The following is a 54,997-nucleotide window of genomic DNA, read 5'->3' as shown; positions in this document are numbered from 1 at the left end:
CTGGTGCCACCCCTCCTTCTCGACCAGGCCGTTGCTATCCACTGACACTGCTCTCTTCAGCGGCCTCTTTCCCGGAGTCTATATCCTGACCCTCTGTCGGGGCGCCGGCGGCATCCGACTGCTCCTGCGCCTGCCCCCCGGCGCCGCACTGACTCTGTGTCATGACCCAGCCACCCTGCGCTGCGGATGGCAGCGAGACCCCTTTCCCTTTTTCTGAACACCGGGACCTGTCTCCGACCCTATCCGGTCAGAGGCGGGTCCCATCTATTTATATTGCCAGTAATCCCCCTGTCATACGGACGCTATTTTTGTAACTCATTTACAGTTGCCTGTTGCTAACCATTTGTGGTATTCTTTTTCATGCGACGTGCATGGATGTGACATGTAAGACCAGTCGTCTTGCCTGTCACGTTCTTTTTGTTATATGGTTAGTTTTAACTAACTCAGTCGCAGAAGGAGGTACTATGATTCGTCTGTCCCGTTCCACCCTGATCCTGTCTCTAGCCTTGCTCCTGCTGTCAGTGTTTTCCCTCTTCGTGGGCGTCATCGACCTGACCCCGGGCGCCATCTTGTCCGGAGACCTGGAGCTTCTGCTCATCTCCCGTCTGCCCCGGCTTCTGGCCATCCTGTGCACCGGCGTGGGTATGAGTGTCGCCGGTCTCATCATGCAGCAGCTGTGCAGCAACAAGTTTGTCTCCCCCACCACTGGCGCTACCATCTCCTCAGCCCAGTTCGGTATCCTGCTGGCCCTACTATTCCTCCCAACCTCCACTCTGTGGAGCCGGGCCATCTTCGCTTTTGTCTTTGCCGTTCTGGGCACCTGGATCTTCGTCTGGTTCATCCAGCGTATCCAGTTCAAGGACGCGGTCATGGTACCCCTGGTGGGCATCATGTTCGGCAACGTCATCGGTGGTGTCACCAGCTATCTGGCCTATAAATACGAGATGACCCAGGCCCTCTCCTCCTGGCTGGTGGGCCACTTCTCACTGGTCCTCAAGGGCCGGTATGAGATCGTTTGGCTAGCGGTGCCCCTGGTGGTGCTGGCCTTCCTCTTCGCCAACCACTTCAACATCGTGGGCATGGGCCGGGACTTTTCCAAAAACCTGGGCGTGCCCTACAACGTGGTTCTCTTCCTGGGTCTCACCATCGCCGCCATGATCACGGCGGCCATCGTGGTGGTGGTGGGCTCCATCTCCTATATCGGCCTCATCGTCCCCAACGTGGTGGCCATGTTCAAGGGGGACAAGATCCGGGGCACCCTGGTGGATACCGCCCTCTTCGGCGCCCTCTTCGTACTGGCCTGCGACATGCTCGGCCGGGTGGTCATCTACCCCTATGAGCTGCCCATCGAGCTCATCGTGGGCATTCTGGGCAGCCTCGTCTTCATTGGCCTGCTGTTCTACCGCCTGAAGCACGGGCGGAAGGCCATCCGTCTGGGGGGCGGCTCCGGCTGCTGCCAGGCCCCCACCCAGCTGGAAGGAGGGAACGCTCTGTGAACCTGTCTGCCATCCGCAGCAATCGCCGGAAGCTGCTGCTCCTCACCCTTCTGGTCTTGCTCTGTGCCGTCAGCTATCTATTGATAGAGGTGAATTTTGGAAATACTAGACTCCTGTGGTATGCCATGAAGCTTCGCACCCCCAAGCTCCTGGCCATGCTCCTCACCGCCTTCGCCATCGGCGGCGCCTCCATCGTCTTTCAGTCCGTCATCAATAACACCATCGTCACCCCCTGCCTGCTGGGCATGAACTCTCTTTACACCCTTATCCACACGGCGGTGGTCTTCTTTCTGGGCTCGGGCAGCCTCATGGCCGCCAACACCAACCTCTCCTTTGCCGTGGACGTGGTGCTCATGGGCCTCACCGCTACGGTGGTCTACAGCTGGATTTTTAAAAAGACCCGGCACAACGTGCTGTACGTGCTGCTGGTGGGGACGGTGCTCACCTCCTTCTTCGGCAGCATCCAGACCACCCTCACCCGGGTCATGGACCCCAACGAGTACGACACCCTGCTCACCTCCCTGGTGGCCAGCTTCAGCAACATCAACTCAGAGATCCTCCTCTTCTCTACCCTGCTGCTAGCAGGCATCACCTTTGCCCTGCGGAAAGAGCTGGCCCTGCTGGATGTGCTTACGTTGGGCAAGGACAAGGCTATCAACCTGGGGGTGGACTACGACCGCTGCGTCCGCCGGCTGCTTCTGGGGGTGACCCTGTGCATCGCCGTGGCCACCGCCATGGTGGGCCCCATCTCCTTCCTGGGGCTCATCATCGCCAACCTCTCCCGGCAGCTCCTCCGGACCTACCGCCACAGCCAGCTCATCCTGGGCTCCGCCCTCTTCGGCATGGGGGTACTGGTGGGCGGACAGCTCATCGTGGAGCATATCTACACCTACGCCGTGCCCGTGAGCGTCTTTATCACCGTAGGCGGCGGCCTCTACTTCCTCTACTTACTGCTGACGAGAAAGAAGGTGTGATCCATGAGGATCTCCGAACTGACCAAACGCTATGACGGCAAGACCGTGGTGGACGCCGTCAGCTTCACCATCCCCAAGGGGAAGGTCATCTCCCTCATCGGCCCCAACGGCGCTGGAAAATCCACGGTGATGGGCATGATCTCCCGGCTCATCGCCCACGACAGCGGCCTTGTGGACTTCGAGGGCAAGGACATCGGCAAGTGGAAGAGCAAGGAGCTCTCCAAGCGCCTGGCCATCCTCACCCAGAGCAACAGCATCCAGATGAAGCTCACCGTCCGGGAGCTGGTGGCCTTTGGCCGCTTCCCCTACTCGGGCAGCCGTCTCACCGACGAGGACCGGGCCATCATCGACCGGGCCATCTCCTACATGGAGCTGGAGGAGTTCCAGGACCGCTTTATCGACGAGCTCTCCGGCGGACAGCGCCAGCGGGCCATGATCGCCATGGTCATCGCCCAGGACACCGAGTACATCCTTCTGGACGAGCCCACCAACAACCTGGACATCTACCATGCCACCAACATGATGAAGATCGTCCGCCGGCTCTGCGACGAGTTGGGTAAGACAGTGATTCTGGTCCTCCATGAGATCAACTACGCCGCCTTCTACTCCGACTACATCTGCGCCTTCAAGGACGGCAGGATCGCCAGGTTCGGCACCGTGGAGGAGGTCATCACCAAGGAGAACCTGTCCGAGATCTACCGGGTGGACTTTGAGATCCTGAACATCCAGGGAAAGCCCCTGTCCATCTACTATTGACCCCTATTTTCCGTACTTTTGATGAAAAGGAGTTCCCCCACATGAAGAAGCTCGTCTCTCTGGCCCTGGCCCTGGGCCTGTCCCTCTCCCTGGCCGCCTGCTCCGGCGGCGCGTCCTCCTCCGCCCCCGCGGAGCCCTCCGCCACCGTCACCGTCGCCTCCCTCAACGGCGCCAAGGAGGCGGTGGAGGTGGAGGTCCCCTATGACCCCCAGTGCGTGGCCGTGCTGGATATGGCCGCTCTGGACATTCTGGACGCCCTGGGCGTGGGCGACCGGGTGGTGGGCACCGCCGACACCAGCCTGGACTACCTCCAGGGCTACATCGGCGGCGGCATTGCCGATCTGGGCACCATCAAGGAGGCCGACCTGGAGGCCGTCATGGCCTGTGACCCCGACGTCATCTTCATCGGCGGCCGTCTGGCCACCTCCTATGCCGCCCTCAGCGAGATCGCCCCTGTGGTCTACCTCTCCACCGACACCGACCTGGGAGTGGTGGAGAGCGTCCGACGGAACGCCGCCTCCGTGGCCTCCCTGTTCGGTCTGGATGACAAGGTGGACGAGCTCATGGCAGACTTTGAGGGCCGCATCGCTACCCTGTCCGCCTTTGCCGCCGGCAAGACCGCTATCGTGGGCATGTGCACCAGCGGCAGCTTCAACGTGCTGGGCAGCGACGGCCGCTGCTCCATCATTGGCCGGGAGCTGGGCTTTGACAACATCGGCGTGGACGCCTCTCTCGACACCTCCACCCACGGAAACGAGGCCTCCTTCGAGTTCGTGGTGGACAAGGACCCCGACTACATCTTCGTCCTGGATCGGGACGCCGCCATTGCCACCGAGGGCGCCAAGCTGGCCCGGGAGATCGTGGAGAACCAGCTGGTCATGGGAACCACCGCCTACAAAAACGACCGCATCGTCTACCTGGCCCACCCCGCCGTGTGGTACACCGCCGAGGGCGGCATCACCGCCCTGGACACCATGCTCGCCGACCTGGAGAATGCGCTCCCCCTCTGAATGTCCGCACAGGAAAAAAGCCGTCCGGTTCAAAGAACCGGACGGCTTTTTCGCCTTCAGATCTTAAAGACGCGGCCTGGCTTCCGCTCGGGCGCTTTGGGTGCTTCACCGCAGGATAGCCCAGGGCCAGGGCACCCACGCCCCGCATGCCCTCGGGGACACCCCACACCTTGAGCAGGGCCTTGCCCTCGTCGCTGTCGAACATCTCCCGCGCCCGGTGAATCCAGCAGGAGCCCAGGCCCAGGGCGTGGGCGGCCTCCATCATGACGGTCAGGGCACAGCTGCCGTCCTCCACCCAGGTATACCGCTCCGGAGACGCCAGCACCACCACGATGGTGGGAGCTCCGTAATAGGGATCACTGTTGGTGCCCATAATGGCGGCGTTCATGGCGGACAGCTTACTCCCGACCTCCGGGTCCTGGACGGCCACCAGGGTCACCATTTGGCTGCCCATTCCGCAGGGGGCATACAGCCCCGCCTGGAGCACCGCGTCCAGGTCCTTCTGCTCCACCTGCTTGGGCTGAAAGGCCCGGATGCTCCGGCGCCCCAGAATGGTCTCATATGCCTTGTTTTCCAAGTTTGATCCCCCATTTCTATCAGGATGCTCCTATCATACCACCCGACCGGACCCGTGTCAAAAAATAGGACGATCCCGCCAGCCGGCAGCAGAATCCCTCCGTAGGGAGAGCTCCCCGAAAATGGCCTCCACACACGCTTCATACTCGGCAGGGTTTCTGGCCTTCTTCAGGGCCTTGCTCAGGCGCTCATGACCGTCAAAGAGCCAAATGAGATAGAACCACAGCTCCTTCATCCGAAGCATAGCGTTGTGCCGACTGCCAAATGCCTCCACGTAGCCCTCATAGAGGGCATCGTGGAACCGCCGCAGCGTGTCCCGGTCGGCCGCCAGTCCTCCTTTGGCCTTGGACGCCAGGGCGGGGTCGCCCACCAATCCCCGGCCCAGCATCACCCGCTCCACCATTGGGAACCGCTGCCGGAAGGTCCCGATCTCATCCGAAGTGGTCAGATCTCCGTTGTAGCACAGGGGAGCGGTACTCCGCTCCGTCGCCAAGGCAAAGGCCTCTAGCCGCACCTTGCCTTTATAGAAGTCTGACCGCACTCTAGGGTGGACGATAAGCTCCGTACAGGGATAGCGGTCAAAGCACTCCAGTAGCCGTTCAAATTCCTCCGGCGATGCAAAGCCCACCCGTGTCTTGATGGAAATGGCGACTTTGCTCCGGCTGAAGATCTGCTCCAGAAAGCGATCCAGTCCATCCGGGTCCCGAAGGAAGCCGGCTCCCTTCCCTTTAGCGGTGACAGTCCCTGAAGGACAGCCCAGATTCAGATTAACCTCCCGATAGCCCAGGTCGGCCAACAGTTTTGCCGCCCAGAGGAAGTCCTCCGTCTGACAGGTCAACAGCTGCGGCACCTTCGGCACCCTGGCCTCTGCATCCGGCGTGAGTTCCCTCATATCCCGCCTGGAAAAGACCCTGTCCTTTCCAGGCGAGACAAAAGGCATAAAATATTTGTCCACCCCATGAAAGAACTGACTGTGGACCCGCCGGAACAGCCTTCCCGTCACCCCCTCCATGGGAGCAAAGTAATAATACATGGTTTTCCTGTCCCCTTTTGTCTTAAATAGTAACTTATTTTTGTTTTATATCCATTATTTCTTTCTTTTATATGTAAAATTCGCAACTTTACATCTATAATCCGACAGTTTCCCCGTTCCGCTTCCATTTAAAATATGGTATACTATGAGTACAGGATATCATGCAAGGAGGTGGATATCATTTCTGAATTGCATGTCAGCCGCATTCGCCGCTATGCGCCGTTGCTGATCCTGTTTTTACTGTATCTGGCAGTCTGTATGATCTTTTTCATTTTCTATGAAAAGAACTCTGTGGAAGCGCAGACCCTGCTCTCCCTGCGCAGCAATGTGGAGCAGCAGTGCAACTACCTCAACTCCGTTATTGACACGCACTTTTCCACGCTGGACGGTCTGGCCCGCTTTGTGGCCCACCAGGGAAAGCTGGTCGATACGGACAATCTGCTGATGGCCAACGCCATTGTCTCCACCGGTAAGTTCTCCCGCATCCTCCTCATCTCTCCCTCCGGCGTTGGCTACGCCAATGATGGCGCCATCACCAACGTCGGATACCGGGACTACTTCCTGACCGCCTTGTCCGGTGCGCGCGCCATCAGCGACCCGCTCTCCAGCTCTGTGGACAGTGAGATAAAGGTAGTCCTGGCCGTCCCCATACACAGCGAGGACGGTCAGACCCTGGGGGTAGTAAGCGGCGCCTTCAACATTGGACAGGTCAGCGAATTTCTCTTCTCCGGGCTCTACAACGGCAGAGGCCACCCCCTGCTGGTCACCTCCGGCGGTGTCTTGATCTCTACCACCTCGCCTACCCTTCCCACCCAGTACGACACTATTTTTGACTACTATGCCTCTATGGAGCCTCTGGTCGGCGCCGGTGCCGACCAGATCAGGCAGGACTTCGCCTCCGGTGCCAGCGGCCATTTCTTTGCCCGCTATAACGGTGAGGTCCAGTACATGGTCTACCAGTCCACCGGCCTGGACAACGGCTGGATGATGTGCTACACCGTCTCCGACAGTGAGGCCAGCGCCGACTACAGCTTCATCTTCCGGGATGTTCTCTATCTGGGGATCGCCTTTTTGGCGGGCGTGCTGCTTCTCCTGATCTCTATGATCCACATTTCTCTGGGAGACCGGCGCCGACTGCTCCATCAGGCCCAGGCCGATCCTCTCACCGGCCTGCTCAATCGCACCAGCACCAGTGCGTGTATCAATACCTGGCTGGCCGGCCCCAACAGGCAGGGCGCCCTTCTGATGTTGGATCTGGACAATTTCAAGAAAATCAACGATGTCTGGGGACACCAGGCCGGTGACTCCATTCTGATCCTGACTGCGGACCTGCTGCGCGCTCATTTCCGTCAGAGTGATGTCATCGGTCGAATCGGCGGTGATGAGTTTATGGTCCTGATGAAGGATGTATCCTCCCAGTCGGTTTTGGAACTGCACATGCGCCGCCTGTGCGAAGAATTCCGTCTCCTCACAGACCCAACCTACTCTCAAATCTCCGTCTCCTGTAGCGTAGGCGCTGCTATGATCCCCGACCAAGGTCACTCCTTTAATGAGCTCTATCCCCACGCCGACAGCGCTCTATACTGTGCCAAGCACCGCGGCAAAGACGGCTGGAGCATTTTCTCCGGTGAGCCCCTCTAAACAGACAAAGACCGCCATGTCCCGGCCTGAGCCGGAGCATGGCGGTTTTGTTCTATCTTCCACCTCAGGGCAGGCTGGCACTGGAGCGCTCCTGCGCGATGTTGAGCACATGATCGCCGATACGCTCAAAGTCGGTTAGCATCTCAGAGAACAGAATACAGCCCTCATCGGAGCAAATACCCTTGCGCATCCGCTCCATCTGGTGGCGCCGGAAGCTGGCCGTCATGTCGTCCATCTTCTGCTCCAGGGCGGAAACCTCGCTGAGCCACTCCACGGGATCGGATACCACACCGCTGAGCGCCTCAATGGCTTTGCGGCTGACAGCCTCCATCTCCCGGATTTCTTCCTTTGCTTCCTCGGAGAAGTGGACATCCTTCTCCTTTAGAATCCCGCTGTAACCGCAGATGTTCATGGCGTGGTCACCGATACGCTCAATGTTGCCCGCGATCTTGAAATAGGCGCTTACCGCGGCGGAATCCTGCTCATTGGTCTCGTGGACGATCACATGGGAGATAAACTGGGAAATTTCCTTGTTGAGGAAGTCAATATATTCCTCTACCGACTCCTCCTTGGTCACCAAGGAAGGGTCACGGTCCAGTACCGCCCGGAAGGCGGTGGAGACATTTTCCTTCGCCATGTCCAGCATGCGGTTGAGTTCCTGACGAAGCTGACTGATATAGATGGCAGACTGACCGATGGTACGGTCCTGATTGGCGTTGATGGGCGTGAGGTAGGCTAGATGCATTCCCTCGTCCAGATCCTGCTTGCGCTCAGGCAGGATGCGCATGGCCGCCTTCACCATCCACTTGCCCAGAGGCAGCAGGAGCAGCGTGGTGACGATATTAAAGAGGGTGTGCATGTTGGCGATCTGAGAGGCAGGGCTGTTGGGCGTGAGGCTCTCCACGAAACCCACCAGGGAGATCCCCAGGAGCGGGGTCACCAGGCACAGCGTGGTAAATAGAACGGTGCCGATGATGTTGAACATCAGGTGGATGATAGTGGTCCGCTTGGCATTGCGCCCGGTGCCCACCGAGGCCAGCACAGCGGTGATGCAGGTACCAATATTCTGGCCGAACAGGACATACACGGCACTGCCCAGTCCGATGACGCCACTGTTGGCCAGCGCCTGGAGAATACCCACAGAAGCGGAGGAGGACTGGATGAGGGCGGTGAAGAGTGCGCCGGCCAGGATACCCAACACCGGATTGGAGAATTTGGTCATCAGGTCCACAAAAGCGGGCATTTCGCGCAGGGGGACCATGGCTGCGCTCATCATGTCCATACCGATGAAGAGGACACCCAGGCCGCCCAGGATACTGCCGTAGTGGTGGAGCTGCGGTTTTTTCAAAAATACCATCATAGCCACGCCCAGGAAGGCAAAGAAGGGGGCCAAAGCGCCTACGTCCAGGGCGATGAGCTGTCCGGTGATGGTGGTGCCGATGTTGGCGCCCATGATGATCCACACCGCCTGCGTGAGGGTCATCATGCCGGAGTTAACGAAGCCTACCACCATGACCGTGGTGGCGGAGGAGGACTGGATGACGGCGGTGATCACCGCACCCACCAGTACGCCCAGCACCCGGTTGGCCGTCAGCTTTTCCAGGATGCTCTTCATACGGTTGCCGGCCGCGGCCTCCAGGCCGGAGCTCATCATCTGCATTCCGTGCAGGAACAGCGCTAAGCCGCCCAACAGGCTCAGAATATTGGCAATACTCATCGAAATGCTCCTTTTTCTCTTTCTACTCTCTGAAATCGAATGGTCGGATCAGTTCCCTTGCCATCCGTCCGCAGGCGTTTTCCTGCGTTCGGGCAAAAGAAAAAGACATAGCCTGCTTTTCCATTCGAAAAGCAGGTCATGTCTCTTCAACGGGCCTGGGGCAACTCCACTTGCGCGTGAGCACAGTGGCTTTTTCCGCAGCAGCATCGCTCATAGCTCCATGGTCCTTTCTGTCCCAAACACAATCTTTCACAATTACATTATACATGCTATTTATGCCACCGTCAACGGAATTTTACCCCACTTTACCTTTTCTCCACATCGCGCAGAAAGACCGGTCGGTCCGGCTGGGATCTCTGTGGGCAATACCGAAAATGGAGTCCCTCGAAGGCGGTGATGCCCTCCGGGTCTTCCACGCTGCCCTCTGCCAGAAAACGGACCATCTCCCCTCTGGCCATCTTGACATGGACCCCTTTCTCCACTATCTTTCCGTCGACACGCAGCTCCCCGAAAACGGGCGTAATCACCCTTGTTCCGGCGGGCAGGTGGGGGATCACCGCCTTGCTATACTCCCCAGAGGCCAAATCCACTACCACGCCGTCGGGCATCAGAGCCTCGGCCAGCTTGCCTCCCCAGAAAGCATAGAGGTCCTTACAAAACGGAGTCTTCAGCTTGGCCTGCATCTCCAACCGGTAGGGAGTCACTCCGTCGAAGGGGCGGAGCACTCCGTAAAAACCGGAGAGGATGCGCAGGTGCTCCTGCACATAGGCCAACGCTCCTTCTGAAAATACCGCAGGCGCCATATAACGATACTGAATCCCTTCATAGGCCAGAAGCGCCGGTGTCAACCGTTGGCGCAGGTCCATGGTCTGGAACCGCTGGTAGTTGAGTTGGGCCAGTTGATCGTTGCAGGCGAGCAGCTTCTTCAGTTCCGTTAAAGAAAGGCCCTTCAGATAGCCCAGCAGCTGCTCTGTCTCCTCCAGCAGAGCAGGCAGCTCTTTAGGCGGCAGCCCGTCCAGATCTTCGTTCATTTTCTTAGCTGGTGAGATGATGATACGCATAGACTTCCTCCCTTTCAGTATTCGGAACGGGCAAAAAACGGCCCGAAGCGGTGATTCTACGCCGTCTCCGGGCCGTTGATGGGGCAAAAATCAGTCGATGGGGTTGTCGGCCACGAACTCCACAGCGGCGGCGAAGGCGTCGCAGGCGGACTTACAGGCGGACTGGCTGCCGGTGAGCAGACCACCGCCGAAGTTGGTCTCGCTGGGGGGCGCATACAGCACGCACAGACGGACGTCGGCGGCCTTCAGAGCGGCATCTACGCCGTACATGGCCTCCAGAGGAGGCGCGATCAGGTAGGCGATAGCCTCACCCTCCTGGATACCGCAGGCCTCGGACAGGTAGGAGCCGGTCCGGGAGATGCAGTGGGCATAGTAGACGATGGTGTCGTCCTCGTTGGCGGAGACGAAGTGGCACACGTTCTCGATCATGTCCACACAAGCCTCCAGGCCGGCCTTGGCCTCAGCAGGGTTCGGGGCAGCCAGGATGCCGATGATCTCGCCGGCCAGCTTGGTGTTGGCGTTGGCGGCACCGCCGTAGAAGCTCTTGGCGTAGGCCACACGGCAGTCGGCCTTCTTGGTGGCCTCGTCCAGAGCGGTATAGGTCACATCATCGCAGTCGGCAGTAACCAGCGCCAGGGACTTCTCGCCGGGCTGCAAGCCAAACTCCTTGGCCAGATCAGGAGATACGTTTGGGATCAGCTTGGTGGCCAGTACAGTTGCTTTCACAGGATCTCGTTTCATGATCCGTCTCCTCCTTCACGGGCAGCGTTGCCGCCCGGCCTGCCGTCCAGCCGGCAGCATATATCATCAGTATGATTATATCGGGCCACATCCTTTTTGTCAACGGAACACCAGTGTGGTACCGCTTTTTTCGGCTCTTTTCGGCAAAAAAACTGCGGAGTCATCCCTGCATCGGGATGGCTCCGCTCTTCTCCACAGGCGGGTATTTCCTGGTATGGCTGGACCCACAGTGGCAGCTATGGGTCCTTGCCCTGCATCAGCTTGCCATACCAGTTCCAAAGGGAGGTGAAGTTGGCCACCTGACACATCGCATAAGGAGGAATGGCGGTTCGTCCCGTCCACCCTTTAGCGCCGACAACAAAAAAGCCGTATCCCTCTTAAAAAGGATACAGCAACGGCCCACAGGCTCTCACCGTGGGAACTGCACCCTCCTAAGCGCGAGGAGGTCTCGTGTGCGCCATACACAGGCAGGTATTCTGACTTAGGCGTCCAAACGCGCTCCCCGCCTTCCCAGAGCTTCCGCTCCAGTGACCTAATGGGGACCACTTCGCCAATACAGCAACGGCTTTGCGCGGGATTCTCACCCGACTTCCCTTTTGAGCTCGTCAAAGCACCTGTGTACCACTTATGATTCAGTTGTCAGCTTGGCTTATATGTATTATACTGGCCCTCTTGCCTCCTTGTCAAGGGGGGGGAAACACATTCAAAAACGAAATGGACCCCGCCGCAGTTCCTGCGGCGGGGTCCATCTGAATTGGTTACTGCCAGTCGGCGGGGAAAACAGTGTAGGCGTACTTGGCATAGTCGGGGGTGCTGAAGTGGATATGGCTGCCCTTGGGGATGTAGATCACATCGCCGGCGTCGCCGCCCACCACACGACCGTCGATCTTGATCTCCAGACGGCCTTCCAGCACGATATCCCACTCATCGTAGGTCAGGGTCCACTCGAAGTCGGCTCCGTCGGAGAGCTCCATGATGCCGCAGCCCATGCGGGGGGCCTCCTCCAGGGTGGCCACGTCCTTGAGCTTGACATCGTTACGGCCCTCAAAGGGCTCCAGTTTTACGGTGGAGGTCTTGACGCCGATGACGCCGCTGGGGTCCACCTGCTTCTGGAAGTCGCACTTGCCGGTAGAGCCCGCCGCTTCGGCGATAACCTTTTCTACAATGCTGCGAATGAGTTCTTCACTTACGTTCATAGCGATTCCTTACCTTTCCGCGCTGCCAGTTAGTCAAACTTCACGTTCTCGATCTTAGACAGCAGCTTGGGCGCCAGGATATTGGCCACGATGATGGCGGTAACACCAGCCACCAGCTTGCCAACGATCACGGGGAAGATCATGTCGGGGTTGTTGCCGGCAGTGAAGCCCAGGTGGTCGCCGAACACGAAGGCGGCAGACACGGAGAAGGCCACGTTCAGCAGCTTGCCCTTGGGGTTCATCTCGCCCATGATGTTGAACATCGCGATGTTGTTGGCCAGGTTGGCCACCATACCGGCAGAGCCCTGCTCGTTCATGCCCAGAGCGGCACCGATCTTCTCCAGAGGCTTGCCGAAGGTGCGGGTGATCCACTCCACCATGGGGAAGGCGCCGATGAGGACGATGGCGATCTGGCCACAGACCAGGAGTCCGCTGTCCAGACCACGGGAACCATCGGCGGGGTTCTCGACCATGATGTGGAACACGGGGAACATGATGCCGGTGATCTGCTCAAAGACAGCGATGGCGGTGAGGGCGGTGATGACGATGGTCACGCCGGTACCGAACACGTTGAAGCCTTTGATCATGGGGCCAGGGGCACACCACAGGCCGATGACGATCAGAGCAGCGATGATGATGACGGGGATCAGGTTCTGGATGATGGTGATGATACCCAGGTGATACTCAGGAGCCAGGGTGTTCATCATCAGGCCACCCACGATGCAGCCGATGGGAATGGTGATCATACCAGCCAGAACACCGGCGCCCAGGTAGCCGCGGTCTTCCTTCTTGATGATACCCAGAGCCACGGGGATGGTGAACACGATGGTGGGACCCATCATGGTGCCCAGGATCAGGCCGGCAAAGTTACCGATGGCGATGTCCTCACCGGCCAGCTGCATGGCCAGGGGATAGCCGCCCATGTCGCAGGCCAGCAGGGTGGTGGCGAACATGGCGGGGCTGGCACCGAAGATGCCGTAGATGGGCTTCAGGATGGGGCCCAGCAGCATGGACAGAACAGGGGCCGCGGCCACGACGCCGGCCATGGACATGGCCAGACCGCCCATAGCGTTGAAGCCGTCTTCAAACTTCTCACCATAACCGAGCTTGTTGCCGCGGATTTTGTCGATGGCGCCAACGAGCATGAAGATCATCATGATAAGCATGATGACGGAGTTGATAGAGATACCAGAGATCCATGCGGAGATACTGTCGGTAAATATGCTGGGATCAGCAGCAGCAATCAGTTCACTATAATCCATAGTTTACTCTCCTTCTCTTCTCAGAATGGGTCTGCTCCCATTGGGAAGCCTTCTGTCAGCTCCGGCTTAAAGCAGAGACTGGAACAGCTTGGGGGAAGGACGCGGGATAACGGTGGTGCCCACCAGGAGCTCCGCTTCCCGCTCTGCGGCCGCCACGGCCGCCCGGACCGCGCCCACATCGCCGGTGAGGGTCACATAACCCTTGCCGCCGATGGCGTAGCCGATGCGGACTTCAATGAGGGTGATGTTGGCCGCTTTCGCCGCCACGTCAGCGGCAGTGATGGCGGAGGCCACGGAGTAAAACTCCAGGACGCCCACGGCGCCCGGCTTCTCCACCTGGGTCGTCATGCTGATGGCCTGAATGACCTGAGGATGGACATTAGGGAGGGTCAGCGTGTCCACCACGCACTCGCCGCCCCGCTTGATGCCCTCGGCCATGGAGGCCTTTACGTCGCCGGTGTCTCCGGCGATGAGTACCATGTACTTACCTGGACAGACGGTGGAGGATCGGATGAGGTCCACCTGAGCCGCCTTCACCATGTAGTCGCAGGTCTCGATGCCCCGCGCGATGCTGTTGAGTTCTACCATGCCGATGGCAAGTCTGCTGGCGTTTCCCATGCTTCTCACTCCTTCCGGCTGCTGATACGGGCGCCCTTATCGGTGACCTCCACCACCACGCCGGAGATGCTGGCGTGGATGTTGGCGGACAGTCCCTCGGCGGCCTCGGCCAGGATCTCTCCCCGCTCCACATAGTCGCCCACCGCCTTTACCACATTGGCGGGCTTACCGATGTGCTGGGAGAAGGGGATAAAGACCTCATTGGGGCTGAGCTCCATGCACTCGTGGGCGTGGAGCCCGTAGTACTCGGAGAGCCCCAGTCGGGCCACCAGGCGGTCCGTGGGGGTGTGGCGCTGGTCCACGAAGGACCGGGCCTGGGGTTCCATGTTCCGGGGCACCTGGATGCCGCGGGCGCGGAGCTGGCCCTTGATGTACTGGTTCACCTTCCGGGGCGAAAGGCCCATGGGACAGGCAAACATCTCGCACACGCCGCAGTCGCAGCAGTTGGCCGCGTCGCCGAAGCAGCGCTCGTACTCCGCGTTGTCCTCCATCCCCGGCTCCCGCCAGAGGTTCCGCATCACCAGGTTGGGGCGGATCTGATGGCCGATGAGGTACCGGGGGCAGAGGTCGGTGCACATCCGGCACTGGATGCAGGCACTGCGGGTCTGGTGCCGGATGGCCTCCATGGGCAGGGTGGCCCGCTTGAACAGATAGTGGTCTTTGGGCAGGACGATGATGTTGCCGGTGGTCTTGGTAACCACGGCGGCATCAATGTCCGCCTGGCTCAGGAGTACTTTGCCCATCATGGGACCACCCAAGATCAGGGCATAGTCGGTGATGGTCGGCTCCGCCGCCTTCACGCATTCGGTGATGGCGGTGCCCACGGGTACGTGGAGCATGATGGGGGCCTTTACTTCACCCACCACGGAGAGGAACTTATCCACCACGGGACGGCCCTGGATGGCGTCGAAGATGTTGAGCAGGGTGCCCACGTTGTCCACAACACAGCCCACGTCCAGGGGCAGGCCCCGCTCCGGTACCGACCGGCCGGTGACCTGCTGGACCATGGTCTGCTCGTCGCCGGCGGGATAGAAGGTCCCCATCTCGAAGATCTCCACGGGAGCGCCCGCCAGCCTGATCGCGTCGGACAAGGCCACGATCTCAGCCTTATACTTTCCTTTGAGTGCGATGACTGCCCGCTTGGCCTCCAGGTGGGCGGCCACTGCCACCACCGCGGCTACGATCTGGGGCGCATAGGTGCGGCACAGATACTTGTCAGTCTCGATGAGGGGCTCACACTCTGCGGCGTTGACCACAAAGCATTCGGCCTTGGCGTTGAGCTTGACGTGGGTGGGAAACCCAGCGCCGCCGGCGCCAACAATACCGGATGCCTTGATGAGTTCGGTCAGATTCATGCTTTCACCGCCTTATTCCCTTTGCCATGTACCGCCCTGGCGGGGCGGCACCGGCTGTTACTCCAAAACGCTGGAATCGATCTCCTGGTCGTCCACGATGCCCACAACGGTGGCGTCAACAGGGACTGACATGTCCCCGGCAGCGCTCCGGGCCGAGCTCCCGCCGACGATCAACACCGTCTCTCCCACGCCGGCGCCGATGATGTCAGCCGCCACCATGGGGGTCTTATCCTTGGAGCCGTCCAGGATGTTGATGGGCTGCACAATGAGCAGCTTATATCCGGCCAGCTTCTCCTCTTTGCGGGTGGCCCAGATGTTGCCGATGACCTTTGCCACTTTCATACGTTGTCCCCCTGTTTGACGCGGGACAGCGGAAGAGGGAATCCCTCCCCCGCGGTCCAACCGCGTTTAGTCTTCGTCCCGGACGATAGTCATGCCCCGATCCTTGGCGGCGTCCTTGGCCAGCGCGGTGACAATGGTCTTCTCACCGATGTGCACCTTGGTAACCCCGCTCATGTTGGCCTCGATGAGATCCTTCTCCGTGAGAACCCGCTTCTCGATCCGTACCGCTTTCTCCTCACAGCAGGCGGCCACAGGGGCGGGCGCTGCGGGAGCAGGGGCGGCAGGAGCAGCGGCACACACAGGCGCGGCCGCGGCGGGTACGGGGGATGCGTTGCCCAGGATGACCTGCTCCAGGCTGGCCTGGGCGCAGATCACCACGCCGGAGGCTACCAGCAGGTCCAGCTTCTGCTGCATCATGTTGTAGTAAGCGGCGGGCGCCGTCTCCCTATACTGATACAGCTCCACCTCTTCGGTGGGGACATAGACCTTTTTACCTGAGAGGATGGCTTTGGAGGCAAGACGGGTATACGCGGTGTCGCAGGCGCCGGATGCCAGCGCCGCCATGGCGTCACAGCTCAGATTGAAGAGCACCACGGCCTCATAGGCGTCCAGGTCCACTTCGTAGTGGTGCATCAGGGCGCAGTCGGTGTGGTAACGGGCCTTGAGGGTCTCGTTCTCCAAGGTCGCGTGACAGTCGGTGCCGTGATCCTGAGTCAGGATCAGCAGACCCGGCTTTCCGCCGCAGTCGGTGCACTCGGCGCAGCTTCCTTCCGTTTCAGAGATCTTCTGCGCGACGCGACGGAGGATCTCTTCCACGATGGCGTTATGGTCCATGCCTTCCCCTCCTTTCTAAATCATTCATTGGGTCTCGTCAGACCTTACAGTTCATGGCGATGCCGGCCGGCGTCACCAGGAAGGGATTGGCCGGCTTGATGGTCTTGATGCCGGTCTCCTTCTCGAAGATGCCCTCGATCCCCGTCAGACAGCAGGTACCACCGCACAGATAGATGGCGTCGGTGTGCTCCTTGTCGATATACCGGTTCACGATGGAGGCCATCTTCTCCACCACTGCCTTCACCACCGGCAGGATCTCCTTGTGACGGGAGTAATCCTGCTTGATGGCCTCGGCCTCCTGGAAAGAGACGTGGAAGTTCCCCGCCAGGACCAGGGTGAGGTGGGTACCTCCGGTGGGCTCATCCTCAATCTGGACCACCTTGCCGCCCTTCAGGATGGCAAGGCCCGTGGTACCGCCACCGATGTCCACCACCACACCGTCCTCGATCTGGTAAATGGAATTGGCAGCGGTGGGCTCATCCAGAACATTGGTGACCTCAAATCCCGCTCCTTCTGCCACGTACTGGTGGGTCTTTGTGCTGGATTCAGTCCCGGCGGGCATGGCGATGGCACAGTTCACCAGCTCCATGTCCAGCCGCTCCTCCAGCTTTGCCTTGAGCTCCTTAACAATTCGCAGCGCCCCGGAGTAGTCCACCACCACGCCGTCCCGCAGGACCTGCGCCGCCTGCTTCTCACAGGCGATGGGATTATCCTCCTCGTCCAGGACGACCATGACGATGTAGGCCGTGCCCAAATCCAGGCCCACCTTCAGCTTGTTGCTGACGGGCTTGAAGGTCTTGGTCTCCGATTCCTCCACACGGGCCATATAGGCGTTGACGCGGTCCAGATCCATCATGTGTTTGGCGCTCCTTTGTCAAGTTTTATTTCCGCTCTGATACTGTCCAGCCAGATACCGGCACATCATAATGTGCATGGCACTGGACATGCGGTTGAGCTCTTCGATGATATCGCCCCGGGTGTACTTCGCGCCGGTGTGGAAGGCGTTGGCCGCCGCCACTTCCGTCTCACGCACATCGGTGCGCAGCTGGTTGAGCAGCGCGAAGTCCCGTCCCATGGTGTAGTCGGGCAGGACCATAGCCTTGACCCCAAAGAACCGCTGGGGATCGTGGGACTGCTCCCGCAGCTCCGCGTGGGTGAGTCCGATGATGGTGTCCATCTGGAAGGGCTCATCCAGCACGTCGCAGCGCATCATTTCCCGCAGGATCTTCAGGATGTCATCCAGGTCGTCGATGAGGGCCTGGCTGCCTCCCCGGTCGTGGATGTCCACCTGGGCCAAGACCACCGCGCTTTGCAGCGAGTCCAGCTTTCCGCGGAACAGAATCCGGGGATGGTTCTTCACCACCAGCACGTTCCCCACCAGGTGAGTCATGTGCTCAGGCTTCTCCATATAGAAGGCACCGGTCTCATAATCCACGAATTTGGGCTTCATAGGCGCCGGCGCCGGTGCGGGCGCGGGTGCGGGCGCTGCCATGGTCACCTCGGGCATGGGCGGCACCTCCGTGGCGACGATCCTGGGGGTGGTCTGCTGTCCCTCCTTGACGATCTTGATCTTGCGGGACTGCAGATACTCCCGGGCCGCCGGGGTGAGGATCTTGCCTGCCGGCACGACGTAACATTCGGGATCTGTTGCCCGAAGTTCGCACCGAAGAGCGTCCTCCGTGATACATTTCAAGCGCTTCACCCCCTCCGTCGGTAGGTTTGATGCGGCTTACGCCGGTCTTACTTCTCCAGGCTGGGGAGGATGAACTCCACTTCCTCGTGGGGACGGGGGATCACGTGGACGGACACCAGCTCGCCCACCCGCTCAGCGGCGGCGGCGCCGGCGTCGGTGGCGGCCTTGACGGCGCCCACATCGCCACGGACCATGACGGTCACCAGACCGCCGCCCACATGGACTTTGCCGATGAGGGTGACGTTGGCGGCCTTGACCATGGCATCGGCGGCCTCGATGGAGGCGACCAGGCCTTTGGTCTCAATCATACCAAGTGCTTGCATACTAGCCATATTTATACACTCCTATGCCCATCCGGGCGGCGGCCAGGGGACCGGACGACTTACGCCGCCCGGCCCCCGCTTCGCCGCAGGGGATGGGGAAAATGGTTACTGCTTATCCAGGGAGGGGAGGATGAACTCCACTTCCTCGTGGGGACGGGGAATGACATGGACGGAGACCAGCTCGCCCACGCGCTCGGCAGCGGCAGCGCCGGCGTCGGTGGCGGCCTTGACGGCACCCACATCGCCGCGGACCATGACAGTCACCAGACCGCCGCCCACATGGACTTTGCCGATGAGGGTGACGTTGGCGGCCTTGACCATGGCATCGGCGGCCTCGATGGAGGCCACGAGACCCTTGGTCTCGATCATGCCAAGTGCTTGCATAGTAGCCATAAATAGTTCCTCCTAAAATTCAGTCTTACAGATCCTTGAGCCGGGCCATGATCTTGCGGACGATGTCCTCTACATCAGCCTCGCTCACATCGCTGGTGCGCAGACGGCAGATACCGTCAGAGCAGTCAGGCAGGTCGGCACGGATCTCCTCCAGCTCTTTGAGGCCATAGGCCACCTTGCGGGTATTGAGAAGCTGCATGGGGCCCACGTTCTCGCTGGTGGCGGAACCGCCCACGGCGCCGCAGCCCAGCGTGAGGGCGGGCATGAGGCCGGTGGTGCCGCCGATGCCGCCCAGGGCGGAGGGGGTGTTCACCATGATCCGGGAGGCGGGTACTCGCTTGGCGAAGTAGTCCACCATCTCGTCATTCTTGGTGTGCATGGAGAAGGTGTGGCCGGCGCCCTCGTAGTGGAGGATGGTGCACACCTTGTCGCACACATCCTTGTAATCTGTGCCGGTGTAGAAGGCGAGGATGGGGCCCAGCTTCTCGTTGGAGTAGGGATGGCCGCGGCCCACACCGTCCTCACGGGCCACCAGGACCCGGGCGGTGGCGGGCACCTTGTCCAGCCCGGCCAGCTTGGCAATGGTCTCCACGCTGCGGCCCACGATCTCGGGATTCATGGTGCCGTTGGCACGGAGGATAAACTTGCCCAGCTTCTCACGCTCGGCGTCGTCCAGGAAGTAGGCGCCCTGCTTCTCCATCTCGGCCTTGACGGCGGGAACCATGTCCTCGTCGCAGATGATGGACTGCTCGGAGGCGCAGATGGTGCCGTTGTCGAAGGTCTTGGAATCCATGATGCGCTTGACCGCCAGGGGCAGGTCGCAGGTCTTCTCCAGGTAGGCGGGGCCGTTGCCCGGGCCCACGCCGATGGCGGGGGTACCGGAGGAATAGGCCGCGCGGACCATGGCGGAGCCGCCGGTGGCCAGGATCATGGCCACATCCCGGTGACGCATCAGGTTGTCGGTGGCCTCCATGGTGGGGATGGTGATGCAGGAGACCAGGTTCTCGTTGCCGCCGGCCTCGGCGATGGCCTGCCGGATGACCTTGACGGTCTCCATGATGCAGCGCAGGGCCGTGGGGTGGGGGGAGAACACGATGGCGTTGCCCGCCTTGATGGCGATCTCCGCCTTGTAAAGGGTCGTAGAGGTGGGGTTGGTGGAGGGCACCAGACCGGCAATGACGCCCATCGGCACGGCGATGGTGCGGACCTTCTTCACGTCGTCCCGCTCCAGCTCGCCCACGGTCTTCATGTCCTTGATGTACTCATAGACACCGCGGCTGCCGAAGATATTCTTGATGATCTTGTCCTCAACCTTGCCGAAGCCGGTATCCTCATTGGCCATCTCGGCCAGGCGCCGGGCGTTGCGCACACCGGCGTCGGCAATGGCACGGACGATGTGGTCCACCTGGGACTGGGTCATAGTGGCCAGTTCCTGCTGGGCCTCCTTCGCCGCCTCCACCAGCTCACGGACCTCTTGCATAGATAGTAGGTCTTTATCGTAAAGCTGCATTTGATCAACTCTCCTCTTGAGGGATGCTTCCCATATGACATTCCGTCATCTTCAGCGGATCTTAACGTCCCCGAAACGCTCGAATGGCCGCCACAAGCTCCTCTTTTTTGGCGAACCGGATCTCCTTACGGGTCATGGTGTCCAGGCCCACGCTCCTTGCGACGGAGCGCAACTTGACCACAGGCATGGCCTCAAGGACCTCGTCCGTCAGCTCGGCGAGCTGTACGCCCTCTTCCTCCTCGGTCTTTTCCTCCGCCGGGGCCTCGGGCTCCGGCTGGGGTTCAGGCTGGGAGGCGTGGGGCTCGCTCACCGGAGGCTGCTGGACCTTCTCCGGCTCCTTGGGGGGCTTGGGAGTGGGCGTGACCGGCGCGGGCGTCGTCAATATGCCCTCGAGCTCCTCATGCGGTCTCGGGATGACGTGCACGGACACCAGCTCGCCGACCCGCTCCGCCGCGGCCGCACCGGCATCGACTGCCGCCTTCACGGCGCCGACGTCGCCACGGACCATGACGGTCACCAGGCCGCCGCCCACGTGTTCCTTACACGTCAGAGTGACATTTGCCGCCTTTACCATGGCATCAGCTGCCTCAATTGAGGCCACCAAGCCACGGGTTTCGATCATACCCAAAGCCTTCATTCAGTACCTCCATCATGGGCCGGCATTACCAGCCCTCTCTTGTGAACGAATCAGGCGATGGGGATCAGTCGATGGGGTTGTCGGCCACGAACTCCACAGCGGCGGCGAAGGCGTCGCAGGCAGACTTACAGGCGGACTGGCTGCCGGTGAGCAGACCGCCGCCGAAGTTGGTCTCGCTGGGGGGCGCATACAGCACGCACAGACGGACGTCGGCGGCCTTCAGAGCGGCATCTACGCCGTACATGGCCTCCAGAGGAGGCGCGATCAGGTAGGCGATGGCCTCACCCTCCTGGATGCCGCAGGCCTCGGACAGGTAGGAGCCGGTCCGGGAGATGCAGTGGGCATAGTAGACGATGGTATCGTCCTCGTTGGCGGAGACGAAGTGGCACACGTTCTCGATCATGTCCACACAGGCGGCCAGGCCAGCCTTGGCCTCAGCGGGGTTGGGGGCGGCCAGGATGCCGATGATCTCGCCGGCCAGCTTGGTGTTGGCGTTGGCGGCGCCGCCGTAGAAGCTCTTGGCGTAGGCCACACGGCAGTCGGCCTTCTTGGTGGCCTCGTCCAGAGCGGTATAGGTCACATCATCGCAGTCGGCGGTGACCAGAGCCAGGGACTTCTCGCCGGGCTGCAGGCCCAGCTCTTTGGCCATATCAGGAGCCACGTTAGGGATGATCTTCGTGGCCAATACGGTTGCTCTTACGGGATCTCTTTTCATGGTAGAATTTCCTCCCTACTCCTTACAGTTTCAGATCAGTGCCGCTGGCCTTCTTCTCCAGCATGATCTTAATGATGTCGGCGATGTGAGCGCCGGCCTCGGCGGGGATGGTACCATTCCGGTGGATGTTGGAGACCACGGTACGGCGGGCCTCGGGCATGCCCACGGTGGCCTTGTAAGCGATGTAGGCGGACATGGACTCGGCGGTGATCAGGCCGGGACGCTCGCCGATGAGGGTGCAGGTAACCTCGGCGCCGGTAAGCTCGGAGATCTCGTCCATGACGGCCACACGCCCAAACTTCACGAAGAAGGGAGTGCCCACGTCGATCTTATAGTTCTGCAGGCCCTGCATGATGGCGGGGAGCAGGTCGGGGATGTTGGCGGCCACGGAGGCGGAGGACAGACCGTCAGCCACGTAGATCTGGACGGTAGGGTTCTTCTTGCACTTTTCCTTGATGGTGGCCACGGCCTCGGGGCTGAGCTTGCGGCCCAGGTCGGGGCGGGTCAGGTAGGTGTCCTTGCTGTCGCACTGGGTCTGCACGATGAACAGGCCCTGAGACTTCACGAACTCCTCATCCACGTCGTTGAACACGGCGTCCTGGGCGGCGGAGTGGGCGGCCCGGAACTCCAGCTGGGGGAGGGTCTTGTAGCGGGCGCCGGCCTTGCCGATGCCCAGACGGCAGGGTGCGTTGAACTTCAGCTCGGCATACTCCTCGCCGTGCTCAGGATTCTCCACCAGATACTGCTTGCGGATGTCCACCTCGGTGATGTCGGGGATGCAGCCGTCTTCGATGTTGGCGGGCGCCTCGCAGGCCTTGGCACAGGCGGCCTCGACAGCGGGAGCGGCGGAACCGCTCACGTTCATCTCGCTGAGCACCTGCTCAATGATTGTTCTCAGATCTTTCTCATCCATGAATCACACCTCCTCCCTTATTTCGCCAGGAACACGGAAGCGTCGCCAGCCTTGGCGGTCAGCTTGCCGTTCTCGGAGAAGCCCATCTTCTCCAGCCACATATCGAACTCGTGGATAGGACGCAGGCCGAAGATCTCGCGGAGGGCAGCGGCCTCGTGATAGCCGGTGCACTGATACATCAGCATGCAGTCATCGCCCTCGGGAACGCCCATGATGTAATTGCAGCCGGCGGCAACCAGCAGGGTGGCCAGGTTCTCGATGTCGTTCTGGTCAGCCTTCATGTGGTTGGTGTAGCAGGCGTCGCAGCCCATGGGAACACCGGTCAGCTTGCCCATGAAGTGGTCCTCCAGACCGGCGCGGGTGACCTGCTTGGAATCGTACAGGTACTCGGGGCCGATGAAGCCGACCACGGTGTTGACCAGGAAGGGCTGATAGCGCTTGGCAAAGCCGTAGCAGCGGGCCTCCATGGTGACCTGGTCCCAGCCGTTGTGGGCGTCAGAGGAGAGCTCGGAGCCCTGGCCGGTCTCGAAGTACATCACGTTGGGGCCGGTGCAGGTGCCGCGGCTGAGCATGGTGGCGCGGCCCTCGTCCAGCATCTCGGCAGTCAGGCCGAAGGCCTCGTTGCCCTTCTGGCTGCCGGCGATAGACTGGAACATCAGGTCCAGGGGAGCGCCCAGCTTGTCGGCGGCGGCGGTCTGAGTGGTCACGTGGGCCAGCACGCAGATCTGGGTGGGGATCTCCCACTTCCGCTTGAACTCGTCGAACATCTTCAGAATGCGGGCCACGGACTCCAGGGAGTCGTCCACGGGGTTCAGGCCGATAACGGCGTCGCCGCAGCCCAGGGACAGACCTTCCATAACGGAAGCGATGATACCCTTGGGATCATCGGTGGTGTGGTTGGGCTGCAGACGGGAAGAGAAGGTGCCGGGCAGACCGATAGTGGTGTTGCAGTGGGCGGACACGCGCATCTTCTTGGCAGCGTAGATGAGGTCCAGGTTGCTCATCAGCTTGCAGACGCCGGCCACGATCTCGGAGGTCAGGCCGCGGGAAGCGTGCCGGATCATCTCGGTAGTGGTGCTCTCGCTGAGGAGCCACTCGCGGAACTCGGCCACCGTCATGTTCTTGAACTCATTGAAGATGGTCTCATTGACGGCGTCCTGAATAATACGGGTAACCTCGTCCTCCTCATAGGGGACGGCGGGGGAATTGCGCAGATCATTTAAAGTAAGGTGAGAAAGGACCACCTTGGCGGCGACTCTTTCCTCGGCAGTCTCGGCGGCGATGCCTGCCAGCTTGTCGCCGGACTTTTCCTCATTGGCCTTGGCCATAACCTCGCGCACGCTCTTGAACTCGTACACATGGCCAAACAGCTTCGTTTTGAGAATCACGCTACTTCACCTCTCGTACTTTTTAAGAATTAAAGATCAGGGTCTTGATCACCACGGGTACCACATGCCCGTCCGCGACGGGTTCGCCGATGTCCACGTAGTCTCCGCTGAGGGTCTTGATGCCGTCGATGCAGATGACATCTTTCTTGTAGTCCAGCATCACGTTCACCGCGTTCCCCAGCACCTTGCCGATATCGGCCTCCACCACAAGGATCAAGGGATAACTGCTGTCGATCACCTCCTTCGCTCCGTCAATGATGGCCGCTGCGAGGTCCTGGACCTCCGCAAAGCTGGTGCGCGTTTCCCCGTTGAAGGCAATGGCGATCTGTTCCACCTTGCCCTCCGGCTTGTACAGCGGCATCTGCCTGGTGATGGAGGAGCGAAACGTCTCCAGCGACGCCTCGTCCTCCTCGGACACCTTGAGAATGGGGATGTTCTTGATCGGGAGCCTGTCTGCCTCGACGTGGATGGTGCTCCCGCTCACCTCGGTGGTATGCGTCCCCGCGCCCACCACCGTGGCCCGTATTGTCTCGGCGGCCTGGAAGAGCTGCACGGTCTGGAGATCCGGGTTGGACCGGATCGCCTGACCCAGCAGCACACCGATGTCGCCGTAACGGAAATAGTCGCCCTCCATCTGCTGATAGACGCAGTCGGCAACGCCGCCGGAGAAGGTGATAGCCTTGATTTCCGGCTCGGCGGGGAGGGGTTTGCCGTCGTTGGTGTAGAGTCCCAGGTGGTCCCCGTCCATCTTCTTGAGGTGGAGGGACTGGGCCAGCTGGTCGGCCATCAGGGCGCAGATCTGGCGGAGCTTCTGCTCCTCCGCCGGATCGCCCACCTGAAGGTCGATGCCGTGGGACTTGGCCAATGCCTGTATCTTTGGGAAGAGATAGGTGACCCTGCCCTTGTCCACTTTGATGAGGCGCCCGCCGATATCCAGACAGCTCACCCCGCGGAGGGTCCCCTTCTCATAGACTGCGATGTTGGTGGTGCCGCCGCCCACATCCAGGTTGGCGACGGTGGTGCGGTGCTCTTCCGAGAGCTTGTCGGCGCCGGCGCCCCGGGCCGAGAGCACCGACTCCAGGTCGGGCCCGGCGGTGGCCACCACAAAGTCTCCGGCCAGATCGGAGAGGGCCTCCAGCACCTCGTTAGCGTTTTCCTTCCGGGCGGTCTCGCCGGTGATGATCACCGCGCCGGTCCGCACATCCTCCGGTGTCATACCGGCGGCCTGGTACTCCTCCCGGACGATCTTCTTCACCGCCTCGGCGTCGATCTCCGTGTTGGACTTGAGGGGCGTAAAATAGATGAGACTGCGGTAGATGACCTCTTTGTCCACGATCTGGATCCGCGGCACGGTATAGCTGCTGGCCCGGTTCTCAATGGTCAGCCTGCTGAAAATGAGCTGTGTCGTGGAGGTTCCAATATCGATGCCCACGCTGAGGATCACTTCATGCAAGGCGTTCACCTGCTTTCCATTTTTGGTCGTTGGTCCTGTAAAAACAGGCAGCCCGAACACACAGGGGCTTTTTCTCTCCCCCGCGCATCCGAGCTGCGTCGCTCTGTTTTCCGGCCCGTGTTACGTCACACTGGCCGCGTCTACGATTTGATTTTTGAAGTCAAAGGTCACATGGGTCCCGCCCGGTCCCGACTCCACGCCCAGATTCCCCCGGAGCTTATCCTTCACCATGGTCTGGACGATGGACAGGCCCAGCCGGTCGGTGCGGACGTTCTCCACATCATAGCCGCTGCCGTTATCGATGACCTCGATGCGGGAATACAGCTCCCCGCGGGTCACCACAATGCGGATCAGCCCGCTCTCCCGGTCCTGGAAGGCGTACTGAAGGGAATTCTGCAGCAGCTCGTTGATGATGAGGGCCACCGAGGTGGCAATATCGGAATCTACCTTGAAATCGTCCCCCTCCAGGGTGATGTTCACGTCGAAGTGAGGACGGGCAAAGTAGCGGACGGTATTATTTTTGATATTGAGGATGACCTCACCGATCTTTACCTGGTCCACACCGCTCTGTGCCAGCAGCTCATGGGTGGTGGCGATGGAGAGGATGCGGTTCATACTCTCGCCCAGAACCTTCCGGGTCTCCTCGTTGTCTGAGCGCCGGACCTGGAGCCGCAGGAGGCTGGCGATGGTCTGGAGATTGTTCTTAACCCGGTGATGCATCTCCTTGATGGCCACCGATTTAAGGATCAGGGCCTTTTCCTGTTCTTTCTTCCAGGTGTTGTCCTGGATGACCACGGCAAAGGCCATGTCTTCACTCTCCAGCTGGATATGTTTCACGGAAAGGCTGTGCCGGCCCACGGTGATCTCGATGACCGAGTAGCCCGACTGGTCGGTATCATCCACCGAGTCTACCAGGCGCACATTCTCGTAGACCTGACCCAGCGGGTCCTCTATGTATCCCAGTTGACGGTAGAGGTCCCGAGCCAGGGAGTTCCGGAAGGCTACAACGCCTGTCCGATCCACCATCAGCAGCGCCTCGTCAATACACTCGGTGAGCCAGTTGTTGCTGCCCACCATGTGGCTCAGGGCGTTGGCGATCTGCTCGTAGCTCTGCTCGGAAAAATGGAGCCGCTCGCTGATCTGCCGCTGCTCATCCACCCGCTGCTCCCGGATGAGCACGCCAATGACCCGGTCGCCGGCGGTGTTCTTGATGGGTTCCACCGACTGGATGGTGCGGCCATTCTCCTGGGTCACGGCCTTCATCTGTTTGGTGGCCACCCCCAACCGGAAGGTCCGGGCCACTGCGGGCTCGTTTTCCTTCCGGGCCAGCAGGCCCACCACGGTCTTTTTATAGGAGGACGGTACATAGGAGGGCTTCGCCTCGGCCACAACGATCGCGTCTCCATCCCAGGAGGGGCAGTCGATAAAAATATCGGCATCCTCCAGGTTGGCCAAGGGTTGGAGCACCGCACTCATACCCTGTATGGTGGCAATCTCCTCCTCTGTGAGGTCCGTATATTTTTTGCACAGCTCCCAGATGATGTCCATCTCTCACTGACCCCCGGACTTCATCAAGATGATCTCGGCTACCCGGCGCATGGACAGGTTCTTTGTCTGGCTGAGCTTCCGGATGTAGTCGTAGGCGTCCTGTTCGGTCATGCCCTCCTGGGCCATGACCTGACCTTTGGCCTTCTCGATGATACTGCGGTTCTCCAGCCGCTCAGACACCTTCTGCATATCCTTTCGGAGCTTCTTCATGTCCTTGCTGCGGGCCACCGCCAGCTCAATGCTGGGGACCAGGGATTTCTCGTCGATGGGTTTGACCAGGTAACCGGCCACCCCAATATCTTTGGCCTGATCCACGAATTCCCGCTCACTGTACGCCGTGAGCATCATCACCGTGTCAGCCAGGTTTTCTTCATATACGATCTTGGCTGCGGACAGGCCATCCAGCAGAGGCATCTTGATATCCATGAGCACCAGGTCGGGCCGGCACTGCTTGCAGACCTCCACAGCGTCAAAGCCGTCGGCGGCCTCTCCGACCACCTGATAGCCCTCTTCCGCCAGCAGTTCTTTCAAGTCCATTCGGGTGATGGGTTCATCGTCGGCGATGACCACCCGGATCCCGTCCTTGTACATTCCACTTCTTCCTCCTTGCTGTGCCGGCGTCCGTCCGCCCGCTACAAGTACCCCAGGAACCGCAGCAGCTCATCGACTCCCTCGCCGCTGACGCTGCTGGTCACGAACATCTGGCTGGCCCCCGCCATACGCAGATATTGCTTGGCGCGTTCCACCTGCTCCGGCGTGGCAATGTCACATTTGGTCACCACACCAAGGGCGGGCTTGGCAAACTGGCTATTATAGGCTGGGGGAAACATGGTCCCGTCCTCCGTGGCATCCTGGACAAAAACGATGACGTCCGCGTCTGCCGCCGTTACCATCAAAGCGCCCCGAAAATACCGGCGCTCCAAATATTCTCCCGGCGTGTCGATCATGGTCTGATTGATGACCTGTACCGTCTGGGTCTTGTGATAAGTCAAGTCCTCATGATTGATCCGCTGGCACAGGGTGGTCTTCCCCGCCGCCGAGCGGCCGATGAGGATCATACGTTTTTTTCGTCCTTCCATCTCGTGCGGCCTCAGGTCTTAGTCATAGGCGTGGGGCTGTAGCCCATCATGTCACACAGCACCTGCATCACGCTGTGGAGGGCGGCCTCCACAGCGGCCACATCACCGGTGATGACCAGGGAACCGTTGAACCGGTCCACGAAACCGATCTCCACCGCTGCGGCCTTGGTGGACACATCGGCAGCGATCATGGCGGCCTCACTGGGGGTGATGGTCATGATGCCGATGGCACCCCTGGCGTCGATCAGCCCCAGCTTTGTATAGAGGGAGTCGTCCGGGCTGGCGATCACATGGCACAGTGTCACCTGCTTGCCGGGGACAAATTCCTGAATAATTCGTTTTTTCTCGTCCAATTCGATCACGGCGCTCACCATCCTTCCATGAGCAGCGGTATCACCTGACAAAAAAGCTCCCAAAGGATCAATCTTTTTCAGCATCAATCCCTGGGAGCTCCATCGCTCGGCTCAAACACCTGCGTTTCCTATCGATCCGCGCTGCTTCCGGCACTAACGGCGCACCTTCCGCCACTTTTATACAAAAGCATCTGAAATCGCATCAATGCTTTTTGCATATTTTATCAGCCAAAAGCGGCATTGTCAATGCTTTTCTCTTCTTTCAGCCGCGGCCGGCACTACCGGCCGCGGCTGAAACCTTTAGGGCAGCTTCCCGATATAGGCTTTCCGGAACACCTGGAGAATATCCTCCTTGGTGCAGGGCCTGGGATTAGTGGCGGTGCAGCGGTCGGCCAGGGCGGCCTCCGCCATAGCATCCAGCTCGGCCTCAAATTCCTCTTTGTTCACGCCGGCAACCTGGATGCTGGAGGGGATGTGGAACTGCTCCACGTACTTCCGGGCGGTGCGGATGAGATTGAGGGCGCTCTGGCGGACGCTGGAGCTCTCCAGGCCCAGCAGGCGGGCGATCTTGGCATACCGCTTGGCCACAGGGGTAAGGCTCTCGGCGCAGCCGGCGTTGAAGCTCATCACATAGGGGAGCAGGATGCCGTTGGCCCGGCCGTGGGGGATGTGGAACCGGGCGCCCAGAGCGTGGGCCATACCGTGATTGAGGCCCAGGCCGGAGTTGGAGAAGGCGATACCGGCCAGGCAGGAGGCATTGTGCATGCCCTGACGTGCCTCCATATTCTCCGACTCACGGTAGGCAGTAAGCAGGTGCTTGCGCACCAGCTTGATGGATTTTTCAGCCGCCGCGTCGGAGAAGTCGTTGGCGGCGGTGGACACCAGGGCCTCTACCGCGTGGGTGAAAACGTCGATGCCGGTGTCAGCGGTGACAGAGGGAGGCACGCTGGCGGTAAGCACGGCGTCCAGAATAGCCACATCGGGCAGGAGGCTGTCCTCCACCAGGGGGTACTTGACCTCCTTCTCCGGATCGGTGATGACGGCAAAGCGGCTCACCTCGGAGCCGGTGCCGCTGGTTGTGGGCACCGCGATGAACTGGCAGTCCCGCATATCGCAGGCCTTGGCCGCGAAGAATACGATGGCCTTGGCCGCATCGATAGGAGAGCCGCCGCCGAAGGCGATGACGGCGTCGGGCTTGAATTCCAGAATGGTGTCCACACCCTTGGTGACGGTGGCGATGTCGGGGTCGGCCTTTACCTTGTCAAAAATGCGGTACTCCGCCCCTGCCTTGTCCAGCTCATCGGTGATATAGCTCACCTTTCCGCTGGAGGACATAAAGCCATCGGTGACGATAAATACCCGGTGCAGTTTGGGGGCGAGGGTCTCCAAACCGCCCCCTGTCATGATCCTAGTACGCACGCTGAAGGAGTTCATAATGCGCTCTTCGCTCCTTTCCCGTTGGCCGGTGCCCTGTCCGGCACCGCCGAAAACAAAAAGCGCCCTGAACGCAGGATAAATCACATCGATTCCCCGTTCAGGACGCTGCTTCGCATCCATTCCTTTGCTGATCGCCCACTGCTTCGCAGACGAATTCCAGCTATGGCAATTTTACGACGTCAAAGGCTTTTTGTCAAGTTTTTTCTCTCAACCACCTTCTGCTTTTGTTATATCTGTAAAAAAACGGTTTGACAACCCGGAGAAAGCCTGCGATAATATAGGCTGTCAAAGCAGGTGCGCGGAGGTCGTCCAGCCGGCCTCCAGCAGAACAAAATGGGCAGGCCTTGCCAGCGTTTGCGGGCAGGGTCTGGTTGTTATTCTCTTTTCCCCGCGTTACCAGCAAAGGAGTGTATCAATGGAAATCAGGTTCGTTCTTCCCTCCGAACGAGATCAACTCGCCCGCAACGTGGTGAGCGCCTTCCCGTCCAAGACGCCGGATTCTCTCCTTCGGAACATGGAAAGCGAGCTGTACCAGCCGGACGAGGGACGCTACCTCGGCTGTTTTGACGACGATGGGACCCTGGTGGGTTCCATCCTGATGATGGATTTCACCCTCAATGTCAGAGGTGTGATGATGCCCATGGGAGCGGCGGCCTATGTGTCCACCAACTTCCTCCGGAAGAAGGAGCACACGGCCATGACCATGCTCCGCGTCCTCATGGGGTATTACCAAAAGCTCGGTACAGCCATCGGCTGTCTGCACCCCTTCATGCCCTCCTTCTATCGGAAGATGGGCTACGGGTACTGCAACGAGAGCATCCTCTACCAGCCCAAACCCAGTATGATCCGTTCCTTCGGGGACAAGTCCGGCCTCTCCTACGCCGGCCCCAACGACAAGGAGGAGGTCCTGCGCTTTTACCGCGCTTGGGCCGAGAAGACCAACGGCGCCACGGTCCACCACTACATGGACCCCCACCGCATCTTCGACATGCCCTATGTGGTCATCTGCCGCCGGGAGGGCCGGATCACCGGCTACCTCACCTTCGAGTTCGTGGAGGTGGACCACTACACCGACATGTACCACGACCTGATGGTCCGGGAGATGATCTGGGAAGACGTGGACACCCTCAAGCAGTTCATGACCTTCTTCGCCTCCCAGGTGGACCAGATCGAACGGGTACGCATCTTCTCCCCCGACGAGTACCTCCACGTCATGTTCAAGAATCCCGACACCGGTGAGAACCGGGCCCACGACGGCTGCATCCACGAGATCGGCCGCAAGACCATGGGCTACATGGTCCGCATCTTTGACGTGAAGCAGTATTTCGCCGTCCAGACCCACTGTGAGTCGCCGGTCTCCCGGCCCTTCACCCTGGCCCTCCAGGTCCGGGATACCTTCCTCTCCCACAACGACGGCACCTTCCTGCTGAAGGTGGAGGGGGACAGGGTGACCCTTGTGGACAAGGGCGAGCCCAACGTCACCCTCTCCACCCCCATCGCCGACCTCTCCTCCCTGGTGATGGGTGCCATCCCCCTGAGGGAATTTTTGGCCTACGACCGCATGCAGCTCAGCGACCCCAGCTACGCCGACGACATCCAAAAGGCCATCGGCTGGAGCGTCAAACCCAAGAACTATACTTATTTCTGAGCCGGAGGTGCGTCCATGAACGTGCGGATCACCAAGGCGGATGAGAGCCGCCTGAGCGCCTGCCATGAGGTCTTCCTGGACAGTGCCCTCTACGACCACTACTTCTCCCAGGAGGGGCGGCTGGACAAACAGCTCTCCACCGCCATCAGCCGGGGCGAGCTGTGGATCGCCCTCACTTCCCAGGACGAGGTGGCCGGGTGCATGTGGATCGAGCCCACCGGATTCTTCGGCGCCTTTCCCTACCTGGCCCTGCTGGGAGTGAAGAAGTCCTTCCGGGGCGCGGGCATCGGCCACGTGCTGCTGGAGACCTTCATCGGCGTCTCCCGCTCCCTGGGCTACAAGAAGTGCTCCCTGCTGGTGAGCCACTTCAACCCCAGGGCCAAGAACCTCTACCAGTCTCTGGGCTTCAAGAAGGTAGGCTATGTGCCCGACTGTATCCTCCCCGGAATCCATGAGAACATCATGGTCAAGGACCTGTAAACGCACAAAAAGTCCCGACTCCTCACGGAGCCGGGACTTTTTCATTCCTGAGACTTCTCTCCTCTGTTTTTGACAAAACCGTAGAGCCGGATCAGAAAAGCAATCCAGAATAGAACGGCACAGATGATGTTCATGGGCAACAGGAACTCCGGGGGCGGGTCGTGACGGGTATATACTGCAAGGACCACGCAGTTGACAGTCCAGACGATGGCCGCCGCCCCCGTCACCACCAAAGTCAGGAATCCCGCGATCTTCTGTCTCACCACAGCTCCTCCTACCTTGACCCTGCTGTCTCTCTGTTTACGCACACCATGTTCCGATCCGCTTCAAAGGGAGATTAGTGCTGATGCGCCCTCCGGACAATGCCAAAAGCGAGCATCACACAGCCGAGCACACCAATCACCCCTCTCCAAACCATCCCGGAAACAAAAAGAATGGCAGGAAGCGGGCAGACTGCGGCAAACAGAATCAGCAGCAATCCCGTAATGGATAAAACGATCTTATTCACAACAGAACAACTCCTAAAAAAGATGGAATCTCGTGGAACCTATCCTTCCACGGCCTTTGTGGTGAGCCGCACGGCCCGCTGGTATTTGGACTCGGAGACCGGGCGCAGCTCGGAAAGGCGCAGTGCGGACACTACCCGCTCCAGATCAGCCTGGGTGCCGGACAGAGCCTCGATCTCCACCTGACGTTCCCGGCACTCCCGGCCGGTAGCCGGATTCTGATAGGTCACGTCGTCAAAGGCCAGTTCGAACCGCCCCCCCGCTGTCCGGGACACCTCGTAGGTCCGGCGGAGGTTGACCACCACCGCCATTGGCATCAGGGCCTCCAGGTCCACCTCCGGCAGATAGGTCCGCAGAAAAGCTCTGGGGTCGGCCTCCCCGTTCAGGACCAGCTCGTCCTCCCGCCGCAGGAAAGTACCTCCCTCACGGCGGAGCATGGACTTCACCGAGAGAAGGCGCTTCTCCCCCTTCTCCCGCAGGCGCAAGGAACCACCCCCCTTGAGGATGGCCTCCCCGGGGGTGTCGAAATAGGTATCCTGCTGGGGCTTTTCCTCCACAAAGGTCACCTGATAGCCCGCCCGACTCAGCTGGGAGATAAGTTGGGTCTGGACCGCCCATGGCCGCGTGGAATCCACCACATATTTCTGCTCCAGTTCGGTGCCCATGGTCTCACCTCGTCAGGAAGGCGGCCACCGCCACGTTGTACTCCGGCAGGCCCTCCTTGGCCCACAACAGCTCCAGGCCCAGCTGGTCCCGGGCCAGTCCGGTGAGATCGAAGCCGAAGGCGGAAAAAGAATACCGCAGCCGCTCCGGCCGACGGCAGATCCGGCCGATGATCCGGCTGCACTTCTCACACTGCTCGCAGCGCCCCGCCGCCACCGTATAGGCGCCGGGCACCGCCTGCTCCAGTTGGAGCAGAACCTCCAGCAGGGCCTTCTTCACCACGCCATAGCTGGCACTTCTGACTTCGTCAGCCGCTTTGTCCGAGACCAGCGCCCTAGCCCGCTGCTCGTCGTCGTAGATCACCTTGATACCAATGAGGTAAACTGTACGGTAGCCCCCCAAAAGCTCCTCCGCCGCCGGTACCCCCGGCGGACAGGACCAGTTCATGTTGTGGTCTGGACAGTGGAGGCAGGCATCCCGGAACAGGTCCGGAAAACAATACCTGTCAAGCCATTCCCTCACCGGCAGGGCCTTCACCCGCACCTCTGTGGTATACATGTCCTCACGCCTTTCCTATACCCGCGCCAGGCGGGGACTCTCTTTGTTCCATCATAGCATCTCCCACCCCTCTTGGCAAGAGAAACAAGTTTGGAGTACCCAAACCATCCCAAATGTGGTAAACTGGTCAAAATAGCCACGTTAGGAGGCAAGCGTATGGGCAGATATATTCTAGCCCTGGACCAGGGCACCACCAGCTCCCGGGCCATTTTATTCGACGAGAAACAGGCCATCACCGGGGTGGCTCAGAAGGAGTTCCCCCAGCTCTACCCCAGAGAGGGCTGGGTGGAACACGATCCCATGGAGATCTGGTCCTCCCAGTACGCCGTCATGATGGAGGTGCTGGCCAAGACCGGAGTCTCCCCGTCGGAGGTGGCCGCCATCGGCATCACCAACCAGCGGGAGACCACCATCCTCTGGGACAAGGCCACCGGCAAGCCCATCCACAACGCCATCGTCTGGCAGTGCCGCCGCACCGCTCCCCTGGTGGACAGGCTTCTCTCCGACGGCCTGGGGGACCACATCCGCAGCACCACCGGCCTGGTGCCCGACGCCTACTTCTCCGCCACCAAGATCCGGTGGCTTCTGGACCACGTGGAGGGAGCCCAGGAAAAGGCGGAGCGGGGTGAGATCCTCTTTGGCACCGTGGACACTTGGCTCCTCTGGAAGCTCACCAGCGGTGCGGTCCACGTCACCGACGTGACCAACGCCTCCCGGACCATGCTCTTCGACATCCGCCGTCTGGACTGGGACGACACCCTGCTCGCCGCCCTGAACATCCCCCGGGCCATGCTGCCGGAGGTCCGCTCCTCCAGTGAGGTCTACGGCTATGCTCAGCTGGGAGAGGCCAGGGTGCCCATCGCCGGCATCGCCGGCGACCAGCAGGCCGCCCTCTTCGGCCAGACCTGCTTCGCCCCCGGAGAGGCCAAGAACACCTACGGCACCGGCTGCTTCCTCCTTATGAACACCGGTGAGACCCCCTGCGTCAGCAGCAACGGCCTCATCACCACCATCGCCGTGGGCCTGGGCGGCTCGGTCCAGTACGCCCTGGAGGGCTCCGTCTTTGTGGGAGGCGCCGTCATCCAGTGGCTCCGGGACGAGCTGCGCTTCCTCACCGAGAGCCGGGACGCCGAATACTACGCCCAAAAGGTGGCCGACACCGGCGGAGTCTACCTGGTGCCCGCCTTCACCGGGCTGGGGGCGCCCTACTGGGACATGTACGCCCGAGGCTGCCTGGTGGGCATCACCCGTGGCACCCGCCGGGAACACATCATCCGGGCGGCCCAGGAGTCCATCGCCTATCAGGTCCGGGACCTGGCCGCCGCCATGGAAAAGGACACCGGCGTCCCCCTCCGGGCCCTCCGGGCCGACGGCGGGGCCAGCCGAGACGGCTTTTTGATGCAGTTCCAAGCCGACATCCTGGGCCGGGACGTGGTGCGTCCCGTCATTCGGGAGACCACCGCCCTGGGGGCCGCTTACCTGGCCGGCCTGGCGGTGGGGGTCTGGAAGGATCAGGACGAGATCCGGGGGCTGTGGCGGAAGGACGTGACCTTCACCCCGGACATGGCCGACGAGCGGCGGGAAAAGCTGCTGAAGGGCTGGCACCGGGCGGTGAAACGCAGCCTGGACTGGGCCAGAGAGGACGAAGAATAAGAAAAAGCTGCCCCGGAGCTATGGCTCCGGGGCAGCTTTTTTCACTTACAGGTCCAGGATACGGCCGTCGGTGGAGATGACGGTCACCTGCCAGGGGATGAGCTTGCCGCAGTTCTGGAGGGCACGCTTCACGGCGTTCTCCAGGCCACCGCAGCAGGGCACCTCCATGCGCACCACGGTGACACTCTTGATGTCGTTGCGCCGCAGGATCTCGGTGAGCTTGTCGGCATAGTCCCCCTCGTCCAGCTTGGGACAGCCCACCAGGGTGATCCGCCCCCGGATGAAGTCCCGGTGGAAGGCGGCGTAGGCGTAGGCGGTGCAGTCGGCGGCCACCAGCAGCTTGGCCCCGTCAAAGTAGGGGGCGTTCACCGGCACCAGCTTGATCTGCACCGGCCACTGGGAGAGCTGGCTCTCCTCCGGAGCGGCGGAGGCAGCGGCCGCGGCGGGGGCGGCGCAGGGGGTGCGCTGGATGCTCCGGGACTGGCTGCCGGGGCAGCCGCAGGGCAGAGGCCCGGCAGCTTTGGCGGCCTTGGCCTTCTTGGCCGCCTCCACGGCGGCGGCGTCGTAGGCCGGGGCCTCCCGGACCTCAAAGGTGATGGCCCCGGTGGGACAGGCGGGCAGGCAGTCCCCCAGCCCGTCGCAGTAGTCCTCCCGCAGCAGCTGGGCCTTGCCCTCCACCATTCCGATGGCACCCTCGTGGCAGGCGGCGGCGCACAGGCCGCAGCCGTTGCACTTCTCCTGATCGATTTTGATGATCTTGCGCTCCATCTTTATTCCATCCTTCCGAATTTCATTTCTTTGCCGGTGGCGTCGTACTTTTTCCGTTTGCCGGTCAAGCCGGTGATCTTCACTCTCCAGACACCGGTGCGGTTCAGGCTCCGGGCCACGGAGGCCTTGAAGTCTGTCATGTTGGAGGGGACGTGCCGCTGGCACAGCAGGCGCAGGGCTGCAGTCTTTTCCGCCGGATCGGTGACCTCCTCGGCCAGGCCGAAAGCCACCGCCGACTCATACTCGGTGGTGAACTTGTCGGGCGGGATGTGGGTATCCCCCACCGCCGTCACACACACCCGGCCGTCCCGGCGGAGGCAGTCCACCTTCTGCCCCTCCAGGGCACAGTGAAAGAAGAGCTCCTCCCCCCGGCGGGCGATGGTCACCGGCACGTTGTAGGGCCAGCCCTCCGGGCCGGTCATACCCAGCACCGCGTACTCGCACTTGTCCAGCACCATATGGGCGAAATCGGCATCCATCTCCCGGTCTTTTCTTCTCATTTCCGGTCCTCCTCTTGTTTTTCCGTGTTTATTATTATATACTAGAGCTCCAAAGTCAGTTGGAATTCCAACAACCAGGAGTCTAACATGAAAAAATATCTGGAAATTCTCCTCCGCTCCCCCCTCTTCCGAGGCATTGCACCGGAGGAGCTGGAACAGCTCATTCCCTGCCTGGGGGGTGGTGCCCGGTGCTACCCCGCCGGGGCGACCATCCTGCTGGCGGGGACTCCCACCGGACAGATGGGTCTGGTGCTCTCAGGCCGGGTCCAGGTGGTGCGGGAGGAATTCTCCGGCCATCGGGCCCTTCTGGCTGAGCTGGAGCCTGGGGAACTCTTTGCCGAGACCTTCGCCTGCGCCCCCGCCCTGCCCGGCGGCCTGCCGGTGACCGTGCTGGCCGCCCAGGACTGTGAGGTGCTTCTGCTGGACCTTCAGCGCGTGGTGCGTTCCTGTCCCAACGGTTGTCCCTTCCACAGCCGGCTGGTGAGCAACCTGCTAGGGGTGCTGGCTGGGAAAAACCTGGCCCTCAACCGTCGGATGGTCCATCTCTCCCGCCGCTCCACCCGGGAGAAGCTCCTCTCCTACCTCTCGGAGCAGGCCGCCATGGCCGGTGGGATGGAGTTCACCATCCCATTCGGGCGGCAGGAGCTGGCCGACTACCTGTGCGTGGAGCGCAGCGCCATGTCCGCCGTCCTCTCCCGGCTCCGAGCTGAGGGAGTGCTGGAGACCCAACGGAACCGCTTCAAGCTCCTCCGCCTCCCAGAGGAGGAGCTCTGAACCCACTCTTCCCTTTTTCCGCCCCAGCGTGTACAATGTCCATGAGAGACACGGAACACAAGGAGGATACGAACATGCAGAAACCTGTTTTGGTGGTGATGGCCGCCGGCATGGGCAGCCGGTACGGCGGCCTCAAGCAGCTGGACCCGGTGGGCGAGCACGGAGAACTCATCATCGACTACTCCATCTACGACGCCCGGCGAGCGGGATTTGAGACGGTGGTCTTCGTCATCAAGCACGCCATCGAGGAGACCTTCAAGGCCGGCATCGGCGACCGGCTGAGCAAGGTGATGGACGTGCGCTACGCCTACCAGGAGCTAGACGACCTGCCGGAGGGCTACGCCGTTCCCGAAGGCCGGGTGAAGCCCTGGGGTACCTGCCACGCCATTCTGGCCGCACGGAAGGTGGTGGACGGCCCCTTCGCCGTCATCAACTCCGACGACTACTACGGCCCCGAGGCCTTTCGGGAGATGTACGACTACCTCTCCACCCATGAAGACCAGCCCGGCTGCTATGAGTACGCCATGGTGGGCTACCTGCTGGGGAACACCGTCACCGAGCACGGCCACGTGGCCCGTGGCGTCTGCGTGGAGACGGCCGACCACTTCCTGAAGAGCGTCACCGAGCACACCCACATCGAAAAGGACGGGGAGGACGCCCGCTCCACCCAGGACGGCGGACAGACCTGGCAGCACCTGGCCGGGGACACCATCGTGTCCATGAACCTGTGGGGCTTCACCCGCAGCTTTCTCATCGAGGCCGAGGCACGCTTTCCCGCATTCCTGGACCGAACATTGAAAGACGACCCCATCAAGGGGGAGTACTTCCTGCCCAGCGTGGTGAGCGCCCTCATCGGGGAGGGCAAGGCCCGGGTGAAGGTCCTGCGCAGCCGGGACCGCTGGTACGGCGTCACCTACCACGAGGACAAGCCGGTGGTGGTGGCCGCCATCGCCCATATGACCAAAGAAGGGCTCTACCCCGCCGACCTGTGGGGCGAATAACGCAAAAACGAAAAAACGGCGTGTGCGCACCGCACACGCCGTTTTTTGTGCGCCGGCTTCAGCCGCAGACCCCGTTCTTCACATGGACGATGAAGTCCTGGACGTTGGTGACGATGGTCTTGACCGTCAGGCTGCCCCGGTCCCGGAGCTTGTTGACGGCAAACTCCGAGATGTCCACCGAGTAGAAATAGAGGGGACGGACCACCCCATCCACCACCCGGTAGCAGGGGGTCATATTTCCGGTGGCCACGGTATGTAGGGTAGAGGCCATGCAGATGATGGTTGTGGCCTTCCGGATGAGGTTGCGCATGGCGTCCTGGCCCTCGTACACGTTGCCGTACACCTCGGGCAGGGGACCGTCGTCCCGGACGGAGCCCACCAGCACGAAGGGGACGCCCTTCTTCACGCACTCGTAGATGATGCCGTCCTTCACGGCGCCGGAGTCCACAAAGGCCTGGATGGAGCCCAGGCGGCGGACGTCGTTGATGGTGTCGATGTGGTTGTAGTGGCCGTTGGGCTGGCTGCGCTGGGTATAGATGTCCTGCCCCAGGGCAGTGCCCCGGCAGCCGGCCTCCAGGTCGTGTGTGGCCAGAGCATTGCCGCCCAGGACCCCGTCCACAAAGCCCTCCCGCACCAGGGCGGCAAAGGCAGACCGGGCGTCGGCGTCGAAGGTACAGGCGGGGCCCATGACCCACAGGATATTGCCGTGCTCCCGCTCGTGGCGGAGGAGCTCATACATGGAGTCGTAGTCCATGGAGTAGGCCGTCTCACGGCTGCGGCCCTGGCGGAAGGAAAAGGCCTCGCCCTCTGTCTCCCGCTCCTCCTCAAAGCCGGTGGTGTGGACGTAGATGCCCTGGCTGCCGTCCTCGGTGCGGCCCACCGCCACCGGGTCCCCTGCCTTCACATTGCGGAACTCCACGATGGAGACGTCGCCGTCCCGGCAGACGGCTACACAGTCCATGCGGCTCTCCTGGGCCAGCACCCAGCGGCCGCCCAGGCGGAAATACTCCGGGAACATGGTAGTGGCATGGTACCCTTCGGGCACCACCCCGTCCTTGGGGGCGGGAACCAGAGACACATCGGGGGCCTCGCCGAGGCCCAGGGCAGCAAAGTCGGGGGCATGGTATGCAGGCAATATAAAGCTCATGTTCCAGATCTCTCCTTCTTAAATTCTCTGATCCGCACGCACGGCGGTGTCACTTCAAAAGGTCCGATTCCTCCGGGTGGTCCTGGAACCAGACCACAGCGTAGGAGCATACCGGTACCACCTTCAGCTCCCGCTGCCGGCAGCGTTTGGCCACGGCGGCCATCAGCTTTCCCGCCGTCCCCTGTCCCCGGAGCTCCGGCGAGACATAGGTGTGGTCGATGGATACGGCCCGGTCGGACCGCTGGTGGAAGGTGACCTGGGCCGCCATGCGGCCGGACTCGTCCTTGACGTAGATCCGCTCGGCCTCATAGATGAATTCCATAGGCTTTCCTTTCCGCGCCAAAAGCGCCCGTGTGATATCCATACAGTATACCACACGGGCGCTTTCTTGCCCACCCCCTGTTTTCGTCAGCCGGAGGTGGGGAAGGTCACCTCCACGGTGAAGAGGTCGGCGTCGGTCTCTACCCGCAGGGTACCGCCGCAGGCGGCGGTGAAGCTGCTGGCGATGGCCAGGCCCAGACCGCTGCCGCCATCGGTGCGGCTGACGTCCCCCCGGACGAACCGGGCGGTGAAGTCCACCCCGGAGGGCAGCTCATCCCGGGAGGTGTTCTTCACCATGGCCGTCGCCCGGCCCTCCCGGACCTCCAGGGTGATGTAGACCCGGCTGCCCTCCAGGGAGTAGCGCAGGGCGTTCTGGATCAGGTTCTGGAAGACCCGGTAGAGCCGGTCCCCGTCGGCCGTGATCCATACCGGATTGCTGGGCAGTGTGGTGCGGAACGTGAGGCCGCTGCGGCGGATGGTCTCGTCCATGTCGGCCAGGGTCTGGTCCAGCAGGCGGGTGAGGTCCAGCTGTTCCATATGCAGCGGCAGCTCCCCGGAGGCCGCCTTGCTCACCTCAAAGACGTCCTGCACCATGACCTGGAGCCGTCTGGCCTTCTCATTGAGGATGCGGACATAGTCCTTCACATGGGGGGGCAGGTCCTCCTCCTCCCCCAGCAGGGCGGCGTAGCTCACCACCGAAGTGAGCGGGGTCTTTAAATCGTGAGAGACGTTGGCGATGAGCTCCACCTTCATCCGCTCGCTCTTCATCTGCTCGGCCACGGCGGAGCGCAGGCCCTCCTGGACCCGGTTGAGGTCGCCCGCGGCGGCGGACAGGTCGGAACCCTCGGGAAGGGTCAGGGGCTGGGCCGCCCCGCCAGCACGCAGCGTGGAGAGCTGGTCGGTGAGGGGGACCAGGTCCCGTAGGAGGACCCAGGTCCGGTCCAGCAGCCAGGCCAGGGGGAGGAGCAGGAGCAGCACCACCACCAGCGCCCCCAGAAGGGCGGCCAGCCAGGAAAGACTTGTCCCGTCATAGAACTGACGGAAGAGCGTCCAGAGTGCCAGCAGGGCCAGCACCCCCACACCGGCCGCCGCCCCCGCCATCCGTGCCAGGAACCGCCGCCGGAGGGGCTGGGAGAGCTCGGCGCCCCGGAGAATTCTCCACAGCCGTCCCAGTCCATGGAACAGCGCAGCGACCAGCCCGTGGCGCCAGGGCTTTTCGTTGTGGCGCAGGTCACAGACAACCACATAGAAGGTGGCCAGCCACAGTCCGGCAGTCAGGACAAACAGGGCGAGGAAAAACAGAAAAGACTTCATATAGCCCACAGCCCACCGCAGTTCGGAGAGGGTCCACAGGGCGGGGAAGGGCAAAAAGACGAGCAGCAGCAGCTTCCACTCGAACCAGATGTGAGAGGCCAGCCGGGCCGCCGCGGCCTGCCGGGCGGAGAGGGCCCCCGCCGCCGACTTTCCGCCGGAGAAGAGCTTGGCGCACAGGCTGTTTTTCCAGACCTGTTTGTTGTGCCGCAGGTCACACCCCGTCAGATAGAGGAGCACGGGGTAGCAGATCAGGCCCGTCACGGCGGCATAGGCGCTGAGCCCCCAGAAAAAGCCCCCCATGAGGAGCTGCCAGAACAGGAAAGCCGGGAAGATCGTCCAGAGGGCCTTGACCTCGAACCACACCCTGGCCGTCCGGGCGGCGATGGTGGCTCTCGCCTCCCGCCGGGCCTTCCGCAGCGCCACCGCCAGGGTGAGGCACAGCACCGCACCGGCCCAGACCCCGAAGAGGCCCAGATAGCCGTACCGGACGTAGGTGATCACCTGCTTCATGTCCCAGATGGGCTCCCACCAGCCGTGGTCCACCGGCCGGGAGGCCACTGCCAGGTAAACCGTATAGTTTTCCAGGCCGCTGGAGTCCCGGTTGATATAGCCGGGCACGTCCCACTGGCTGTCGCTGGTATAGTAGCCGTCGCCGTAGACATCCAGCCGCTCCCCGTCCTTGGTGATGATCACCCTCCCATTCCGGAAGGCCAGGAGAAAACCATATCCCTCCGGTAGGCCGCGGCTTAAGTCGTAGTCGGTGTTGGTATAGACGATGTCTTCGTACCCGGACCGGTAGCTGCCGGAGTAGAGGAGATTGGTGCTTACATCGGCATTTTCCCAGAGATGATAGGTCCACCCGCTCTGGAGGCAGTTGAGGACGTCATACAGGTAGCCGGTGATCTCCCGCCGGAAGTAGGCCGTATCCCGGTAGTCGCTCTGAAAAACCACCTCCGGCCCCAGCCCCCGGGGGGCCAATCCCCAGGCGGCGTACCACGTCCCTACACATCCCGTCAGGGTGAGATAAAACCCCAGAAAGAGGGTAATTAAACTAGCCCATTTTTTCCATCTTGTAACCAATGCCCCACACCACCTTCAAGTATTCCGGTTTCTTGGGATTGAGCTCGATCTTCTCCCGGATGCGGCGGATGTGGACCATCACCGTGTTCTCGGGAGCGAAGCACTCCCCCTCCCACACCCGGCGGTAAATCTCCTCCGCCGGGAAGATGCGGCCCAGGTTCCGCATGAGGAGGTCTACGATCCGGGTCTCGGTGGCCGTGAGCTTCACCGGTTCGCCGTCGGCCTTCAGGCTCATGCCCTCCGGGTCGTAGGTGAGGCGGCCGTTGACGATCACGTCCATGCGCCCCTCGGCGTTCACGTCCCCCAGGCTGGTGTACCGCCGCAGCTGGCTGCGGACCCGGGCCACAAGCTCCGGTGGGCTGAAGGGCTTGGTCACGTAGTCGTCCGCCCCCACCGAGAGGCCCAGGATCTTGTCGGTATCCTCACTGCGGGCGGAGAGGACTATGATGGGTAGGTTCCGCTTCTCCCTAATGCGCAGCACCGCCGAGAGTCCGTCCAGCCGGGGCATCATCACATCCATGATGATGAGCCGGATGGCCGGGTCCAGAGCCAGATCCAGGGCCTCCATGCCGTTGTAGGCCCGGAGGACCTGATAGCCCTCCCGCTCCAGCAAAATGGCAATGGCCCCCACGATCTCCCGGTCGTCGTCCACCACTAAAATCCGCTCGTCCATAGATCGAAACTCCTTCCTGATGCCTCCAGCATAGCAGGCAACTCTTACAGCCCCACCGGGCATTTCTTACAAATCTCTAACGACTGTCCCAGGCTGCCTTCAGCCGCCGGAAGGCCTGCCGGATGTCCTCGGCCTCCAGCCGGGCATAACCCATGATGAGGGTGGGGGGCAGCTCCTCTGGGGGCGGGGTCAGCCAGTAGGCCGACAGTGGGTAGACCGCCACCCCCTCCGCCGCCGCCCGTTCCACCAGCTCCGCCTCCCCCATGCCGTTTTCCAGGGTGAAGAGCATGTGGAGGCCGGCATCCGCCCCCGAGAGCCGGGCGGGTAAGCCCAACTCCTTCACGCAGGCGGTGAGGGCGGCCTTCCGGTCCCGGTACTCCACCCGCATCCGGGCGATGTGCCGTTCGAAGTGGCCGCCCTCCAGGAACCGGGCCAGGGTGTACTGCTCAAAGGAGGGGACGGTGGAGGAGTAGAGCAGGAATTCCCGCCGGTACCGCTCCGCCAGGTGGGGGGGCAGCACCATGTAGCCGATGCGCAGGGAGGGTGCCAGGCTCTTGGCGAAGGTGTTGAGGTAGACCACCCGCTCCCCAGCGTCCAGGCTCTGGAGGGCGGGGATGGGCCGGCCGGAGAAGCGGAACTCGCTGTCGTAGTCGTCCTCGATGATGTACCTTCCCTCCCCCGCCGCCGCCCAAGAGAGCAGCTCCCGCCGCCGGGTCACCGGCATGACGGTGCCCAGGGGGAAGTGGTGGGAGGGGGTCACGTGGACCACCCGGGCACCCGACCAGGTGAGGGCGTCCACCCGGAGTCCCTGCTCGTCCAGAGGGATGGGACAGATGAGGGCCCCCTGCCGGGAGAGGATGCGTCCGAATTTCCGGTAGCCCGGGTTCTCCACAGCATAGCCCCCCTCCCGGCCCAGGAGCTGGAAGAGGATGCCGGTAAGGTACTCCGACCCGGCCCCCACCACCACCTGGTCGGGCTGGGCGTCGATGCCCCGGAACTCCCGGAGGTAGTCTACGATGGCGGCGCGGAGGGCGGGCACCCCCTGGGGATGGATGGCCGACAGCAGGCCACTGTCCTCCTTGGTGAGGACCTGCCGCATGAGCTTAGCCCAGGTGGCGAAGGGGAAGTGGGCGGCATCCACGGCGTTGGTGGCGAAGTCGTACCGGGGGGCATGGGCAGGGGGCGGCGCCGCCTTTTCCCGAAGGGGTGTCGCCGTCCGGATCGGTGCCAGCGCCGGCTCCAGGGCGGCCACAAAAAATCCCCGCTTGGGCTCAGAGCGCAGATAGCCCTCGGCCAGGAGCTGGCCATAGGCCCCCTCCACCGTCACCACGCTTACCTTTAAATGGGCGGAGAGGGCCCGCTTGGAGGGCAGCTTTTCCCCGGCGGAGAGAACCCCCGACTCGATGTCCCGCCGGATCTGGCGGTAGAGCTGCTCATAGAGGGGGGTGCTCATGCCCGGGTCCAGCACCGGTGTGATCATATCGTCCCCTCCCCATTCTTTTTCTGCCCCGACAGGACCACCGGTCCCGTCCGCCACTCCACACCCCCGGGCCAAGGCCGGGCGAAGCACAGGCCGTAGAGGTCGGTGCATCGGGCCTCCAGCTCGGCCAGCTTCCCTCCCGCACTAGGCAGGGCCTTGGCGTGGGCCGGCTTGGTGATGACGGGGACACTGGCCCGCTTCCCCATCTCCCGCAGCACCTCCCGGCCCCGGTCGGTGAAGCCCAGGACCTTGAGGTAGGGTACCTCCGGCGATCGGTCGGCGGCGGTGAGTCCCAGCATGGCCCAGGTGGTCAGCCGCCGCACCCGGGCGTGGGCGTACCGCTTGGTCTTAGCAAGGTCATAGACCTCCTCCAGGCTCCCCGCCTGCCGTCCCGCCTCCAGAAGCCGGGCAGCCAGCCCCTCCCCGCTGTCGGGGAGGGCTTCCGCCTCCGCCAGCGTCATAGTACGTATCCGTGCCAGGGCCCACCGCTCGCACCACTCCATGGAGGCGATATCCCCCTGCCAACATTCCGTGAGGTAGCCCTCCGCCCGGGCGATCTTGCCCTGCCGAAGCCAGGCCCGGAGCGTGGAGGCCGAGGCGAAGCCTTCCGCCGGCGCTCCGTCATGGCGGGCGCCCACCCGTCTCACCGTCAGGGCCTCCATCTCCGGCGGCAGGGCCCGGAGGTACTCCACCCCCAGGTTGTCGTTGGGGTTTTCCAGACAGGCGGCTCCCTCCGCCCCCAGCAGCGTCTCCGCCGCCCGGTGGCGGCAGACGGCAAAGGGCAGCCCCTGGTCCAGGAAGCTCCGGAGGGCGGTCCGATAGTCCTCCGAGTCCAGACAGTCCGCCGCCCTTCTGAGCCGGTCCAGATCCCCCGACTCGCTGCCGAAGGACAGGGTGTCCACCACTCCCGTGGCCGTCAGCACCCCCACACCTCCCCGGGCAAAGGTCTCCGCCGAGGCGCAGGCCCAGGGGGTGGGCAGCTCCAGGATGAGGTCGGCACCCCCCCCCAGGGCCATGGCCGCCCGGGTCCACTTGTCGGTGACGGCGCACTCCCCCCGCTGGACCCAGTGCCCGCTCATGGCACACACCACCGCCGTGTCCGCCCCCAGGGCCCGTCTGGTTTCGTCAATTTGCCAGGCGTGTCCCCGGTGAAAGGGGTTATATTCAGCAATGATGCCCGCAACGTTCATTGGTGCTACCTCCAGAAGGAAATTTTTTGACTTTTTCTGAAAGAATGGGTTGTTCTTTTCTGCGGAATGGGCTACAATTATACTGTCATTTTAGCGGAACGAGCGCAGATACGCAAGGACCGCCAATTATATTTCATCTCAAAGGAGCGGGATCACACAATGAAAGTTCTCGTCATCAACGCCGGCAGTTCTTCTCTGAAATACCAGCTCATGGACCCCCAGACCCAGGAGGTCCTGGCCAAGGGCCTGTGCGAGCGCATCGGCATCGACGGCCGTCTGACCCACAAAGTCCCCGCCACCAACGGCAAGTATGAGTTCGAGATCCCCATGCCCACCCACGCCGAGGCCATCCAGGCTGTGCTGGACGCCCTGACCAACGCTGAGCATGGCGTCATCAAGAGCATGTCCGAGATCGACGCCGTGGGCCACCGCGTGGTGCACGGCGGTGAGAAGTTCGCCTCCTCCGTCCTCATCGACGACGACGTCATGGCCGCCATTGAGGAGTGCATCCCCCTGGCCCCCCTGCACAACCCCGCCAACATCACCGGCATCAAGGCCTGCCAGAAGGTCATGCCCGGCGTGCCCATGGTGGCCGTGTTCGACACCGCCTTCCACCAGACCATGCCCGCCCGTGCCTTTATCTACGCCATCCCCTACGAGTACTATGAGGAGAACCATGTCCGCCGCTACGGCTTCCACGGCACCTCTCACCTGTATGTCTCCCGCCGGGCTGCCGCCATGCTGGGCCGCCCCATCGAGGAGCTGAAGATCGTCACCTGCCATCTGGGCAACGGCGCCTCTGTCTGCGCCATCGACGGCGGTAAGTCCATCGAGACCTCCATGGGCTTTACTCCCCTGGACGGCCTGCCCATGGGCACCCGTTGCGGCTCCATCGATGTGTCCATCATCGAGTACCTCATGGAGACCCACCACCTGACCATCGAGGAGGTCATGAACATCCTCAACAAGAAGTCCGGCGTGCTGGGCGTCTCCGGCGTGTCCTCCGACTTCCGCGACATCGAGTCCGCTGCCGCAGAGGGCAACAAGCGCGCTCAGCTGGCTCTGGATATGTTCTGCTATAAGACCACCAAACGCATCGCCTCCGCTTCCGCCGCCATGGGCGGCGTGGACGCCGTGGTCTTCACCGCCGGCGTGGGCGAGAACTCTCCCGAGCTGCGTGAGCAGATCGTGGCCAACCTGGGCTTCATGGGCATCAAGATCGACCCCGAGAAGAATAAGACCCGCAGCGAGGAGAAGGACATCTCCGCCGCTGACGCCCGCGTCCACACCCTCCTCATCCCCACCAACGAGGAGCTGGTCATCGCTCAGGATACTGCCGCTATTGTCGGCAAGTAAGCCTCCCCGTTTTAGGCACTCAAAGATGGACCTCCGTTTGATCGGAGGTCCATCTTTTTTTATTTTGCATTATTGCCCCGCCCATCAGAGCGTCATTTTTGGTATCCTGCCAAAATTGCAGCGTCTCGAATGCAACTTTTCATTTTTTTCTTGCAATCTTTATCTAGGTGAAGTATAATACATTCCAAATTCCGGCGTTCCCCCCGGACGGGCAGGTGTTCTCCGGATGCGCTACAAAATCAGGCGGGGCCACCCGTCAAAACAAAGGGGTTTTGGAAAATGGAATTCAAGAACGATTACTTGCAGAGCGTATATGACGCGGCAGTGAAGAAGGACCCCAACCAGCCGGAGTTCCTCCAGGCGGTGGGTGAGGTGCTGGAGTCCCTCCAGCCCGTGGTGGAGAAGCGTCCCGACCTCCAGAAGGCGGGCATCCTCCAGCGCATCGTGGAGCCCGAGCGGGTCATCCAGTTCCGGGTGCCCTGGGTGGACGACGCCGGCAATGTGCAGGTCAACCGCGGCTTCCGGGTGCAGTTCAACTCCGCCATCGGCCCCTACAAGGGCGGCCTGCGCTTCCACCCCAGCGTAAACCTCTCCATCATCAAGTTCCTGGGCTTTGAGCAGATTTTTAAGAACTCCCTCACCGGCCTGCCCATGGGTGGCGGCAAGGGCGGCTCCGACTTCGACCCCAAGGGTAAGTCCGACGCCGAGGTCATGCGCTTCTGCCAGTCCTTCATGACCGAGCTGCAGCGCCACATCGGCCAGTTCACCGACGTGCCCGCCGGCGACATCGGCGTGGGCGCCCGTGAGATTGGCTTCATGTACGGCCAGTACAAGCGCCTGCGCAACGAGTTCACCGGCGTGCTCACCGGTAAGGGCCTGACCTACGGCGGCTCCCTGGCCCGCACCGAGGCCACCGGCTACGGCCTGTGCTACTTCACCAACGAGATGCTCAAGGCCAACGGCAAGAGCTTTGAGGGCCAGCGGGTGGTCATCTCCGGCTCCGGCAACGTGGCCATCTACGCCAACCAGAAGGCCACCCAGCTGGGCGCCAAGGTCATCGCTATGAGCGACTCCAATGGCTACATCGTGGACGAGAACGGCATCGACTACAAGGTCATGCAGGAGATCAAGGAGGTCAAGCGGGCCCGGATCAAGACCTACCTGGACTATGTCCCCTCCGCCAAGTATGTGGAGGGCTGCGCCGGCATCTGGACCGTCCCCTGTGACATCGCCCTCCCCTGCGCCACCCAGAACGAGCTGGACGGCGCTTCCGCCCAAGTTCTGGTAAAGAACGGCTGCTTTGCCGTGGCCGAGGGCGCCAACATGCCCTCCACCCCTGAGGCCGTCACCATCTTCCAGGCCAATGGCGTCCTCTTTGGGCCCGCCAAGGCCGCCAACGCCGGCGGCGTGGCCACCTCCGGTCTGGAGATGAGCCAGAACTCCCTGCGCCTGAGCTGGACCTTCGAAGAGGTCGACGAGAAGCTCCACGGTATCATGACCAACATCTACCACAATGCCGCCAAGGCCGCAGAAGAGTACGGCATGCCCGGTAACCTGGTAGCCGGCGCCAACATTGCCGGCTTCCTCAAAGTGGCGGATGCTATGCTCTGGCAGGGCATTTCCTACTAAGAGTATTTATTAAACGCAACGTCTATTTCCACTTACCGTCCGCCACTTGGGGCCCCGGCAGAGCCGGGGCGGCGCGGTAAGCGCCGTACAGGGGGGCTGGCCCACATGGACCCCCCCCCCTTGCCGCAGGGCTAATTCACTTCGCCCGAGGATGTGAAATCAAATGGGGTCCCCAAAACGCCCCGTGTTTTGGGGCGGCGGATGCCATGCTGTGGCAGGGCGTGAGCCACTAAGAGGCGCTGGGACACCAAAAATCATATGGCTTACCGGCCGCCACCCGAGGCGGCACGGTAGTAGCCGTGCAAGAGGCCGCCACGCCAAACAGAGTGGCGGCCTCTTTTGTTGTCTTTCCTCTGAAATATCGTAGAAATCTTCCCTGTTTTATGGTAGACTCTATCCCAGGTGATACGAACATGATACGAATTTCCAACCTATCCCTGCCCATTGGCAAGGATCTTTCCGACCTGAGGAACAAGGCCGCTAAGCGCCTGGGCATCCGTTCCGACGACATCCGGACCTTTACGCCGGTACGTCAGTCCATCGACGCCCGAAAAAAACAGGACGTCCACTACGTCTATACCGTAGATGTAGGCGCTGCCGACGAGGCCGCCCTGGTCCGGCGGGCCAACGACCGGAATGTGACTCTTCACGTCTCTCAGCCCTACCATTTCCCAGCCCCCGTCCGCAAACCCGATCTCATGCCGGTGGTGGTGGGCATGGGTCCCGCCGGACTCTTTGCCGCCCTCTTTCTGGCCCGGGCCGGGATTCCCTCCATTGTACTGGAGCGCGGTCGTGACGTAGATACCCGCACCGCCAACGTGGAAACCTTCTGGTCCACCGGCAGTCTGGACCCCCGCTCCAACGTCCAGTTCGGCGAGGGCGGCGCAGGCACCTTCTCCGACGGAAAGCTGACCACCGGCACCCACGACCCCCGCCTGTCCGCCGTCCTGGACGTTCTGATCGAGCACGGCGCACCAGAGGATGTGCGATATTCCCACAAGCCCCATGTGGGCACTGACGTGCTCCGACGGGTGGTAAAATCCATTCGCCTGGAGCTCCAGGCACTGGGCTGTGACGTCCGTTTTGAAAATCGACTGGACGCCATCCAAACCCAGGATGGACAGGTCTGCGGTCTCGTGGTGGAGGGGCCGGAGGGACCCTATGCCCTTTCCTGCCATACCCTTATTCTGGCCCCCGGCCACTCCGCCCGGGACACCTTTGCCATGCTCCATGACCTGGGCATACCCATGGAGCAGAAGGCCTTCGCCATCGGCGTCCGTATTGAGCATGCTCAAGCCGCTCTTTCCGAGGCACAGTACGGCCCTGCCTGGCGGCGGCTCCCCCCCTCGGACTATAAGCTGGCCTGCCATCTGCCCGGCGGCCGCTCCGTCTTCTCCTTCTGTGTCTGCCCCGGCGGCCAGGTGGTGGCCGCCGCCTCCGCCCCCGGTCAGGTGGTTACCAACGGTATGAGCTACCGGGACCGGGCAGGCATCAACATCAACGGCGGCCTGCTGGTAGGGGTGGGGCCCGAGGACTTCCCCGGCACCGACCCCCTGGCCGGCGTCCGCTTTCAGGAGACCTGGGAGCACGCCGCCTGGACACTGGGTACGTCAGGTGGCTCCACCCCCTTCTCTGCCCCTGCTCAGCTGGTGGGTGATTTGTTGGCGGGCCGTTCCTCCACTGGCGCCGGCGCCATCTCTCCCACCTACCGGCCCGGCGTCACCTGGACCACTTTGGACCCCTGTCTGCCCCCTTATGTCATCGACAGCCTTCGGGCCGCCATCCCCCTTCTGGACCGGAAGGTACACGGCTTTGCCTGTCCCGATGCCGTGCTTACCGGTGTGGAGACGCGCTCCTCCTCCCCAGTCCGTATCCTGCGCGACAGCAGCGGCATGTCTTCTCTGGCCGGTCTCTACCCCTGCGGGGAGGGTGCCGGCTATGCAGGCGGCATCATGTCCGCAGCCGCGGATGGGATCAGGATCGCTGAGCACGTGGCCTGCACTTAGAACCCCTCGTTTTTACCAGATATTGTAAAAATGCCCTGATTTAGCATGCTCAGTGCTATATCAGGGCATTTTTATACATTTTTAAGGCATATGCTACTTTTTTGTTCCTCAGTATGCTAGACTGGATTCCTTAAATTTTTGGAAAAGAGGGGTCATTATGTCAAGGAAGAGCATTGAACGCAACATCTCCTATGACAGCGTCCGTCAGCTCTATTATGTCAACATGGACTACGGCCTGGATGAGGAAGGACGGCGTGTCCGTACTTATCACACCTTTGTCAGTCTGGCCCAAGCCAGAAAAGCACTCCGTCAATTTGAGACAGAGCGGGACCTCTCCCGTCAGGTCCTGCCTCGGCCGATGACTCTGGACCAATGGCTGGAATACTGGATGGAAGAGGTCATCCGTCCCAACCGTGCCGAGACCACTCTGTACGGCTACCGCAAAATCATTGATAACCACCTTTCACCGGCCCTAGGTGATATTCCTCTCCAAAAGCTTACGCCGCAGGATATTCAAAAATATTACACCATGCTCATGAAGCAAAAAGGGCTTTCCCCAAATACCGTACGGCGGCATCACGACCTGCTCTCCGCCTCTCTGCGCATGGCAGTCAAACAGGATATCCTGGCCCGCTGTCCGACGGAACGGGTGGAGCCACCCCGCCTGATCCCCTTTGAGGCCAAATTCTACGGCCCGGATGACTTGCGGAGGCTTTGCCTGCTCACAGAGGGGACCTGGCTGGAACTGGTGGTCAAGCTGTCCGCCGGTTTGGGGCTGCGCCGGGAGGAGATCTGCGGCCTGCGATGGCTCAATGTGGACTTTGCCAATCGGGTGGTGCGCATCAAGGAGGCGCGGACCTCTGCCGGAGCTTCCATCATACAGAAAACAACCAAGACCCGCTCCTCCACCCGGACCCTCTATTTGTCCGATGACCTGTATGCTCTGCTTTTACGGGAGCAGCAGCGGCAGCAGCAGGCCTGTATCCGGGCCGACCGCGATTGGGACGACACCGGCATGGTGCTGCTGGACCGGCATGGGGAGCCCTATGCCCCCAACGCGGTGAGCCTGGCCTTCACGCGGTTCATCCGCCGCAACAACATGCCAAAAATCACCCTCCACGGTCTGCGTCACACCTTCGCCACCGTGGCCTCCGCCCAGGGTGCCCCCCTCTTCGACATCGGTAAGGCCCTTGGCCACTCCACCCCATCCACCACCGGGCGAATCTACACCCATCTGCTAGACCAGACCCACGCCCGCATCCTGGACCGGGTAGCGTCGGTGATGAAGTGACTTCACAGGACATGCGGAATCGTATATAATAGTGCCAACGGAGCAAAGGAGGACGCCGCCATGCTGGATCTCAACCATATGGAGCAGTACCGGGAGGGCAACCGCCTGGAGGCCAAGCTGGCCACCGGAGGCCTGCCCCACAGCATCTGGGAGACTTACTCTGCCTTTGCCAACAGCTCCGGCGGCATTATCCTGCTGGGGGTGGAGGAGCTGCCCGACCACAGTCTCCGGGTCCAGGGGCTGCTGGAGCCCCACGAGATGGTCCAGGAGTTCTGGGAGAAGGTCAACGACCCCACCGTGGTCAGTGCCAACATCCTGCGGCCGGAGGACATCTGGGTGGCGGGCACCGACGACGGCAGCGTGGTGGTTATCCAGGTCCCCCAGGGAGAGCGTGACCAGCTCCCCATCTATTTGGGCGGCGATCCCTTCCGGGGCTCCTACCGCCGCAGCGGCGACGGTGACTACCGCTGCAACCGGGTCGAGGTGTGGTCCATGCTGGAGGCCAAGCAGCACTGAGGAGAGATCGTCATGTTCTTGCGAGACTATGAGAGTCAGGACTGTCCCGCCCTGGCCCGGCTTTTCTACGACACAGTACATACAGTGAATCTCCGGGACTACACCCAGGCCCAGGTGGAGGCCTGGGCGCCAAGGCCGGTGGACCTGGCCGCCTGGGATGCCTCTCTTACTGCCCACCATGCCCTGGTGGCGGAGGAGAATGGCGCCATTCTGGGCTTTGCAGATTTGGCACCTGACGGCTACCTGGACCGGCTCTATGTCCACAGAGACCATCAGGGCTGCGGAATCGCCACCGCCCTGTGCGATGCCCTGGAGGCCACATCTGCCGCCGCCCGCTTCACCACTCACGCCTCCCTCACCGCCCGTCCCTTTTTTGAAAAACGGGGTTATCGGGTTGTAAAGGCACAGCAGGTGGAGCGCCGTGGGGTGTTTCTGACTAATTTTGTCATGGAGAAATTGAGATAAAAAATGGAGGTCCCACCGGGGTGGGACCTCCATTTTTTCTACTTACAGGTTGGCGTCCAGTGTCTTGGTGTAGACGTCGGCGGGCTGGACCCCCACCTTCCGGTCGATCTCCTTGCCATCCTTGAAGAAGATGACGGTGGGGATGCTCATAACACCGTACTTGGCGGCCAGGCCGGGGTTGGCATCCACGTCCACCTTGGCGATGACAGCCTTGTCACCGTACTTGCCGCCAATGCTCTCGATGGCGGGGGCCAGCATCTTGCAGGGGCCGCACCAGGTGGCCCAGAAGTCCACCATGGCCAGGGAGGAAGCGGGGATCTTGGCATTGAACTCGGACTCGTTGAGATGCAGAACAGACATAATTCATTCTCCTTTTATCAATAAAATAATATGTTAGCTGTTGGACAGTTGATCCACATATTCGGCGGCGGCCTGACCGGCCACCAGCCCCTCGCCCACCGCTTTGGAGAGCTGTAGGGGAAGCCCGGTGCAGTCACCGGCGGCGTAGATGCCGGGCAGATTGGTTCTCATCTGCCGGTCCACTGTGATGTACCCGTCCTCCAACGCCAGGTCGGGGAGCAGGTCCGTGGGAGGCATGGCGCTGCGGAGGAGGAAGATGCACTGGGCGGGGAGCTCGGTATCATTCACCCGCAGGGCGATCACCGTCTCCTCCCCCACAATCTCCAGCTTTCCGCTCTTCACATAGGGGATGGCAGGGACCAGATTTTTTGGTGCGTGGGCTGAGACATAGGTCACCTGACAGCCGATGCCCTGGAGAAAGTTGGCCTCCTCCGGTGCGTCGGGGGCCATGCCCACCACTACCACCGGTTTGCCCCGGTAGAGCATGCCGTCACAGGTGGCGCAGTAGCTCACCCCCCGGCCCAGGTATCTGGTTTCACCGGGCAGCTTTTTCCCCCGAACCACTCCGGTGGCCAGGACCACGGCCTTGGCCGTCTCCATATCGCTGCCGATGCTCAAGTAGCATGTGCCTTCCATCTGCATGATATTCAGCACCCGACCGGCACAGAAATTCACTTCCATGGCCTCGGCGTGGTGCCGGTAAGCCTCCATCAGCTCCGCGCCGGTCTGACCCGGCATGCCCAGATAGTTGTCCACACGCTCGGCCCGGTAGAGGGGGCTCTCCCGATAGTCGTTTCCCACCAGCACCACCGACTTGCCGCGGGCACGGGCATTGATGGCGGCGCTGAGTCCCGCGGGACCTCCGCCCACCACGGCAATATCATAAGGCAACAGTCATCCCTCCTCACTCTGAAGTCCGGCGCAGGGACAGCTGTAATCCCCCGCCTCGTCTCCGAACAGGGCCGCCACTACGGCGGCGGCGCCCGGGTCGGCCACCTCGTAGTACATTTCATTTCCGGAGCGCTGACATTTCACCACTCCGGCCGCCTTCAGGCGCATCAGATGCTGGGAGATGGTAGACTGGCTCTGGCCCGTCCCCTCCTCCATACACCGCACATTCCGGCAGCCGCCCACCAGCAGCCCCCGAACGATCTGGAGCCGCAGCGGGTGGGAGAGGGCCTTGAGCAGCTCCGTCTTCTCCTGGTACAGCGCTTTGCTGTCCTCCACGGTCCTCACCTCATTCGCTTGTTATGATATTATTATATTCGAATATTCTAATTTGTCAACTACTTTTGAGAAAATTTTTTTGCCCCTTCGCCCCTTCCCTCCTTTCCTGGTTTTTTACGTGTTTATCGGTAACTTTACTGCGTCTCCTTCCGGGGCGACAAGACCATGACCCGCAGTAAGTTTGCTCTGGCCGTGATGAAGGCGGTCTACGGTGCGGACAAGGATATAGGGAACCTCTGAATAAAAGCCTTTATCCTGTTTCTACTCAATGTATTAGCCGCCATTTGCGCTTGGTTAAGGTGATTTCAGTGCAAAATAGCCATTATTTATCTGCTTT

At 61.5% G+C, this 54,997-nt stretch carries 57 protein-coding genes, 1 pseudogene and 1 riboswitch; of the genes and pseudogenes, 16 read left to right on the top strand and 42 right to left on the bottom strand.

All coding sequences use genetic code 11. From position 1 onward, the window contains the following. Nucleotides 1-34: 34 nt before the first annotated feature. Nucleotides 35-163 carry a hypothetical protein gene (locus ACTNBK_RS05020; protein ID WP_441144153.1) on the bottom strand — a complete coding sequence of 43 codons (129 nt, stop codon included), beginning with the start codon at nucleotides 161-163 and terminating at the stop codon, nucleotides 35-37. A gap of 301 nt (nucleotides 164-464) precedes the next feature. On the opposite strand from ACTNBK_RS05020, the gene ACTNBK_RS05015 reads away from it, so the two are divergent. From ACTNBK_RS05015 to ACTNBK_RS05000, 4 genes are read left to right on the top strand one after another with little or no spacing between them, the layout of a single operon-like run. Further along, a complete protein-coding gene (locus ACTNBK_RS05015) occupies nucleotides 465-1,496 on the top strand; it encodes an ABC transporter permease (protein ID WP_441144151.1) in 1,032 nt (343 codons plus the stop codon). Further along, nucleotides 1,493-2,470 carry an iron chelate uptake ABC transporter family permease subunit gene (locus ACTNBK_RS05010; protein WP_441144149.1) on the top strand — a complete coding sequence of 326 codons (978 nt, stop codon included), beginning with the start codon at nucleotides 1,493-1,495 and terminating at the stop codon, nucleotides 2,468-2,470. Before ACTNBK_RS05015 ends, ACTNBK_RS05010 begins: the two co-directional genes overlap by 4 nt. A gap of 3 nt (nucleotides 2,471-2,473) precedes the next feature. Next, the gene (locus ACTNBK_RS05005) at nucleotides 2,474-3,226 is read left to right on the top strand and encodes an iron ABC transporter ATP-binding protein (RefSeq protein WP_441144147.1); all 753 of its coding nucleotides are present in this window, start codon (nucleotides 2,474-2,476) and stop codon (nucleotides 3,224-3,226) included. A gap of 41 nt (nucleotides 3,227-3,267) precedes the next feature. Further along, entirely contained in the window at nucleotides 3,268-4,236 is a 969-nt protein-coding gene (locus ACTNBK_RS05000) for a siderophore ABC transporter substrate-binding protein (protein WP_441144145.1), read from the top strand. Here ACTNBK_RS05000 and ACTNBK_RS04995 read toward each other — a convergent pair. Continuing rightward, nucleotides 4,184-4,813, bottom strand: coding sequence for a nitroreductase family protein (locus ACTNBK_RS04995; RefSeq protein WP_441144143.1), 630 nt, complete (start codon nucleotides 4,811-4,813; stop codon nucleotides 4,184-4,186). The genes ACTNBK_RS05000 and ACTNBK_RS04995 overlap by 53 nt on opposite strands. 57 nt (nucleotides 4,814-4,870) lie before the next feature. Continuing rightward, entirely contained in the window at nucleotides 4,871-5,824 is a 954-nt protein-coding gene (locus tag ACTNBK_RS04990) for a tRNA dihydrouridine synthase (protein WP_441144215.1), read from the bottom strand. A gap of 279 nt (nucleotides 5,825-6,103) precedes the next feature. Here ACTNBK_RS04990 and ACTNBK_RS04985 point away from each other — a divergent pair, with 279 nt between their 5' ends. Continuing rightward, complete coding sequence (locus ACTNBK_RS04985; protein ID WP_441144141.1) at nucleotides 6,104-7,486, top strand: diguanylate cyclase domain-containing protein; 1,383 nt, start codon at nucleotides 6,104-6,106, stop codon at nucleotides 7,484-7,486. A 64-nt stretch (nucleotides 7,487-7,550) separates the two neighbouring features. Here ACTNBK_RS04985 and ACTNBK_RS04980 read toward each other — a convergent pair whose 3' ends face one another. From ACTNBK_RS04980 to ACTNBK_RS04865, 24 genes and pseudogenes are all read right to left on the bottom strand, one after another. Beyond that, on the bottom strand, nucleotides 7,551-9,203 hold the full coding sequence (locus ACTNBK_RS04980) for a Na/Pi cotransporter family protein (RefSeq protein ID WP_441144139.1): 1,653 nt from the start codon (nucleotides 9,201-9,203) through the stop codon (nucleotides 7,551-7,553). Nucleotides 9,204-9,508: 305 nt separating this feature from the next. Next, entirely contained in the window at nucleotides 9,509-10,264 is a 756-nt protein-coding gene (yaaA, locus tag ACTNBK_RS04975) for a peroxide stress protein YaaA (RefSeq protein ID WP_441144137.1), read from the bottom strand. A gap of 90 nt (nucleotides 10,265-10,354) precedes the next feature. Further along, nucleotides 10,355-11,005, bottom strand: coding sequence for an ethanolamine utilization microcompartment protein EutL (eutL, locus tag ACTNBK_RS04970; protein ID WP_441144135.1), 651 nt, complete (start codon nucleotides 11,003-11,005; stop codon nucleotides 10,355-10,357). 449 nt (nucleotides 11,006-11,454) lie between these two features. Next, nucleotides 11,455-11,638, bottom strand: a riboswitch (cobalamin riboswitch). Between the two features lie 125 nt (nucleotides 11,639-11,763). Further along, entirely contained in the window at nucleotides 11,764-12,201 is a 438-nt protein-coding gene (locus ACTNBK_RS04965) for a cupin domain-containing protein (RefSeq protein WP_130849392.1), read from the bottom strand. 29 nt (nucleotides 12,202-12,230) lie between these two features. Further along, complete coding sequence (locus tag ACTNBK_RS04960) at nucleotides 12,231-13,463, bottom strand: ethanolamine utilization protein EutH (protein ID WP_441144133.1); 1,233 nt, start codon at nucleotides 13,461-13,463, stop codon at nucleotides 12,231-12,233. 66 nt (nucleotides 13,464-13,529) lie between these two features. Then, the gene (locus ACTNBK_RS04955; RefSeq protein WP_294512829.1) at nucleotides 13,530-14,081 is read right to left on the bottom strand and encodes a BMC domain-containing protein; all 552 of its coding nucleotides are present in this window, start codon (nucleotides 14,079-14,081) and stop codon (nucleotides 13,530-13,532) included. A 5-nt stretch (nucleotides 14,082-14,086) separates the two neighbouring features. Continuing rightward, nucleotides 14,087-15,436, bottom strand: a complete 1,350-nt coding sequence (locus tag ACTNBK_RS04950) for a 4Fe-4S dicluster domain-containing protein (protein WP_441144131.1) — start codon at nucleotides 15,434-15,436, stop codon at nucleotides 14,087-14,089. Between the two features lie 57 nt (nucleotides 15,437-15,493). After that, complete coding sequence (locus ACTNBK_RS04945; protein ID WP_204740000.1) at nucleotides 15,494-15,778, bottom strand: EutN/CcmL family microcompartment protein; 285 nt, start codon at nucleotides 15,776-15,778, stop codon at nucleotides 15,494-15,496. A 66-nt stretch (nucleotides 15,779-15,844) separates the two neighbouring features. Further along, nucleotides 15,845-16,612, bottom strand: a complete 768-nt coding sequence (locus tag ACTNBK_RS04940; RefSeq protein ID WP_441144128.1) for a hypothetical protein — start codon at nucleotides 16,610-16,612, stop codon at nucleotides 15,845-15,847. A gap of 37 nt (nucleotides 16,613-16,649) precedes the next feature. Continuing rightward, nucleotides 16,650-17,468: an ethanolamine utilization protein EutJ gene (gene eutJ, locus ACTNBK_RS04935; RefSeq protein WP_294512841.1), complete on the bottom strand. Its 819-nt coding sequence runs from the start codon at nucleotides 17,466-17,468 to the stop codon at nucleotides 16,650-16,652. Nucleotides 17,469-17,486: 18 nt separating this feature from the next. Beyond that, nucleotides 17,487-18,314, bottom strand: coding sequence for an ATP-binding protein (locus ACTNBK_RS04930; RefSeq protein ID WP_441144126.1), 828 nt, complete (start codon nucleotides 18,312-18,314; stop codon nucleotides 17,487-17,489). A 38-nt stretch (nucleotides 18,315-18,352) separates the two neighbouring features. Beyond that, nucleotides 18,353-18,637, bottom strand: a complete 285-nt coding sequence (gene eutM, locus ACTNBK_RS04925) for an ethanolamine utilization microcompartment protein EutM (RefSeq protein ID WP_130849384.1) — start codon at nucleotides 18,635-18,637, stop codon at nucleotides 18,353-18,355. 96 nt (nucleotides 18,638-18,733) lie between these two features. Further along, a complete protein-coding gene (gene eutM, locus ACTNBK_RS04920; protein ID WP_204740008.1) occupies nucleotides 18,734-19,021 on the bottom strand; it encodes an ethanolamine utilization microcompartment protein EutM in 288 nt (95 codons plus the stop codon). Between the two features lie 25 nt (nucleotides 19,022-19,046). Next, the gene (locus ACTNBK_RS04915; RefSeq protein ID WP_441144123.1) at nucleotides 19,047-20,531 is read right to left on the bottom strand and encodes an acetaldehyde dehydrogenase (acetylating); all 1,485 of its coding nucleotides are present in this window, start codon (nucleotides 20,529-20,531) and stop codon (nucleotides 19,047-19,049) included. A gap of 379 nt (nucleotides 20,532-20,910) precedes the next feature. Continuing rightward, nucleotides 20,911-21,168, bottom strand: a pseudogene (locus tag ACTNBK_RS04910) (BMC domain-containing protein); the annotation flags it as partial. Nucleotides 21,169-21,232: 64 nt separating this feature from the next. Beyond that, complete coding sequence (gene eutL, locus ACTNBK_RS04905; RefSeq protein ID WP_204741333.1) at nucleotides 21,233-21,883, bottom strand: ethanolamine utilization microcompartment protein EutL; 651 nt, start codon at nucleotides 21,881-21,883, stop codon at nucleotides 21,233-21,235. 22 nt (nucleotides 21,884-21,905) lie between these two features. After that, nucleotides 21,906-22,796 (bottom strand): ethanolamine ammonia-lyase subunit EutC, encoded by an 891-nt coding sequence (gene eutC / locus ACTNBK_RS04900; RefSeq protein ID WP_441144121.1) that lies wholly within the window; start codon nucleotides 22,794-22,796, stop codon nucleotides 21,906-21,908. 17 nt (nucleotides 22,797-22,813) lie between these two features. After that, the gene (locus ACTNBK_RS04895) at nucleotides 22,814-24,184 is read right to left on the bottom strand and encodes an ethanolamine ammonia-lyase subunit EutB (protein ID WP_294512862.1); all 1,371 of its coding nucleotides are present in this window, start codon (nucleotides 24,182-24,184) and stop codon (nucleotides 22,814-22,816) included. A 22-nt stretch (nucleotides 24,185-24,206) separates the two neighbouring features. Beyond that, nucleotides 24,207-25,637 (bottom strand): ethanolamine ammonia-lyase reactivating factor EutA, encoded by a 1,431-nt coding sequence (gene eutA / locus ACTNBK_RS04890; RefSeq protein ID WP_441144119.1) that lies wholly within the window; start codon nucleotides 25,635-25,637, stop codon nucleotides 24,207-24,209. Between the two features lie 120 nt (nucleotides 25,638-25,757). After that, a complete protein-coding gene (locus ACTNBK_RS04885; RefSeq protein ID WP_441144117.1) occupies nucleotides 25,758-27,185 on the bottom strand; it encodes a sensor histidine kinase in 1,428 nt (475 codons plus the stop codon). A gap of 3 nt (nucleotides 27,186-27,188) precedes the next feature. Further along, the gene (locus ACTNBK_RS04880; protein WP_227604482.1) at nucleotides 27,189-27,776 is read right to left on the bottom strand and encodes an ANTAR domain-containing response regulator; all 588 of its coding nucleotides are present in this window, start codon (nucleotides 27,774-27,776) and stop codon (nucleotides 27,189-27,191) included. 41 nt (nucleotides 27,777-27,817) lie between these two features. Beyond that, on the bottom strand, nucleotides 27,818-28,243 hold the full coding sequence (locus ACTNBK_RS04875) for a EutP/PduV family microcompartment system protein (protein WP_294512873.1): 426 nt from the start codon (nucleotides 28,241-28,243) through the stop codon (nucleotides 27,818-27,820). Nucleotides 28,244-28,275: 32 nt separating this feature from the next. Further along, nucleotides 28,276-28,638, bottom strand: coding sequence for an ethanolamine utilization microcompartment protein EutS (gene eutS, locus ACTNBK_RS04870; RefSeq protein ID WP_441144213.1), 363 nt, complete (start codon nucleotides 28,636-28,638; stop codon nucleotides 28,276-28,278). A 279-nt stretch (nucleotides 28,639-28,917) separates the two neighbouring features. Next, nucleotides 28,918-30,051 (bottom strand): 1-propanol dehydrogenase PduQ, encoded by a 1,134-nt coding sequence (locus ACTNBK_RS04865; RefSeq protein WP_441144114.1) that lies wholly within the window; start codon nucleotides 30,049-30,051, stop codon nucleotides 28,918-28,920. Nucleotides 30,052-30,469: 418 nt separating this feature from the next. On the opposite strand from ACTNBK_RS04865, the gene ACTNBK_RS04860 reads away from it, so the two are divergent. Both ACTNBK_RS04860 and ACTNBK_RS04855 read left to right on the top strand, forming a co-directional pair. Continuing rightward, nucleotides 30,470-31,702 (top strand): GNAT family N-acetyltransferase, encoded by a 1,233-nt coding sequence (locus tag ACTNBK_RS04860; RefSeq protein ID WP_441144112.1) that lies wholly within the window; start codon nucleotides 30,470-30,472, stop codon nucleotides 31,700-31,702. Between the two features lie 15 nt (nucleotides 31,703-31,717). Beyond that, on the top strand, nucleotides 31,718-32,182 hold the full coding sequence (locus tag ACTNBK_RS04855; RefSeq protein WP_441144110.1) for an N-acetyltransferase family protein: 465 nt from the start codon (nucleotides 31,718-31,720) through the stop codon (nucleotides 32,180-32,182). A 41-nt stretch (nucleotides 32,183-32,223) separates the two neighbouring features. Here the strand turns inward: ACTNBK_RS04855 and ACTNBK_RS04850 are convergent, their stop codons facing one another. The 4 genes from ACTNBK_RS04850 to ACTNBK_RS04835 all read right to left on the bottom strand — a co-directional run bounded on the left by ACTNBK_RS04850 (nucleotide 32,224) and on the right by ACTNBK_RS04835 (nucleotide 33,909). Beyond that, nucleotides 32,224-32,445: a hypothetical protein gene (locus ACTNBK_RS04850; RefSeq protein ID WP_441144108.1), complete on the bottom strand. Its 222-nt coding sequence runs from the start codon at nucleotides 32,443-32,445 to the stop codon at nucleotides 32,224-32,226. A gap of 74 nt (nucleotides 32,446-32,519) precedes the next feature. After that, nucleotides 32,520-32,690, bottom strand: coding sequence for a hypothetical protein (locus ACTNBK_RS04845; protein WP_441144106.1), 171 nt, complete (start codon nucleotides 32,688-32,690; stop codon nucleotides 32,520-32,522). Nucleotides 32,691-32,729: 39 nt separating this feature from the next. Continuing rightward, complete coding sequence (locus tag ACTNBK_RS04840; RefSeq protein WP_441144104.1) at nucleotides 32,730-33,353, bottom strand: CYTH domain-containing protein; 624 nt, start codon at nucleotides 33,351-33,353, stop codon at nucleotides 32,730-32,732. 4 nt (nucleotides 33,354-33,357) lie between these two features. Then, entirely contained in the window at nucleotides 33,358-33,909 is a 552-nt protein-coding gene (locus ACTNBK_RS04835; protein ID WP_441144102.1) for a DUF2284 domain-containing protein, read from the bottom strand. Nucleotides 33,910-34,065: 156 nt separating this feature from the next. On the opposite strand from ACTNBK_RS04835, the gene glpK reads away from it, so the two are divergent. Then, entirely contained in the window at nucleotides 34,066-35,562 is a 1,497-nt protein-coding gene (glpK, locus tag ACTNBK_RS04830; RefSeq protein WP_441144101.1) for a glycerol kinase GlpK, read from the top strand. Between the two features lie 45 nt (nucleotides 35,563-35,607). Here the strand turns inward: glpK and ACTNBK_RS04825 are convergent, their stop codons facing one another. Both ACTNBK_RS04825 and ACTNBK_RS04820 read right to left on the bottom strand, forming a co-directional pair. Next, nucleotides 35,608-36,330: an ATP-binding protein gene (locus tag ACTNBK_RS04825; protein ID WP_441144099.1), complete on the bottom strand. Its 723-nt coding sequence runs from the start codon at nucleotides 36,328-36,330 to the stop codon at nucleotides 35,608-35,610. A gap of 2 nt (nucleotides 36,331-36,332) precedes the next feature. Further along, nucleotides 36,333-36,830 carry a pyridoxamine 5'-phosphate oxidase family protein gene (locus ACTNBK_RS04820; protein ID WP_441144097.1) on the bottom strand — a complete coding sequence of 166 codons (498 nt, stop codon included), beginning with the start codon at nucleotides 36,828-36,830 and terminating at the stop codon, nucleotides 36,333-36,335. Nucleotides 36,831-36,917: 87 nt separating this feature from the next. Between ACTNBK_RS04820 and ACTNBK_RS04815 the strand changes: the two genes are divergently transcribed. Together ACTNBK_RS04815 and ACTNBK_RS04810 are read left to right on the top strand one after the other, a co-directional pair. Continuing rightward, entirely contained in the window at nucleotides 36,918-37,604 is a 687-nt protein-coding gene (locus ACTNBK_RS04815; RefSeq protein WP_441144095.1) for a Crp/Fnr family transcriptional regulator, read from the top strand. A 74-nt stretch (nucleotides 37,605-37,678) separates the two neighbouring features. Continuing rightward, complete coding sequence (locus tag ACTNBK_RS04810; RefSeq protein ID WP_441144093.1) at nucleotides 37,679-38,605, top strand: sugar phosphate nucleotidyltransferase; 927 nt, start codon at nucleotides 37,679-37,681, stop codon at nucleotides 38,603-38,605. 58 nt (nucleotides 38,606-38,663) lie between these two features. Here ACTNBK_RS04810 and ACTNBK_RS04805 read toward each other — a convergent pair whose 3' ends face one another. From ACTNBK_RS04805 to ACTNBK_RS04780, 6 genes are all read right to left on the bottom strand, one after another. Beyond that, on the bottom strand, nucleotides 38,664-39,752 hold the full coding sequence (locus ACTNBK_RS04805; RefSeq protein WP_441144091.1) for an ornithine cyclodeaminase family domain: 1,089 nt from the start codon (nucleotides 39,750-39,752) through the stop codon (nucleotides 38,664-38,666). A 49-nt stretch (nucleotides 39,753-39,801) separates the two neighbouring features. Next, nucleotides 39,802-40,074, bottom strand: coding sequence for a GNAT family N-acetyltransferase (locus ACTNBK_RS04800; protein ID WP_441144089.1), 273 nt, complete (start codon nucleotides 40,072-40,074; stop codon nucleotides 39,802-39,804). Between the two features lie 86 nt (nucleotides 40,075-40,160). Continuing rightward, nucleotides 40,161-42,467, bottom strand: coding sequence for a sensor histidine kinase (locus ACTNBK_RS04795; protein ID WP_441144087.1), 2,307 nt, complete (start codon nucleotides 42,465-42,467; stop codon nucleotides 40,161-40,163). Next, on the bottom strand, nucleotides 42,439-43,140 hold the full coding sequence (locus tag ACTNBK_RS04790; protein ID WP_294514821.1) for a response regulator transcription factor: 702 nt from the start codon (nucleotides 43,138-43,140) through the stop codon (nucleotides 42,439-42,441). The genes ACTNBK_RS04795 and ACTNBK_RS04790 overlap by 29 nt, the downstream gene beginning before the upstream one ends. 76 nt (nucleotides 43,141-43,216) lie before the next feature. Next, entirely contained in the window at nucleotides 43,217-44,620 is a 1,404-nt protein-coding gene (gene pdxR / locus ACTNBK_RS04785; protein WP_441144084.1) for a MocR-like pyridoxine biosynthesis transcription factor PdxR, read from the bottom strand. Then, complete coding sequence (locus ACTNBK_RS04780) at nucleotides 44,617-45,810, bottom strand: tRNA(Met) cytidine acetate ligase (RefSeq protein ID WP_441144082.1); 1,194 nt, start codon at nucleotides 45,808-45,810, stop codon at nucleotides 44,617-44,619. Before ACTNBK_RS04780 ends, pdxR begins: the two co-directional genes overlap by 4 nt. 159 nt (nucleotides 45,811-45,969) lie before the next feature. On the opposite strand from ACTNBK_RS04780, the gene ACTNBK_RS04775 reads away from it, so the two are divergent. The 6 genes from ACTNBK_RS04775 to ACTNBK_RS04750 all read left to right on the top strand — a co-directional run bounded on the left by ACTNBK_RS04775 (nucleotide 45,970) and on the right by ACTNBK_RS04750 (nucleotide 53,073). Beyond that, nucleotides 45,970-47,166, top strand: a complete 1,197-nt coding sequence (locus ACTNBK_RS04775) for an acetate/propionate family kinase (RefSeq protein WP_441144080.1) — start codon at nucleotides 45,970-45,972, stop codon at nucleotides 47,164-47,166. A 279-nt stretch (nucleotides 47,167-47,445) separates the two neighbouring features. Next, nucleotides 47,446-48,795, top strand: a complete 1,350-nt coding sequence (gene gdhA / locus ACTNBK_RS04770) for an NADP-specific glutamate dehydrogenase (protein WP_441144078.1) — start codon at nucleotides 47,446-47,448, stop codon at nucleotides 48,793-48,795. Nucleotides 48,796-49,208: 413 nt separating this feature from the next. Continuing rightward, nucleotides 49,209-50,801 carry an FAD-dependent protein gene (locus ACTNBK_RS04765; protein WP_441144076.1) on the top strand — a complete coding sequence of 531 codons (1,593 nt, stop codon included), beginning with the start codon at nucleotides 49,209-49,211 and terminating at the stop codon, nucleotides 50,799-50,801. Nucleotides 50,802-50,958: 157 nt separating this feature from the next. After that, nucleotides 50,959-52,092, top strand: coding sequence for a tyrosine-type recombinase/integrase (locus ACTNBK_RS04760; protein ID WP_441144074.1), 1,134 nt, complete (start codon nucleotides 50,959-50,961; stop codon nucleotides 52,090-52,092). 60 nt (nucleotides 52,093-52,152) lie between these two features. Next, nucleotides 52,153-52,608 carry an AlbA family DNA-binding domain-containing protein gene (locus ACTNBK_RS04755; RefSeq protein ID WP_441144073.1) on the top strand — a complete coding sequence of 152 codons (456 nt, stop codon included), beginning with the start codon at nucleotides 52,153-52,155 and terminating at the stop codon, nucleotides 52,606-52,608. Nucleotides 52,609-52,620: 12 nt separating this feature from the next. After that, on the top strand, nucleotides 52,621-53,073 hold the full coding sequence (locus ACTNBK_RS04750; RefSeq protein ID WP_441144071.1) for a GNAT family N-acetyltransferase: 453 nt from the start codon (nucleotides 52,621-52,623) through the stop codon (nucleotides 53,071-53,073). 42 nt (nucleotides 53,074-53,115) lie between these two features. Here the strand turns inward: ACTNBK_RS04750 and trxA are convergent, their stop codons facing one another. The 3 genes from trxA to ACTNBK_RS04735 are packed head-to-tail and all read right to left on the bottom strand — an operon-like array spanning nucleotide 53,116 to nucleotide 54,660. Beyond that, nucleotides 53,116-53,433, bottom strand: a complete 318-nt coding sequence (gene trxA, locus ACTNBK_RS04745; protein ID WP_130849350.1) for a thioredoxin — start codon at nucleotides 53,431-53,433, stop codon at nucleotides 53,116-53,118. A 33-nt stretch (nucleotides 53,434-53,466) separates the two neighbouring features. Further along, entirely contained in the window at nucleotides 53,467-54,324 is an 858-nt protein-coding gene (locus ACTNBK_RS04740) for an NAD(P)/FAD-dependent oxidoreductase (RefSeq protein ID WP_441144069.1), read from the bottom strand. 3 nt (nucleotides 54,325-54,327) lie between these two features. After that, nucleotides 54,328-54,660, bottom strand: coding sequence for an ArsR/SmtB family transcription factor (locus ACTNBK_RS04735; protein ID WP_294515698.1), 333 nt, complete (start codon nucleotides 54,658-54,660; stop codon nucleotides 54,328-54,330). Nucleotides 54,661-54,997: the final 337 nt, after the last annotated feature.

The organism is Intestinimonas sp. HCP28S3_D6 (genome assembly GCF_052065695.1).
Lineage (GTDB): Bacteria > Bacillota > Clostridia > Oscillospirales > Oscillospiraceae > Intestinimonas.
This window is presented reverse-complemented; position numbering and strand designations above follow the sequence as displayed.

What these genes read in the sequence shown, in the direction of transcription:
- ACTNBK_RS04780 (WP_441144082.1), bottom strand. Translation starts at nt 45,810, where the DNA reads ATGAACGTTGCGGGCATCATTGCTGAATATAACCCCTTTCACCGGGGA.
- ACTNBK_RS04960 (WP_441144133.1), bottom strand. Translation starts at nt 13,463, where the DNA reads ATGGATTATAGTGAACTGATTGCTGCTGCTGATCCCAGCATATTTACC.
- eutM (WP_130849384.1), bottom strand. Translation starts at nt 18,637, where the DNA reads ATGGCTAGTATGCAAGCACTTGGTATGATTGAGACCAAAGGCCTGGTC.
- eutL (WP_441144135.1), bottom strand. Translation starts at nt 11,005, where the DNA reads ATGAAACGAGATCCTGTGAAAGCAACTGTACTGGCCACCAAGCTGATC.
- gdhA (WP_441144078.1), top strand. Translation starts at nt 47,446, where the DNA reads ATGGAATTCAAGAACGATTACTTGCAGAGCGTATATGACGCGGCAGTG.
- ACTNBK_RS04800 (WP_441144089.1), bottom strand. Translation starts at nt 40,074, where the DNA reads ATGGAATTCATCTATGAGGCCGAGCGGATCTACGTCAAGGACGAGTCC.
- eutM (WP_204740008.1), bottom strand. Translation starts at nt 19,021, where the DNA reads ATGGCTACTATGCAAGCACTTGGCATGATCGAGACCAAGGGTCTCGTG.
- ACTNBK_RS04885 (WP_441144117.1), bottom strand. Translation starts at nt 27,185, where the DNA reads ATGGACATCATCTGGGAGCTGTGCAAAAAATATACGGACCTCACAGAG.
- ACTNBK_RS04815 (WP_441144095.1), top strand. Translation starts at nt 36,918, where the DNA reads ATGAAAAAATATCTGGAAATTCTCCTCCGCTCCCCCCTCTTCCGAGGC.
- ACTNBK_RS04825 (WP_441144099.1), bottom strand. Translation starts at nt 36,330, where the DNA reads ATGGAGCGCAAGATCATCAAAATCGATCAGGAGAAGTGCAACGGCTGC.
- ACTNBK_RS04790 (WP_294514821.1), bottom strand. Translation starts at nt 43,140, where the DNA reads ATGGACGAGCGGATTTTAGTGGTGGACGACGACCGGGAGATCGTGGGG.
- ACTNBK_RS04965 (WP_130849392.1), bottom strand. Translation starts at nt 12,201, where the DNA reads ATGAACGTAAGTGAAGAACTCATTCGCAGCATTGTAGAAAAGGTTATC.
- eutJ (WP_294512841.1), bottom strand. Translation starts at nt 17,468, where the DNA reads ATGATGGATCTGGACCGCGTCAACGCCTATATGGCCCGTGTGGAGGAA.
- ACTNBK_RS04840 (WP_441144104.1), bottom strand. Translation starts at nt 33,353, where the DNA reads ATGGGCACCGAACTGGAGCAGAAATATGTGGTGGATTCCACGCGGCCA.
- ACTNBK_RS04875 (WP_294512873.1), bottom strand. Translation starts at nt 28,243, where the DNA reads ATGATCCTCATCGGCCGCTCGGCGGCGGGGAAGACCACCCTGTGCCAG.
- ACTNBK_RS04835 (WP_441144102.1), bottom strand. Translation starts at nt 33,909, where the DNA reads ATGTATACCACAGAGGTGCGGGTGAAGGCCCTGCCGGTGAGGGAATGG.
- yaaA (WP_441144137.1), bottom strand. Translation starts at nt 10,264, where the DNA reads ATGCGTATCATCATCTCACCAGCTAAGAAAATGAACGAAGATCTGGAC.
- ACTNBK_RS05005 (WP_441144147.1), top strand. Translation starts at nt 2,474, where the DNA reads ATGAGGATCTCCGAACTGACCAAACGCTATGACGGCAAGACCGTGGTG.
- ACTNBK_RS05020 (WP_441144153.1), bottom strand. Translation starts at nt 163, where the DNA reads ATGACACAGAGTCAGTGCGGCGCCGGGGGGCAGGCGCAGGAGCAGTCG.
- ACTNBK_RS04810 (WP_441144093.1), top strand. Translation starts at nt 37,679, where the DNA reads ATGCAGAAACCTGTTTTGGTGGTGATGGCCGCCGGCATGGGCAGCCGG.
- ACTNBK_RS04805 (WP_441144091.1), bottom strand. Translation starts at nt 39,752, where the DNA reads ATGAGCTTTATATTGCCTGCATACCATGCCCCCGACTTTGCTGCCCTG.
- ACTNBK_RS04860 (WP_441144112.1), top strand. Translation starts at nt 30,470, where the DNA reads ATGGAAATCAGGTTCGTTCTTCCCTCCGAACGAGATCAACTCGCCCGC.
- ACTNBK_RS05015 (WP_441144151.1), top strand. Translation starts at nt 465, where the DNA reads ATGATTCGTCTGTCCCGTTCCACCCTGATCCTGTCTCTAGCCTTGCTC.
- ACTNBK_RS04775 (WP_441144080.1), top strand. Translation starts at nt 45,970, where the DNA reads ATGAAAGTTCTCGTCATCAACGCCGGCAGTTCTTCTCTGAAATACCAG.
- ACTNBK_RS04820 (WP_441144097.1), bottom strand. Translation starts at nt 36,830, where the DNA reads ATGAGAAGAAAAGACCGGGAGATGGATGCCGATTTCGCCCATATGGTG.
- ACTNBK_RS04985 (WP_441144141.1), top strand. Translation starts at nt 6,104, where the DNA reads ATGATCTTTTTCATTTTCTATGAAAAGAACTCTGTGGAAGCGCAGACC.
- ACTNBK_RS04755 (WP_441144073.1), top strand. Translation starts at nt 52,153, where the DNA reads ATGCTGGATCTCAACCATATGGAGCAGTACCGGGAGGGCAACCGCCTG.
- ACTNBK_RS04880 (WP_227604482.1), bottom strand. Translation starts at nt 27,776, where the DNA reads ATGTACAAGGACGGGATCCGGGTGGTCATCGCCGACGATGAACCCATC.
- ACTNBK_RS04855 (WP_441144110.1), top strand. Translation starts at nt 31,718, where the DNA reads ATGAACGTGCGGATCACCAAGGCGGATGAGAGCCGCCTGAGCGCCTGC.
- ACTNBK_RS04950 (WP_441144131.1), bottom strand. Translation starts at nt 15,436, where the DNA reads ATGAATCTGACCGAACTCATCAAGGCATCCGGTATTGTTGGCGCCGGC.
- ACTNBK_RS04990 (WP_441144215.1), bottom strand. Translation starts at nt 5,824, where the DNA reads ATGGAGGGGGTGACGGGAAGGCTGTTCCGGCGGGTCCACAGTCAGTTC.
- ACTNBK_RS04865 (WP_441144114.1), bottom strand. Translation starts at nt 30,051, where the DNA reads ATGAACTCCTTCAGCGTGCGTACTAGGATCATGACAGGGGGCGGTTTG.
- eutS (WP_441144213.1), bottom strand. Translation starts at nt 28,638, where the DNA reads ATGGTGAGCGCCGTGATCGAATTGGACGAGAAAAAACGAATTATTCAG.
- ACTNBK_RS04765 (WP_441144076.1), top strand. Translation starts at nt 49,209, where the DNA reads ATGATACGAATTTCCAACCTATCCCTGCCCATTGGCAAGGATCTTTCC.
- eutC (WP_441144121.1), bottom strand. Translation starts at nt 22,796, where the DNA reads ATGGATGAGAAAGATCTGAGAACAATCATTGAGCAGGTGCTCAGCGAG.
- ACTNBK_RS05000 (WP_441144145.1), top strand. Translation starts at nt 3,268, where the DNA reads ATGAAGAAGCTCGTCTCTCTGGCCCTGGCCCTGGGCCTGTCCCTCTCC.
- ACTNBK_RS04980 (WP_441144139.1), bottom strand. Translation starts at nt 9,203, where the DNA reads ATGAGTATTGCCAATATTCTGAGCCTGTTGGGCGGCTTAGCGCTGTTC.
- trxA (WP_130849350.1), bottom strand. Translation starts at nt 53,433, where the DNA reads ATGTCTGTTCTGCATCTCAACGAGTCCGAGTTCAATGCCAAGATCCCC.
- glpK (WP_441144101.1), top strand. Translation starts at nt 34,066, where the DNA reads ATGGGCAGATATATTCTAGCCCTGGACCAGGGCACCACCAGCTCCCGG.
- ACTNBK_RS04750 (WP_441144071.1), top strand. Translation starts at nt 52,621, where the DNA reads ATGTTCTTGCGAGACTATGAGAGTCAGGACTGTCCCGCCCTGGCCCGG.
- pdxR (WP_441144084.1), bottom strand. Translation starts at nt 44,620, where the DNA reads ATGATCACACCGGTGCTGGACCCGGGCATGAGCACCCCCCTCTATGAG.
- eutL (WP_204741333.1), bottom strand. Translation starts at nt 21,883, where the DNA reads ATGAAAAGAGATCCCGTAAGAGCAACCGTATTGGCCACGAAGATCATC.
- ACTNBK_RS04955 (WP_294512829.1), bottom strand. Translation starts at nt 14,081, where the DNA reads ATGGGAAACGCCAGCAGACTTGCCATCGGCATGGTAGAACTCAACAGC.
- ACTNBK_RS04915 (WP_441144123.1), bottom strand. Translation starts at nt 20,531, where the DNA reads ATGCAGCTTTACGATAAAGACCTACTATCTATGCAAGAGGTCCGTGAG.
- ACTNBK_RS04940 (WP_441144128.1), bottom strand. Translation starts at nt 16,612, where the DNA reads ATGGACCATAACGCCATCGTGGAAGAGATCCTCCGTCGCGTCGCGCAG.
- ACTNBK_RS04760 (WP_441144074.1), top strand. Translation starts at nt 50,959, where the DNA reads ATGTCAAGGAAGAGCATTGAACGCAACATCTCCTATGACAGCGTCCGT.
- ACTNBK_RS04945 (WP_204740000.1), bottom strand. Translation starts at nt 15,778, where the DNA reads ATGAAAGTGGCAAAGGTCATCGGCAACATCTGGGCCACCCGCAAAGAG.